Source organism: Mycobacterium sp. SP-6446, assembly GCF_001954045.1.
Taxonomy (GTDB): Bacteria; Actinomycetota; Actinomycetes; order Mycobacteriales; family Mycobacteriaceae; genus Mycobacterium.
Genome location: NZ_MBEM01000124.1, coordinates 1 through 57,671 on the forward strand (window position 1 = coordinate 1; position 57,671 = coordinate 57,671).

The 57,671-nt window shown below is 67.0% G+C and carries 51 protein-coding genes and 1 tRNA gene (1 of these 52 running past the window's edge); 24 read left to right on the forward strand and 28 right to left on the reverse strand.

Going from position 1 to position 57,671, the window contains the following annotated elements; genetic code table 11:
* Positions 1–251 precede the first annotated feature (251 nt).
* From A5736_RS10320 to A5736_RS10355, 8 genes are all read left to right on the forward strand, one after another.
* Entirely contained in the window at positions 252–1,025 is a 774-nt protein-coding gene (locus tag A5736_RS10320) for a response regulator transcription factor (RefSeq protein ID WP_076122886.1), read from the forward strand.
* Positions 1,022–2,533 (forward strand): cell wall metabolism sensor histidine kinase WalK, encoded by a 1,512-nt coding sequence (locus A5736_RS10325; protein ID WP_076122885.1) that lies wholly within the window; start codon positions 1,022–1,024, stop codon positions 2,531–2,533. Before A5736_RS10320 ends, A5736_RS10325 begins: the two co-directional genes overlap by 4 nt.
* A 260-nt stretch (positions 2,534–2,793) precedes the next feature.
* On the forward strand, positions 2,794–2,883 hold the full coding sequence (locus A5736_RS26770) for a potassium-transporting ATPase subunit F (RefSeq protein ID WP_139329779.1): 90 nt from the start codon (positions 2,794–2,796) through the stop codon (positions 2,881–2,883).
* Complete coding sequence (gene kdpA, locus A5736_RS10335) at positions 2,883–4,553, forward strand: potassium-transporting ATPase subunit KdpA (RefSeq protein WP_076246010.1); 1,671 nt, start codon at positions 2,883–2,885, stop codon at positions 4,551–4,553. The genes A5736_RS26770 and kdpA overlap by 1 nt, the downstream gene beginning before the upstream one ends.
* Before the next feature lies 1 nt (position 4,554).
* Positions 4,555–6,702 carry a potassium-transporting ATPase subunit KdpB gene (gene kdpB / locus A5736_RS10340; RefSeq protein WP_076246012.1) on the forward strand — a complete coding sequence of 716 codons (2,148 nt, stop codon included), beginning with the start codon at positions 4,555–4,557 and terminating at the stop codon, positions 6,700–6,702.
* A gap of 1 nt (position 6,703) precedes the next feature.
* Positions 6,704–7,585, forward strand: a complete 882-nt coding sequence (locus A5736_RS10345; RefSeq protein WP_076246014.1) for a potassium-transporting ATPase subunit C — start codon at positions 6,704–6,706, stop codon at positions 7,583–7,585.
* Positions 7,586–7,597: 12 nt separating this feature from the next.
* Positions 7,598–10,174 (forward strand): sensor histidine kinase KdpD, encoded by a 2,577-nt coding sequence (locus A5736_RS10350; RefSeq protein WP_076246015.1) that lies wholly within the window; start codon positions 7,598–7,600, stop codon positions 10,172–10,174.
* A complete protein-coding gene (locus A5736_RS10355) occupies positions 10,171–10,851 on the forward strand; it encodes a response regulator (RefSeq protein WP_076246017.1) in 681 nt (226 codons plus the stop codon). The genes A5736_RS10350 and A5736_RS10355 overlap by 4 nt, the downstream gene beginning before the upstream one ends.
* A 174-nt stretch (positions 10,852–11,025) precedes the next feature.
* Here the strand turns inward: A5736_RS10355 and A5736_RS10360 are convergent, their stop codons facing one another.
* The 7 genes from A5736_RS10360 to mfd form a co-directional block, all read right to left on the reverse strand.
* Positions 11,026–11,970, reverse strand: a complete 945-nt coding sequence (locus A5736_RS10360; protein WP_139333242.1) for a Ppx/GppA phosphatase family protein — start codon at positions 11,968–11,970, stop codon at positions 11,026–11,028.
* Positions 11,964–12,452: a DUF501 domain-containing protein gene (locus tag A5736_RS10365; protein ID WP_076246020.1), complete on the reverse strand. Its 489-nt coding sequence runs from the start codon at positions 12,450–12,452 to the stop codon at positions 11,964–11,966. Before A5736_RS10365 ends, A5736_RS10360 begins: the two co-directional genes overlap by 7 nt.
* Positions 12,445–13,026: a septum formation initiator family protein gene (locus tag A5736_RS10370; protein WP_076246022.1), complete on the reverse strand. Its 582-nt coding sequence runs from the start codon at positions 13,024–13,026 to the stop codon at positions 12,445–12,447. Before A5736_RS10370 ends, A5736_RS10365 begins: the two co-directional genes overlap by 8 nt.
* The gene (gene eno / locus A5736_RS10375) at positions 13,023–14,327 is read right to left on the reverse strand and encodes a phosphopyruvate hydratase (RefSeq protein ID WP_076246024.1); all 1,305 of its coding nucleotides are present in this window, start codon (positions 14,325–14,327) and stop codon (positions 13,023–13,025) included. The genes A5736_RS10370 and eno overlap by 4 nt, the downstream gene beginning before the upstream one ends.
* Positions 14,328–14,397: 70 nt before the next feature.
* The gene (locus tag A5736_RS10380) at positions 14,398–15,135 is read right to left on the reverse strand and encodes a lytic transglycosylase domain-containing protein (RefSeq protein ID WP_076122897.1); all 738 of its coding nucleotides are present in this window, start codon (positions 15,133–15,135) and stop codon (positions 14,398–14,400) included.
* An 83-nt stretch (positions 15,136–15,218) separates the two neighbouring features.
* Entirely contained in the window at positions 15,219–16,271 is a 1,053-nt protein-coding gene (locus tag A5736_RS10385; protein WP_083667305.1) for a nucleoside triphosphate pyrophosphohydrolase, read from the reverse strand.
* Entirely contained in the window at positions 16,268–19,948 is a 3,681-nt protein-coding gene (gene mfd / locus A5736_RS10390; RefSeq protein ID WP_175611241.1) for a transcription-repair coupling factor, read from the reverse strand. Before mfd ends, A5736_RS10385 begins: the two co-directional genes overlap by 4 nt.
* Before the next feature lie 119 nt (positions 19,949–20,067).
* Here mfd and lysA point away from each other — a divergent pair, with 119 nt between their 5' ends.
* A complete protein-coding gene (lysA, locus tag A5736_RS10395) occupies positions 20,068–21,408 on the forward strand; it encodes a diaminopimelate decarboxylase (protein ID WP_076246027.1) in 1,341 nt (446 codons plus the stop codon).
* Between the two features lie 10 nt (positions 21,409–21,418).
* Here lysA and A5736_RS10400 read toward each other — a convergent pair whose 3' ends face one another.
* Positions 21,419–22,579, reverse strand: coding sequence for a DUF1214 domain-containing protein (locus A5736_RS10400; RefSeq protein WP_076122872.1), 1,161 nt, complete (start codon positions 22,577–22,579; stop codon positions 21,419–21,421).
* A complete protein-coding gene (locus tag A5736_RS10405) occupies positions 22,576–23,826 on the reverse strand; it encodes a sulfotransferase (RefSeq protein ID WP_076246028.1) in 1,251 nt (416 codons plus the stop codon). Before A5736_RS10405 ends, A5736_RS10400 begins: the two co-directional genes overlap by 4 nt.
* An 82-nt stretch (positions 23,827–23,908) precedes the next feature.
* On the opposite strand from A5736_RS10405, the gene A5736_RS10410 reads away from it, so the two are divergent.
* The 3 genes from A5736_RS10410 to A5736_RS10420 are packed head-to-tail and all read left to right on the forward strand — an operon-like array spanning position 23,909 to position 26,483.
* Entirely contained in the window at positions 23,909–24,514 is a 606-nt protein-coding gene (locus A5736_RS10410) for a TetR/AcrR family transcriptional regulator (RefSeq protein ID WP_076246136.1), read from the forward strand.
* Positions 24,515–24,531: 17 nt separating this feature from the next.
* A complete protein-coding gene (locus A5736_RS10415; RefSeq protein WP_076246135.1) occupies positions 24,532–25,569 on the forward strand; it encodes a TIGR03617 family F420-dependent LLM class oxidoreductase in 1,038 nt (345 codons plus the stop codon).
* 20 nt (positions 25,570–25,589) lie between these two features.
* The gene (locus A5736_RS10420) at positions 25,590–26,483 is read left to right on the forward strand and encodes an SDR family oxidoreductase (protein WP_076246030.1); all 894 of its coding nucleotides are present in this window, start codon (positions 25,590–25,592) and stop codon (positions 26,481–26,483) included.
* Positions 26,484–26,489: 6 nt separating this feature from the next.
* Here A5736_RS10420 and A5736_RS10425 read toward each other — a convergent pair whose 3' ends face one another.
* Positions 26,490–27,083 (reverse strand): TetR/AcrR family transcriptional regulator, encoded by a 594-nt coding sequence (locus A5736_RS10425; RefSeq protein ID WP_139329783.1) that lies wholly within the window; start codon positions 27,081–27,083, stop codon positions 26,490–26,492.
* Positions 27,084–27,254: 171 nt separating this feature from the next.
* On the opposite strand from A5736_RS10425, the gene A5736_RS10430 reads away from it, so the two are divergent.
* The 8 genes from A5736_RS10430 to pth all read left to right on the forward strand — a co-directional run bounded on the left by A5736_RS10430 (position 27,255) and on the right by pth (position 33,446).
* Positions 27,255–27,326, forward strand: a tRNA-Gln gene (locus A5736_RS10430).
* Positions 27,327–27,415: 89 nt separating this feature from the next.
* Positions 27,416–28,900 carry a bifunctional UDP-N-acetylglucosamine diphosphorylase/glucosamine-1-phosphate N-acetyltransferase GlmU gene (glmU, locus tag A5736_RS10435; protein ID WP_076246032.1) on the forward strand — a complete coding sequence of 495 codons (1,485 nt, stop codon included), beginning with the start codon at positions 27,416–27,418 and terminating at the stop codon, positions 28,898–28,900.
* A gap of 97 nt (positions 28,901–28,997) precedes the next feature.
* Complete coding sequence (locus A5736_RS10440) at positions 28,998–29,978, forward strand: ribose-phosphate diphosphokinase (protein WP_076060142.1); 981 nt, start codon at positions 28,998–29,000, stop codon at positions 29,976–29,978.
* A complete protein-coding gene (gene arsC / locus A5736_RS10445) occupies positions 29,979–30,335 on the forward strand; it encodes an arsenate reductase (glutaredoxin) (RefSeq protein ID WP_076122869.1) in 357 nt (118 codons plus the stop codon).
* A 41-nt stretch (positions 30,336–30,376) separates the two neighbouring features.
* A complete protein-coding gene (locus tag A5736_RS10450; RefSeq protein ID WP_369805013.1) occupies positions 30,377–30,988 on the forward strand; it encodes an LpqN/LpqT family lipoprotein in 612 nt (203 codons plus the stop codon).
* Between the two features lie 114 nt (positions 30,989–31,102).
* Complete coding sequence (locus A5736_RS10455) at positions 31,103–31,972, forward strand: oxidoreductase (RefSeq protein WP_076246035.1); 870 nt, start codon at positions 31,103–31,105, stop codon at positions 31,970–31,972.
* A 214-nt stretch (positions 31,973–32,186) separates the two neighbouring features.
* A complete protein-coding gene (locus tag A5736_RS10460) occupies positions 32,187–32,858 on the forward strand; it encodes a 50S ribosomal protein L25/general stress protein Ctc (RefSeq protein ID WP_076246037.1) in 672 nt (223 codons plus the stop codon).
* Positions 32,859–32,870: 12 nt separating this feature from the next.
* Positions 32,871–33,446, forward strand: a complete 576-nt coding sequence (pth, locus tag A5736_RS10465) for an aminoacyl-tRNA hydrolase (RefSeq protein ID WP_076122865.1) — start codon at positions 32,871–32,873, stop codon at positions 33,444–33,446.
* A gap of 11 nt (positions 33,447–33,457) precedes the next feature.
* Here pth and A5736_RS10470 read toward each other — a convergent pair whose 3' ends face one another.
* The 9 genes from A5736_RS10470 to A5736_RS10510 all read right to left on the reverse strand — a co-directional run bounded on the left by A5736_RS10470 (position 33,458) and on the right by A5736_RS10510 (position 43,972).
* Positions 33,458–34,972: an MCE family protein gene (locus A5736_RS10470; protein ID WP_076246039.1), complete on the reverse strand. Its 1,515-nt coding sequence runs from the start codon at positions 34,970–34,972 to the stop codon at positions 33,458–33,460.
* A complete protein-coding gene (locus A5736_RS10475; protein ID WP_076246138.1) occupies positions 34,972–36,195 on the reverse strand; it encodes an MCE family protein in 1,224 nt (407 codons plus the stop codon). Before A5736_RS10475 ends, A5736_RS10470 begins: the two co-directional genes overlap by 1 nt.
* A 14-nt stretch (positions 36,196–36,209) precedes the next feature.
* The gene (locus tag A5736_RS10480) at positions 36,210–37,613 is read right to left on the reverse strand and encodes an MCE family protein (RefSeq protein WP_083667322.1); all 1,404 of its coding nucleotides are present in this window, start codon (positions 37,611–37,613) and stop codon (positions 36,210–36,212) included.
* Positions 37,613–38,701 carry an MCE family protein gene (locus tag A5736_RS10485; protein ID WP_076246042.1) on the reverse strand — a complete coding sequence of 363 codons (1,089 nt, stop codon included), beginning with the start codon at positions 38,699–38,701 and terminating at the stop codon, positions 37,613–37,615. The genes A5736_RS10480 and A5736_RS10485 overlap by 1 nt, the downstream gene beginning before the upstream one ends.
* Positions 38,694–39,728 carry an MCE family protein gene (locus A5736_RS10490; RefSeq protein WP_076122861.1) on the reverse strand — a complete coding sequence of 345 codons (1,035 nt, stop codon included), beginning with the start codon at positions 39,726–39,728 and terminating at the stop codon, positions 38,694–38,696. The genes A5736_RS10485 and A5736_RS10490 overlap by 8 nt, the downstream gene beginning before the upstream one ends.
* Complete coding sequence (locus A5736_RS10495) at positions 39,725–40,930, reverse strand: MCE family protein (RefSeq protein WP_254848339.1); 1,206 nt, start codon at positions 40,928–40,930, stop codon at positions 39,725–39,727. The genes A5736_RS10490 and A5736_RS10495 overlap by 4 nt, the downstream gene beginning before the upstream one ends.
* A 251-nt stretch (positions 40,931–41,181) precedes the next feature.
* Positions 41,182–42,084, reverse strand: coding sequence for an SDR family NAD(P)-dependent oxidoreductase (locus tag A5736_RS10500; protein WP_076122860.1), 903 nt, complete (start codon positions 42,082–42,084; stop codon positions 41,182–41,184).
* Entirely contained in the window at positions 42,084–42,410 is a 327-nt protein-coding gene (fdxA, locus tag A5736_RS10505) for a ferredoxin (protein WP_076122859.1), read from the reverse strand. The genes A5736_RS10500 and fdxA overlap by 1 nt, the downstream gene beginning before the upstream one ends.
* Positions 42,407–43,972, reverse strand: coding sequence for an NAD(P)/FAD-dependent oxidoreductase (locus tag A5736_RS10510; RefSeq protein WP_076246044.1), 1,566 nt, complete (start codon positions 43,970–43,972; stop codon positions 42,407–42,409). Before A5736_RS10510 ends, fdxA begins: the two co-directional genes overlap by 4 nt.
* Before the next feature lie 137 nt (positions 43,973–44,109).
* Between A5736_RS10510 and A5736_RS10515 the strand changes: the two genes are divergently transcribed.
* Positions 44,110–44,709: a TetR/AcrR family transcriptional regulator gene (locus A5736_RS10515; protein WP_076246045.1), complete on the forward strand. Its 600-nt coding sequence runs from the start codon at positions 44,110–44,112 to the stop codon at positions 44,707–44,709.
* An 18-nt stretch (positions 44,710–44,727) separates the two neighbouring features.
* On the opposite strand, the gene A5736_RS10520 is transcribed toward A5736_RS10515, so the two are convergent.
* From A5736_RS10520 to A5736_RS10545, 5 genes are all read right to left on the reverse strand, one after another.
* On the reverse strand, positions 44,728–46,362 hold the full coding sequence (locus tag A5736_RS10520; protein ID WP_076246047.1) for a fatty acyl-AMP ligase: 1,635 nt from the start codon (positions 46,360–46,362) through the stop codon (positions 44,728–44,730).
* 279 nt (positions 46,363–46,641) lie between these two features.
* Complete coding sequence (locus A5736_RS10530) at positions 46,642–47,601, reverse strand: 4-(cytidine 5'-diphospho)-2-C-methyl-D-erythritol kinase (protein WP_076246051.1); 960 nt, start codon at positions 47,599–47,601, stop codon at positions 46,642–46,644.
* Between the two features lie 36 nt (positions 47,602–47,637).
* The gene (gene rsmA, locus A5736_RS10535; protein WP_076246141.1) at positions 47,638–48,603 is read right to left on the reverse strand and encodes a 16S rRNA (adenine(1518)-N(6)/adenine(1519)-N(6))-dimethyltransferase RsmA; all 966 of its coding nucleotides are present in this window, start codon (positions 48,601–48,603) and stop codon (positions 47,638–47,640) included.
* Positions 48,567–49,694 (reverse strand): resuscitation-promoting factor, encoded by a 1,128-nt coding sequence (locus A5736_RS10540; RefSeq protein ID WP_217695745.1) that lies wholly within the window; start codon positions 49,692–49,694, stop codon positions 48,567–48,569. The genes rsmA and A5736_RS10540 overlap by 37 nt, the downstream gene beginning before the upstream one ends.
* A 179-nt stretch (positions 49,695–49,873) precedes the next feature.
* Positions 49,874–50,722, reverse strand: coding sequence for a TatD family hydrolase (locus tag A5736_RS10545; protein WP_076246054.1), 849 nt, complete (start codon positions 50,720–50,722; stop codon positions 49,874–49,876).
* 18 nt (positions 50,723–50,740) lie between these two features.
* Between A5736_RS10545 and metG the strand changes: the two genes are divergently transcribed.
* Together metG and A5736_RS10555 are read left to right on the forward strand one after the other, a co-directional pair.
* Positions 50,741–52,294: a methionine--tRNA ligase gene (gene metG / locus A5736_RS10550; protein WP_076246055.1), complete on the forward strand. Its 1,554-nt coding sequence runs from the start codon at positions 50,741–50,743 to the stop codon at positions 52,292–52,294.
* 111 nt (positions 52,295–52,405) lie between these two features.
* The gene (locus A5736_RS10555) at positions 52,406–52,768 is read left to right on the forward strand and encodes a PAS domain S-box protein (RefSeq protein WP_083667309.1); all 363 of its coding nucleotides are present in this window, start codon (positions 52,406–52,408) and stop codon (positions 52,766–52,768) included.
* Here A5736_RS10555 and A5736_RS10560 read toward each other — a convergent pair.
* The 4 genes from A5736_RS10560 to A5736_RS26305 all read right to left on the reverse strand — a co-directional run bounded on the left by A5736_RS10560 (position 52,765) and on the right by A5736_RS26305 (position 56,761).
* Positions 52,765–54,753 carry a hypothetical protein gene (locus tag A5736_RS10560; protein WP_076246059.1) on the reverse strand — a complete coding sequence of 663 codons (1,989 nt, stop codon included), beginning with the start codon at positions 54,751–54,753 and terminating at the stop codon, positions 52,765–52,767. The two genes, A5736_RS10555 and A5736_RS10560, sit on opposite strands and share 4 nt — an antisense overlap.
* 43 nt (positions 54,754–54,796) lie before the next feature.
* Positions 54,797–55,501, reverse strand: coding sequence for a TetR/AcrR family transcriptional regulator (locus tag A5736_RS10565; protein ID WP_076246060.1), 705 nt, complete (start codon positions 55,499–55,501; stop codon positions 54,797–54,799).
* Positions 55,502–55,627: 126 nt separating this feature from the next.
* On the reverse strand, positions 55,628–56,305 hold the full coding sequence (locus A5736_RS10570) for a TetR/AcrR family transcriptional regulator (protein ID WP_076122890.1): 678 nt from the start codon (positions 56,303–56,305) through the stop codon (positions 55,628–55,630).
* 312 nt (positions 56,306–56,617) lie between these two features.
* Entirely contained in the window at positions 56,618–56,761 is a 144-nt protein-coding gene (locus tag A5736_RS26305) for a hypothetical protein (protein ID WP_175611242.1), read from the reverse strand.
* Between the two features lie 174 nt (positions 56,762–56,935).
* On the opposite strand from A5736_RS26305, the gene A5736_RS10575 reads away from it, so the two are divergent.
* Positions 56,936–57,671: the 5' portion of a PPE family protein gene (locus A5736_RS10575; RefSeq protein WP_076246062.1), read on the forward strand. Its footprint extends 473 nt past the window's final position; the window shows 736 of its 1,209 coding nt (coding positions 1–736); it begins with the start codon at positions 56,936–56,938; its stop codon lies beyond the right edge, outside the window.

Genomic DNA, 57,671 nt, shown 5'->3' on the forward strand with positions numbered 1-57,671 from the left:
CCCCGCCCACAGGGGCCCCCCCCCGCGAAAAAACCGGGGCCGCCCCCCCCCGCCGTTGGGTCCAGCTGGGCCTAACACCGCACCCTTAGACCGGGGCCCCCCCCCCGTTGGGGGGGGGGCCCCGTCGTTTGTGAATCAGCTTGGTGCGGAAGGTAATTCGTGGTGTGGCGCCCCTCAGGCCCGGCGCTTAGATTTGAGAATTCTATGAACTCCGTGACAATTGGATATGCGTATTGGGAGAATGTGGGGACATGACCACAACGTCGGGATACGCCGGCAGCCAGCGGCCGCGCCAGGCCATGCTCGGACAGCTGCCCAGGATTTATCGCGCCGACGGATCCCCCATCCGGGTTTTGCTGGTGGACGATGAGCCCGCGTTGACCAACCTGGTCAAGATGGCGCTGCACTACGAAGGCTGGGTCGTCGAAATCGCCCACAACGGGCGCGAAGCCATTGCGAAGTTCGAGCGAGTCAAACCCGACGTGCTAGTCCTCGACATCATGCTTCCGGACGTCGACGGGCTGCGAATTCTGCAGCGGATCCGTGAATCCGACGCCTACACGCCCACGCTGTTTCTCACCGCCCGCGATTCGGTTATGGATCGGGTCACCGGCCTCACCGCGGGCGCGGACGACTACATGACCAAACCGTTCAGCCTCGAGGAGCTCGTCGCGCGGCTCCGCGGCTTGCTGCGCCGCTCCGGCCAGCTGACCCCACCGACTCCCGAGGCGCTCAAAGTCGGCGATCTTCGAATCGACAGCGCTAGCCGCGAAGTCAGCCGCGACGGGACGGCGATCTCACTTTCGTCGACCGAGTTCGAATTGCTTCGCTTCCTCATGCGTAACCCACGTCGCGCGCTGAGCCGCACCGAGATCCTGGACCGAGTCTGGAACTACGATTTCGCCGGGCGCACCAGCATTGTCGATCTGTACATCTCTTACCTGAGAAAGAAGATCGACTCCGGCAGGGAGCCGATGATCCACACCGTCCGAGGTGTCGGATACATGCTGCGGCCACCGGAATGACGGCCGAGCGCGACACCCCGCGGTGGTTTCCCCGTTCCTTGCGACGCCAATTGCTGGTCGGCGTATTGGCAGTCGTCACAGTGGTTTTGGTGGCGGTCGGGGTGGTCTCGGTGCTGAGCCTGCGCGGCTACGTCACCACCATGAACGACGCCGAAGTCGCCAAATCGCTGCACGCGTTCAACCACTCCTACAGCAGATACCGCAGCGGCGACCATGCGTCGGGACACCGAGCCAACGCCCCGGTGTCGCAGGCCTTGCTGGAGTTCACCGGACAAACCCCGGGAAACCTCATCGCCGTGGTGCGCGACGGAGTGGTGATCGGCTCGGCGGTCTTCTCCGAAGACGAACCACGACCCGCGCCGGCCGACGTCGTCCGCGCCATCGAAGGACAACAGTGGCACGACGGTCCGCCCCATACCGAAAAGCTCGGCAGCCTTGGGTCCTACCGGGTCGACTGCCTCATCGATGGGTCCGACGTCCTGGTCGTCGGGGTGCCGCTGAACCTCGCCGACCGGATCATCGCACGCAAGAACATCACCACCACGGCGCTTGTCACGGCCGCCCTGATCATCACCGCGGGACTCACGGTCTGGGTGGTCGGCTACACCCTTCGCCCGCTGCGCCGGGTCGCGGCGACCGCCGCGGAAGTCGCCGCGATGCCGCTCACCGACGACGACCATCGGATCAGCGTCCGGGTTCGGCCGGAGGACACCGACCCGGACAATGAGGTCGGGATCGTCGGGCACACGCTGAATCGGTTGCTGGACAACGTGGATAGTGCGCTGGCGCATCGCGTCGACTCCGATCTGCGCACGCGACAATTCATCACCGATGCCAGCCACGAGCTACGGACCCCGCTCGCCGCCATTCAGGGTTATGCCGAACTGACCCGCCAGGACAGTTCGGCACTGCCACCGACTACCGAATACGCGCTGGCCCGCATCGAGTCGGAAGCTAGGCGCATGACGCTGCTTGTCGACGAGCTGCTGCTGCTCTCCCGCCTGGGCGAGGGTCAAGACCTGCAGAACGACGACGTCGACCTGGCCGACCTCGTCATCAACGCGGTGAACGACGCCGCGGTCGCGGCGCCTTCGCACGAGTGGGTCAAGGACCTGCCCGACGAGCCGGTATGGGTTCGGGGGGACCACGACCGCCTGCACCAGCTGGTCAGCAATCTGCTCAGCAACGCCCGGGTGCACACACCGCCGGGCGTCACGGTGACCACCGGGATCACCTGCCAGCGCGGTGCCGAGGGAGCCTATGCGGAGCTGACCGTCGCGGACGACGGGCCCGGCATCGACGCCCAGCTGCTGCCCCGGCTATTCGAGCGATTCGTCCGGGCCGACACGACGAGGTCCGACGGTTCGGGCATCGGGCTGGGGCTGGCGATCGTGAGTTCGATCGTCAAGGCGCACCGCGGCTCGGTCACCGCCGAATCCGCCAGCGGCCGAACGGTGTTTAGGGTGCGACTGCCGATGATCGAGGGCCCGCTCTCGGATAGCGCCTAACCTTCTGCGTCGGGCGTAAACAAACCGTAAAGGTGCACCGCGGCGCCGTTAGGAAAGCATCAACCAACGGCCCCACGCCATCCGGTCCGATTAATTTCAACCTGACCTTTGCCTCCGAGGACTACGCTGTCGCGGACTCGATGAGGTCGTTAAGTGTGCGCACGACCGGCGCAGAACGGAGACAAGATGGGCGTCTTGGTGTACCTCGCGCTGACCGTAGCGGTCTTCGCCGCGCTCGGCTGGACGCTGAAGTTGGGCTCGTGAGCAGCGCTAACGCCATAGGTCTGATACTGGCCGTGCTCATCGCCCTGCTGCTGGGCGCGGCCCTCGTCTTCCCGGAGCGGTTCTAGTGAGCGGGACCGCGGCGGGGCTGATCTTCCTCGGGTTACTCGTCGTCGCGCTGGCGGTGGTCCATATCCCGCTGGGCGACTACATGTACCGGGTCTACAGCTCCCGAAAGCATTCGCGCACAGAGAAATTCATCTATCGCCTGATCGGGGCCAATCCGGACGCCGAACAGGGCTGGGTCGCGTATGCCCGTAGCGTGCTTGCATTTTCGGCCGTGAGCGTCGTATTCCTGTTCGTCTTGCAACTCGTCCAGGGCAAGCTGCCGCTGCATCTACACGACCCCGGGACAAAGATGACACCGGCGCTGGCCTGGAACACCGCCGTCAGCTTCGTCACAAACACCAACTGGCAGGCCTACTCCGGCGAATCGACCATGGGGCACCTGGTGCAGATGGCCGGGCTGGCGGTGCAGAACTTTGTCTCCGCCGCCGTCGGCATGGCCGTCGCGGTCGCGTTGGTCCGTGGTTTCGCGCGCCACCGCACCCACGAACTCGGCAACTTCTGGGTGGACTTGACGCGCGGCACGCTCCGCATCCTGCTGCCGATCTCCATCCTCGGAGCCATCGTGCTGATCGCCGGGGGCGTCGTGCAGAACTTCCACCTCAACGACCAGGTCGTCACCACACTGGCCGGTGCCCGCCAGACCATCCCCGGTGGGCCGGTCGCCAGCCAGGAGGCGATCAAGCTGTTGGGCACCAACGGCGGCGGCTTCTACAACGCCAACTCCGCGCACCCGTTCGAAAACCCGACCGCCTGGACGAACTGGGTGGAGATCTTCCTGCTACTGGTGATCAGCTTCTCGCTGCCGCGAACCTTCGGCCGCATGGTGAACAGCAAGAAACAGGGCTACGCGATTGCGGCGATCGTCGGCGTCCTGGCCGTTCTCAGCGTCACGTTCATGATGCTGTTCCAATTGCAGCACCACGGCACGGTTCCCACCGCGGTCGGTGCTTCCACCGAAGGCGTCGAACAACGATTCGGGGTCGCCGATTCCGCGATCTTCGCCGACGCCACCACTCTGACGTCGACCGGTGCCGTCGATTCGGTGCACGACTCCTACAGTTCCCTGGGCGGCATGATGACGATGTTCAACATGCAGCTCGGCGAGGTCGCGCCGGGCGGCGTCGGCTCCGGCCTATACGGCATCCTGATCCTCGCCGTCATCACCGTGTTCGTCGCCGGCTTGATGGTCGGCCGCACACCGGAATACCTCGGCAAGAAGATCAACCCGCGCGAAATGAAGCTCGCCGCAGGCTATTTCCTGATCACCCCGCTGATCGTGCTGCTCGGCACCGCCATAGCGATGGCACTACCGGGTGAGCGCGCCGCCATGACAAACACCGGCCCGCACGGCCTCTCCGAGGTCCTTTACGCATTCACTTCCGCGGCCAACAACAACGGTTCGGCCTTCGCCGGGCTCTCGGCCAATACGGTCTGGTGGAATACCGCGCTGGGCCTTGCGATGGTCTTCGGCCGCTTCCTGCCGATGATGCTGGTTCTCGCGCTGGCCGGTTCGCTCGCCCGTCAGGGCGCGACCCCCGAATCGAGCGGCACGCTGCCCACCCACAAGCCCCAGTTCGTGAGCTTGGTGGTGGGTGTGACCGTCATCCTGGTTGGCCTCACCTTCCTGCCCGCACTGGCGCTCGGGCCGCTCGCCGAAGGGATTCACTGAAGTGACCGCCACGCTCCCGTCCCCAAGACTCCGGCGCAGCGCCAAGGCGCCCGGCGATAAGTTGCAGGGCGGGTTGCTCGACCCCGCATTGCTGGTGAAGTCGCTGCCGGACGCGTTCGCCAAGCTCGATCCGCGCACCCTGTGGCGCAACCCGGTGATGTTCATCGTGGAAATCGGCGCCGCATGGTCGACGGTGCTCGCAATCGGCGACAGCAGCTGGTTCAGCTGGCTCACGGTGTTCTGGCTATGGCTGACAGTGGTTTTCGCCAACCTAGCCGAAGCGGTGGCCGAAGGGCGTGGCAAGGCGCAGGCCGACACGCTACGCAAATCGAAAGCCGACACCATCGCGCACCGGCTCAACGACTGGAAGCCGGGCGGCACCGGCGGCACTCCCGAAGAAGTGGCGGCGCCCCTACTGCAGCAGGGCGACATCGTGGTGGTCACCGCGGGAGAGGTCATTCCCGGCGACGGCGATGTCGTGGAAGGCATTGCCTCGGTTGATGAATCGGCCATCACCGGCGAATCGGCACCCGTCATCCGGGAATCCGGCGGGGACCGCTCGGCGGTAACCGGCGGAACCACCGTGCTCTCCGACCGGATCGTCGTCAAGATCACCCAGAAGCCCGGAGAGAGCTTCGTGGACCGGATGATCGCACTCGTCGAGGGTGCGAATCGGCAGAAGACACCCAACGAGATCGCGCTCAACATTCTGCTGGCGGCACTGACCATCATCTTCGTGTTTGCGGTGGCCACGCTTCAGCCGCTCGCGATCTACTCCAAGGTCAACAATCCCGGTGTGCCGGCGACCTCGGCGCTGAGCGTGGACGGGATCAGCGGCATCGTCCTGGTCGCACTTCTGGTCTGCTTGATTCCCACCACAATCGGCGCGCTGTTGTCGGCGATCGGCATCGCGGGCATGGACCGGTTAGTGCAACGCAACGTGCTCGCCATGTCCGGTCGCGCGGTCGAGGCGGCCGGCGACGTCAACACCCTGCTCCTGGACAAGACCGGAACCATCACGCTCGGGAATCGTCAAGCGTCGGAATTCATTCCGGTGCCTGGGGTGACGAACCAGGATCTGGCCGACGCCGCGCAGTTGTCCAGCCTCGCCGACGAAACTCCCGAGGGTCGTTCCATCGTCGTCTATGCCAAGGAGGCCTACGGGCTGCGCGCGCGGACCCCAGGCGAGCTGTCCAACGCCTCCTGGGTGGAATTCAGTGCGACTACCCGGATGTCGGGCGTGGACCTCGACGGCCGCCAGCTACGCAAGGGCGCGGCCAGCTCGGTGGCCGAGTGGGTCCGCGGCCACGGGGGCACGGTTCCCGCCGAACTCGGCGAGATCGTGGACGGTATCTCCGCCGCTGGCGGAACCCCGCTCGTCGTCGGACGGCTGGCCGGCGGACAAGCCGAAGTGCTCGGCGTCATCCACCTCAAAGACGTGGTGAAGCAGGGCATGCGCGACCGGTTCGACGCGATGCGGCTGATGGGCATCCGCACCGTGATGATCACCGGCGATAACCCCTTGACCGCCAAGGCGATCGCCGACGAGGCCGGCGTCGACGACTTCCTCGCCGAGGCCACGCCGGAAGACAAGATGATGCTCATCAAGCGCGAGCAGCAGGGCGGCCGCCTGGTCGCGATGACCGGTGACGGCACCAACGACGCCCCCGCACTGGCCCAGGCCGACGTTGGGGTGGCGATGAACACCGGCACGTCGGCGGCCAAAGAGGCCGGCAACATGGTGGACCTGGACTCCGACCCGACCAAGCTCATCGAGATCGTGGAAATCGGTAAGCAGCTGTTGATCACCCGCGGGGCGTTGACCACGTTCTCCATCGCCAACGACATCGCCAAGTACTTTGCGATCATCCCGGCGCTGTTCGTGGCGATCTTCCCGGGCCTGGACCTGCTCAACGTCATGCGGTTACACAGTCCGCAATCGGCGATCCTGTCCGCGGTCATCTTCAACGCGATCGTCATCGTCGCCCTGATTCCGCTGGCGCTCCGCGGAGTTCGCTATACGCCGAGCCGTGCAGCCAAGCTGCTGAGCCGCAATCTCTACATCTACGGCCTCGGTGGCATTGTCGCCCCGTTCGTCGGAATCAAGCTCATCGACTTGCTGGTTCAACTGCTCCCCGGGATGGCCTGAGATGAAATTTGGGAACGTGATTCGCCAACATTGGGCCGCGCTGCGCGCGCTGCTCGTGTTCACCGTGCTGCTCGGTTTCGGCTATCCGCTGCTGATTTGGTTGGTGGCTTCGATTCCCGGGTTGCACGACAAGGCGCAGGGCTCGATCGTCACCGCGGGCGGCAAACCGGTCGGCAGCAAGCTGATTGGCCAGTCGTTCACCGACTCGTCCGGCAACCCGCTGCCGCAGTACTTTCAGAGTCGGCCATCGGCCGCGGGCAGCAACGGGTATGACCCCACGTCGAGCGGCGGCAGCAACCTGGGTCCCGAAAGCGTCGTCGACATGGATCCGGCCAAGCCCAGCCTGCTGACGCAGGTGTGTTCCCGCAGTGCATCGATCGGCCAACTCGAAGGCGTCGACGGATCGCGTCCGTTCTGCACCGGCGGCGGCGCCGGGGCCGTCCTGTCGGTGATCGGTCCCCGCGATTCGCGCGGCTATGTCACGCACCCCACCCGAGTCGTGAGCGTCAACGAGCCGTGCGGCACGACGCCCCACCCTTTCCTGGACTTCTACGAAGGCGTTCGGGTCGAGTGCGCGAAGTCCGGCGAGGACTACTCGATCGGCCAGATCGTGCCCATTCGCGGGGCCGCACCGGCGGATCCGCGGGTTCCGGCCGACGCCGTCACCGCTAGCGGCAGCGGCCTGGATCCGAACATCTCACCGGCATACGCCGACATCCAGGTCGCCCGCGTCGCCAAGGCCCGCCATGTGTCCTCGGACCAGATACGTGAGGTCCTCGCGCAGTACCGCGACGGCCGCACCCTTGGCTTCTTCGGCGAGCCGTGCGTGAACGTGCTGGAACTCAACCTGCAACTCGATCACAAGTATCCGGTCACCAGTTAGCGCCATGGGGGGATGATGGTTGACGTGAGCGACGTCGGCCTCCCGGGCCAACCTGCCAAGCGCGGGGAGCTACGCATCTACCTCGGTGCGGCCCCGGGTGTGGGCAAAACGTACGCGATGCTGGGAGAGGCGCACCGGCGGTTGGAGCGCGGCACCGACCTGGTGGCGGCCGTCGTGGAGACCCATGGACGGGCGAAAACCGCTGAGCTGATTGAGGGCATCGAGGTCATCCCGCCGCACTATGTCGAATACCGCGGCGGGAGCTTCCCCGAACTCGACGTGCCCGCCGTGCTGGCGCGACATCCGCAGGTAGTCCTCGTCGACGAACTCGCCCACACCAACACACCGGGCAGCAAGAATCACAAGCGCTGGCAGGACGTCGAGGAACTGCTCGACGCGGGTATCACCGTGATCTCCACGGTCAACATCCAGCACCTGGAAAGTCTCAACGACGTCGTCGCCCAGATCACGGGCATCCAACAGCAGGAAACGATACCGGACTCCATCGTGCGGGAGGCCTCGCAGGTCGAACTCATCGACATCACCCCGGAGGCGCTGCGGCGCAGGCTATCCCACGGCAACGTCTACGCCCCGGCACGGATCGACGCGGCCCTGTCCAACTACTTCCGGCGCGGAAACCTCACGGCCCTACGCGAATTGGCGCTACTGTGGCTGGCCGACCAGGTGGACACCGCGCTGGCAAAGTACCGCGCCGAGAACAAGATCACCGACCTGTGGGAAGCGCGCGAACGGGTGGTCGTGGCCGTAACCGGTGGTCCGGAATCCGAGACGTTGGTTCGGCGCGCATCGCGGATCGCTTCGAAATCCAGCGCCGAGCTGATGGTGGTGCACGTCATCCGTGGCGACGGGCTGGCTGGCGTGTCCGACCGCAAGATGGCCAAGATTCGCGAGCTGGCGAGCAGCTTGGACGCTTCCCTGCATACCGTGGTCGGTGACGACGTGCCCACGGCCCTACTGGATTTCGCCCGCGAGAACAACGCCACTCAGCTGGTGATCGGCACCTCCCGCCGCCCCCGGTGGGCGCGCATCTTCGAGGAGGGCATCGGCCAGACGATCGTCGAACGGTCCGGAAAGATCGACGTGCACATGGTCACGCACGAGGAATCCATGCGCGGCTTGCACATTGGGTCGCTCGCGCCACACGAGCGACAAGTCGCGTCCTGGCTCGCGGCGTTCATCATCCCGTCGGCCATCTGCGCGGTCACGGTGACCATGCTGGACCCCTATCTGGACACCGGCGGGGAGAGCGCGTTGTTCTTCGTCGGGGTGCTGTTGGTGGGCCTACTCGGAGGTGTTGCCCCGGCGGCACTTTCGGCGGTGCTCTCCGGGTTGCTGCTGAACTACTACCTGATAGCTCCGCGACACAGCTTCACCATCGCCGAACCCAACAGCGCGATCACCGAGTTGGTGCTGCTGCTGATCGCGGTCGCCGTCGCGGTCCTGGTGAACTTCGCGGCCAATCGTGCGCGAGAAGCGCGGCGCGCGTCCCAAGAGGCCGAGCTGCTGACGCTGTTCGCGGGATCGGTGCTGCGCGGCGCGGACCTCGAGACCCTGCTCGAACGGGTGCGCGAGACGTACTCACAGCGCGCGGTCAGCATGCTACGCGAGCCCGGAGAGGAGGAGCGCGCCAGCGGAAAGAAGAGCCACGTGGTCGCCTGCGTGGGCAAAGACCCTTGTGCGAGCGTGGATTCCGCTGACACCGCGATCGAGGTCGGCGACGACGAGTTTTGGATGCTGATGGCCGGCCGGAAGCTCTCGGCACGCGACCGCCGGGTGCTCACCGCGGTGGCCAAACAAGCCGCGGGTCTGATCCGGCAGCGCGAGCTCGCCGAAGAAGCCAGCCGGACCGAGGCGATCGTGCGGGCCGACGAGCTACGCCGCTCCCTGCTCTCGGCGGTCAGTCACGACCTGCGCACGCCGCTGGCAGCGGCCAAGGTCGCGGTATCCAGCTTGCGCGCCGAGGACGTCGCCTTCTCGGCGCAGGACACCGCCGAATTGCTGGCCACCATCGAGGAGTCCGTCGACCAGCTGACCGCGTTGGTCGGCAACCTGCTCGACTCCTCGCGCCTGGCCGCCGGCGTGGTTCGACCGGACCTGCACCGGGTGTATCTCGAGGAGACGGTGCAGCGCGCTTTGGTCAGCATCGGCAAGGGCGCCACCGGCTTTTACCGGCCCGCCATCGATCGCGTCAAGGTCGACGTCGGTGACGCCGTGCTGATGGCCGACGCCGGGCTGCTGGAACGGGTGCTTGCCAACCTGATCGACAACGCGCTGCGCTACGCGCCCAACAGCATCGTCAGGGTCAACGCCGGACAGGTGGGCGATCGCGTCCTGATCAACGTCATCGACGAGGGCCCCGGAATCCCGCACGGGGCCGAGGATCAGATCTTCGAAGCGTTCCAGCGCCTCGGCGACCACGACAACACCACCGGGGTGGGCCTGGGCATGTCGGTGGCACGCGGCTTCGTCGAGGCCATGGGTGGCACCATCGCGGCCGGCGATACCCCCGGCGGCGGCCTGACCGTCGTGGTGGACCTCGCCGCACCGCAGCAGATTGGCGCGCGATGACCCGGGTGTTGGTGATCGACGACGAGCCGCACATCCTGCGGGCGCTGCGAATCAACTTGTCCGTGCGAGGCTACGAGGTCGTCACAGCGGCGACCGGTGCGGGTGCGCTGCGCGCCGCCGCCGAGCACAAGCCCGACGTGGTGATCCTCGACCTGGGCCTGCCCGACATCTCCGGCATCGAGGTGCTGGGTGGCCTGCGCGGCTGGCTCACGGCGCCGGTGATCGTCCTATCCGCGCGCACGGATTCGTCGGACAAGGTCGAGGCGCTGGACGCCGGCGCCGACGACTACGTGACGAAACCGTTTGGGATGGACGAGTTCCTGGCCCGGCTGCGCGCCGCTGTCCGCCGAAACGCCGCGGCGTCGGAAATGGACGAGCCTGTCGTGGAAACCGACGCGTTCACCGTCGACCTGGCCGCCAAGAAGGTCACCAAAGACGGGGTCGAAGTGCATTTGACCCCGACCGAATGGGGCATGCTCGAGGTGCTGGTCCGCAACCGCGGCAAGTTGGTCGGGCGTGAGGAACTGCTGAAGGAGGTTTGGGGCCCGGCGTATGCCACCGAAACCCATTACCTGCGTGTGTATCTGGCGCAGCTGCGCCGCAAGCTCGAGGACGACCCGTCGCATCCCAAACATCTGTTGACCGAGTCGGGCATGGGCTATCGCTTCGAGTCCTGAGTCGCATCCGCAACATACGCCTCTCCGGAAGCTGGCTGGCTTTGTGCCCACCTCACAGCGACAATTTGGCTGCCCGCCCGCGACTAAGCCGGATACGACATCGACGGGGTTGTCGCTATGAGGCGGGCAGAACGTGTGTCGCCTCCGCGAGGTTAGCGGTGTGGCGGATGTGACTCAGCCGGCGATCGACAGCACGATGCCGTCCAGGATGTCGTGCTCGCTGACGGTCAGCTCATCGATACCCGCCCGGGCGCGCAGCTCGCGCGCCAGTTCCTCGACCACGATCGCGCCACCCCCGATCACGTCGGCGCGGCCCGCGTGCATCGGCGGCAGTGCCGCGCGCTGCGCTCGCGTCATGCCGATCAGCCGATCGCAGACCCGTTGCAGATCGTGGCCGGCGACACGCGAAAGGTGAATGGCCGCAGAGTCATGCGTCGTCATGTTGTGGGCCAGCGCGGACAGCGTGGTCATCGTGCCGGCCAACCCAACCCACGTCCGGGCGCCATCGACGGGCACCGTGCGCAGTGCGACGTCGAGCCGCTCACGCACCACCTGGCGGGCCGCCGTCACTTCCTCCGGTGTGGGCGGGTCGGAGTGCAGGCAGCGTTCCGTCAGCCGGACACAACCGATGTCGGCCGAATAGCTGGCGATCACTTCCTCCCCGCCGACCACGATTTCGGTGGAACCCCCACCCAGGTCGACCACGACGAAAGGCCCTCGCGCGCTGTCCAATTCGCCGACCGCACCGCGGAATGACAGCTCCGCCTCGTCGGCTCCGGTGATGACCTGCGCGACGGCGCCAGGGAGCACCGGGCCCAGCACGTCGGCCGTCATCGCGAAAAACACATCGCGATTGGCCACATCGCGCGCGGCTGACGTCGCCACCATCCGCACCCGCTCGACACCGTGCTCTTTGAGCAACGCAGCGTAATCGGTTAACGCGGACCGGGTCCGGGCAATAGCTTCCGGTGCGAACTCGCCCGTCGCGTCCACGCCCTGACCTAACCGCACGATCCGCGTCTCGCGATGCACATCGCGCAGGCGGCCGCCGCCGGCATCGGCGATCAGCAACCGAATTGAGTTGGTACCGCAGTCGATAGCGGCGAGCCGGCTCACCACTGACCCGCCACCAACACGGGTGCCATCGCCGGCTCGCCGGCCAGCATCGCCAGCGCCTCATCGCCGAGCGGATTCACCCCCGGCCCCTTGGCCAGCGAATGCGCGATCAGCACGTGCAGGCACTTGACCCGGTCCGGCATGCCTCCGGCGGAGACGTCCGTCCCCAGCGGCTCGATCGCGTCACGCTCGGCCAGATACGACTCGTGCGCGCGCCGATAAGCCGCCGCCAACTCGGGTTCGAGCTTCAATCGCTCGGTCATCTCGTGCATCAACCCCGTCGTCTCCAGCCTGCTCGCTGCGGCGGTGAGCACCGGATGTGTCAGGTAGTACAACGTCGGAAACGGTGTGCCGTCAGGAAGTTTCGGCGCCGTCTTCACCACGCCGGGTTCGCCGTTGGGGCAGCGATAAGCGATCTCCAGGACCCCGCGTGGCTCGCGGCCGAGCTGGCGCGCCACCGCTTCCAGGTCCGCACGATCAACCACCGGGCGCCGTTGGGGTGGGCGGGGTGTTGGACGGTGGCAGGTGCGGGGCGTCGGCGATGGTGTGCCACAGCGCCGTGTACCACGGGTCGCCGCTGGCGGGTTTGGCCGTATCGGATCCCGGCTGCGGCGTCGCCGCCGACGGCGGGAGCTGCACCTGGAATGGGATGTCGCCCGGCTTCACGAAGCCCAGGCGCTCGCGGGCCTGCGCCGCGATGTAGGCCGGGTCACCGAGCTTGACCTTCTTCTGCTCGAGGTCGGCGATCTGGCGCCGCAGCGCGGCTTCGCTCGCGGACAACTGATTCATCTCGGTGCGTTGCGCGAAGTAGGTGCGTACCGGGCCCGCGATGGTCAGGGTCAACACGCAGATCACCGCGGCGAGCACCGCCGCCCGTCGCGCGGTGAATCCCAGCCGCTGGTCCGACCTCTGCTCGACCGATTCGGCGAGCTGCCGCTTGATGGGTTCGACGACGTGCTCACGCACGGTCTTGGTGGAGCGACGGCGCCGAGCCGGATCGCCGGCTTTGCCCGGGCGTGATGCCGGGGAGCGGCGCTTCGGATCGGGCTTGGGCGTCAAGCTATTTCGACCTGTTTCGAATCCAGCGCGAATCGTGGGAAAGCCAGATCGCCGGCGTAGCGGGCGGCGTCGCCGAGCGCTTCCTCGATGCGCAGCAGCTGATTGTATTTGGCGACGCGCTCGCTGCGGGCGGGTGCGCCCGTCTTGATCTGACCGCTGCCGACCGCCACCGCCAGATCGGCGATGGTGGTGTCTTCGGTCTCGCCACTGCGGTGGCTCATCATCGTGCGGTAGCCGCTGTGGTGGGCCAGCACGACGGCGTCCAGCGTCTCGGTCAGCGTCCCGATTTGGTTCACCTTGACCAGCAACGCATTTGCCACTCCCTTGTCGATGCCCTCCTCGAGGCGCTCGGGATTGGTGACGAAGATGTCGTCGCCGACGATTTGCACCCGGTCGCCGATCGACGCAGTCAGGGCGGCCCAGCCGTCCCAATCATCTTCGGAGAGCGGGTCTTCGATGGATACCAGCGGATAGGAGCCGAGCAGGCCGGCGTAGAACTCCGTCATCTGCTCGGCGCTGCGGGTGCTGCCCTCGAAGGCGTAGCCGGTCCCGTCGGTGTAGAACTCGGTGTCGCCGGCGTCGAGGGCCAAGGCCACGTCGACGCCGGGTTTCAAGCCCGCCGCTTCGATGGCCGTGCTGATCAGGTCGAGTGCCGCGGTGGTTCCGGCCACGTCGGGAGCGAAACCGCCTTCGTCGCCCAGCCCGGTAGAAAGGCCCTGTTTCTTCAGCACGGATTTGAGCGCGTGGTACACCTCGGCGCCCCAGCGCAGCGCCTCACCGAAATGCGACGCGCCGATCGGCGCCACCATGAATTCCTGAATGTCGACGGCGGTGTCGGCGTGCGCGCCGCCGTTGAGGATGTTCATCATCGGCACCGGCAGGATGTGCGCGTTGGGGCCGCCGAGATAGCGGAACAGCGGCAGCTCGGCGGAATCGGCGGCCGCCTTGGCGACGGCTAGCGAGACGCCCAGGATCGCGTTGCCGCCGAGCCGGGACTTGTCCGGGGTGCCGTCGAGGTCCACCAATGCCTGGTCGACCAACCGCTGATCGTCGGCGTTGAGTCCGATGACGGCCGGGGCGATCTCGTCCAGCACGGCCTGCACCGCCTTCTGCACGCCCTTGCCGCCGTAGCGCTCGCCGCCGTCGCGCAGCTCCACGGCCTCGTGCTCGCCGGTCGACGCGCCGGACGGCACCGCCGCGCGGGCAAACGTCCCGTCGATCAGAGCTATCTCGACCTCGACCGTCGGGTTACCGCGAGAATCGAGGATCTCGCGGGCCCCGACCTGCTCGATAATCGGCACTGGGTTCTCCTTGCGTGTTAGCTGATGACGGCCGCCTTTAGCGTAAAGCCTGGGTCAGCGATACATCCTGCTACAGCGGGTGTCCCGATGCGTAGGCGGTCGCCCAGTCCCGAACGGCCCGCGCGTAGATGCCGGAGTTGTTGTACGCGCGCAGCGCGGTTATCCACCCGCGGGGTGTGGCGAGATCCTTTCCGCGCCAACACAAATAGCCCGCCGCCGCGAGAGCTGCGTCATCGATGTTGTCCGGGCTGACGCGACCGTCGTTGTGGGCGTCGACCCCGTACAACCGCCACGTCTCCGGAATGAACTGCATCGGCCCCATCGCGCGCACCACCCCGACCCCATCATCCGAGCCACGCGTATCTTCCTCGCTGTCGACGATGCGCAGGGTGCCGCCGCTGCCGTCCAGTCGAACACCCCGAATGGGGGGGCTCACATCGCCGTTGGGCGCCAGCGTCGCACCCCGGTACGTGCCGTGATGGCTCTCCACCTGCCCGATGCCAGCCAGCGTGGTCCACGCGATATGGCACTTGGGGTTCTCGACCTCGGCGACCCGGGCGGCATAGGCGTAGGCCTCCAGCGCGATGACCGGAATCTCCATCGCGGCCGACCGTTGCTGCGCCCATTCCCGCAACTGGTCGGCGGGCCGGCCGCTGGCGTGGGTGTTCACCGGTGGCACCGCATCGCCGGCCGGCGGCGGCACGCCGTCGGGAATGAAGAGGCTGAGCTGCCAGGTGCAGCTGGAGGCCATGAGCATCGCGGTCGCGCCGATCACAGCGGCCGCGCGCAACCAACGCCTCGGCGACACCACGCTCCCCTTAAGCTCGCCTGCACCAACTTCGCCCATAACCATCGTCCCATGAGTTTTGGGACTGAAAAGTCTGAACGGGCTCAGCGGCGGCCACCGCGCTTCTTCGAGCCCTTGCCGGTCCCCTTGCCCGCGGCCGCGGGCTCGTCGGCCTTGTCGCCGGCCCCATCGCCGCCGGCCGGCTGCACCGCCTCGAGTTCCGGCCCCGCGACGGGCCAGTGTGCGCGCCACTCTTCGTCCGTGATCTCGCCCAGCGGCGCCACATCGAACTCCTCGGGGACGCTGTCCCCGCGGCGGGTGGCGGCTATCGACTTCTCGACGGCGCGGACGGTGTCGACGAACTCCAAAACGGCCGTGCGCAACGAGCTTTCCGCGTCGATACCCGCCGACACCTCGATCGCGGTGATCTCGGCGGGGATCAGGTCGGCCGGGAACCCGGCCTTCTCCGCGCGCTGAATGACCTTCTGCGCCAACGCCAGTGACGGCTGCCCGGTATGGACGTCGTCCATCACCGAGTTCCGCGGTTTTTCGGCCGCCTTGCGCTCTTCCCACTGAGCCAGCTGGTCTTCCAGCGAAATGGATTGTCCCGCAAGCACACCCGGCACCCGGTTGCCGAGCTTTCGCATCAATGTCACGGCGACGTCGTCGATGGTGAAGGAATGCTGCGGCGCGTCCTCGGCGATGCGGGCGTGGAAGAGGACCTGCAGCAACACGTCGCCGAGCTCTTCCCGCAGCTGGTCGGCGTTGCCACTGCGGACCGCGTCGAGCAACTCGTAGGTCTCCTCCAGCAGGAATCTGCGCAACGAGTCGTGCGTTTGCTCGCTTTCCCACGGCCCGGCGGTGCGCAGCTTGTCCATCATCGCGACGGCGTCGACGAGCCGTTCGCCGCGCGGAGTGTCGGGCGCTGAAATCAGCCGCGCCCCGGCGGCCAACCGCGCGGTGACGGCGGGGTGGTCGGGGTCGGACGACAGCAACACCGGGGCGTCGTCCCCGGTGTCGACCGGGCGCGCACCCGGCAACGACCAGGGCACCGCGACAGGCATCTCCTCGGTGTACTGCACCTCGCCGGCGAGGTGCTCGATCGCTTCGACGGGAACCAGCGACGGGCGGCGGGGGTCGAACAAGACGACAATCATCTCGCCTGTCGCTCCTCCCCGGACATCGGCGCTGGTGACGCACCCGTTATACCAATCTCTATCTGTGGTTTGCCTTGCAGCGCCGTCACCACGTTGGCCACCATCTGGACCAGCTCGACATCGCGGATGCGTGGCGCACCGACACCCCCGGCTCGCGGAATCGGAACCTGGACGGTGGCGGTGGTGGCCCGGTAGTGCGCCCCCGGATACATCCGCTTGAGCCGCACCTGAGCCGAATCTAGCAGCGTTATCGGCGACAGCCGCACCGTCGCCGCGGAGGCGGCCGACACTTCGGTGATGCCGGCGGCGCGGCACAGCAGCCGCAGCCGCGCCACCGCGACCAGCCGCTGGGCGGGCTCGGGCAGCGGCCCGTAACGGTCGGTGAGCTCCTCGACGACCCCGACGATGGCCGCGTCGTCGGCCGCCGCGGCCAACCGCCGGTAGCCCTCCAGCCGCAGCCGGTCGCTGGCGATGTAATCCGGCGGCAGGTGCGCGTCGACAGGGAGGTCGATCCGCACATCCTTGGGCTCCTCGCGGGCGACGACCGTCTCGCCGTCGGCGGCCGCGCGGTAGGCCTCGACGGCCTCGCCCACCAGGCGCACGTACAGGTCGAATCCGACGCCGGCGACGTGGCCGGACTGCTCGACGCCCAGCACGTTGCCGGCGCCGCGGATCTCGAGGTCCTTCAGCGCGACCGCCATGCCCGCGCCCAGCTCGTTGTTCTGCGCGATGGTCGCCAGCCGGTCGTACGCCGTCTCGGTCAGCGGGACGTGCGGCGGATAGAGGAAGTAGGCGTAGCCGCGTTCCCGGCTGCGGCCGACCCGGCCCCGCAGCTGGTGCAGCTGGGAGAGCCCGAAGGTGTCGGCGCGCTCGACGATGAGGGTGTTGGCGTTGGAGATGTCCAGCCCGGTCTCCACGATCGTGGTGCACACGAGGATGTCGTATTCGCGGTTCCAGAAGCCCTGAACGGTCCGTTCCAGCAGGTCCTCGGGCATCTGGCCGTGCGCCACGACGACGCGCGCCTCGGGCACCAGCTCGCGTACCCGGGCGGCGGCCCGATCGATGGAGCTGACCCGGTTGTGGACATAGAACGCCTGCCCGTCGCGCAGCAGCTCGCGCCTCAACGCGGCGGCGACCTGCTTGTCGTCGTGCGGGCCGACGTATGTCAGCACCGGGTAGCGCTCTTCGGGCGGCGTCAGGATCGTCGACATCTCGCGGATCCCGGCCAGGCTCATCTCCAGCGTCCGCGGGATCGGGGTCGCGCTCATCGTGAGCACGTCGACATGGGTGCGCAGCGACTTGATGTGCTCCTTGTGTTCGACCCCGAACCGCTGCTCCTCGTCGACGACGACCAGCCCGAGGTCCTTCCAGCGCACTCCGGTCTGCAGCAGTCGATGCGTGCCGATCACGACGTCCACCGACCCGTCGGCCAGGCCGTCGATCACGGCGCGGGACTCCGCGGCGTCGGTGAACCGGGACAACCCCTTGACGACGACGGGGAACCCGGCCATCCGCTCGCCGAACGTCTGTAGATGCTGGTCGGCCAACAGCGTGGTGGGGACCATCACGGCGACCTGCTTGCCGTCCTGCACCGCCTTGAACGCAGCCCGGACCGCGATCTCGGTCTTGCCGTAGCCGACGTCGCCGCAGATCACCCGGTCCATCGGAATCGGCTTTTCCATGTCCGCCTTCACCTCGGTGATCGCGGTGAGCTGGTCGACGGTCTCGGTGAAACCGAACGCGTCCTCCATCTCGGCCTGCCACGGGGTGTCCGGCCCGAACGCGTGCCCGGGGCTGGCCTGCCTTTTGGCGTACAGCGACACCAGTTCGCCGGCGATCTCCCGGACCGCGCGGCGCGCCTTGGTCTTGGTGTTGGCCCAGTCGCTGCCGCCCAGCCGGCTCAGCGCCGGGGCCTGGCCGCCGACATACCGCGACAGCTGGTCCAGGGAATCCATTGGGACATACAGCTTGTCGGCCTGCTGGCCCCGCTTGCTGGAGGCGTACTCGAGCACCAGGTACTCACGCCGGGCGCCGCCGACGGTGCGCTCGACCATCTCTACGAACCGACCGATGCCGTGCTGATCGTGCACCACCAGGTCGCCCGCCGCGAGCGCCAGCGGGTCGACGGTGTTGCGCCGTTTGGCCGCCAGCCGTTTGCCTTCGACGGCCGTGGCGCGGTTGCCGGTCAGGTCGGTCTCGGTGATGACGACGAGGTTGGCACCGGGAATCACGACGCCGTCGTGCAGCGGGCCCTTGAGCACCCCGACGACCCCGGACTTGGGCGCAGCACCGCAGTCCAGCATCGCGGCCGGAGTATCGAACTCGGCCAGCCGCTCCACCACGCGGTGGGCGGTCCCGGTTCCGGGCGCGACGACCGCGGCATACCCGCCGGTCGTGACGTGCGCCCGCAGCATCGCGAAGATGCTGTCGATGTCGTGTTGATGCCCACGAGCCGACGGCGCCGCCCGGATGTCCAGCTCCAGCGCCGACTCGTCGGACAGCTGACTCAACGTCCACCAGGGATGACCGGCAGAGACCGCCGCGGCCTCCACGTCGCCGAGTTCGGCGAAGCCCGACCCACCGAGTTGCCCGACGTCGACGGGCGCCGCTGAGGTGCCCAGGGCGGCGACCGACCACGACGCCTCGAGGAACTCACGGCCGGTCTTGATCAGGTCGGCCGCCCGGCTGCGCACCTTCTCCGGGTCGCACACCAGCACCGGGGTGCCCTCGGCCAGCTGGTCGGTCAGCAGGACGTGGTCCCCTTTTTCCGGGGGATGCAGCACCGAGAGCAGCGCCTCCATGCCGTCGACGGGGATGCCCTCGGCCAGCTTCGCCAGCATGTCGGTGAGGCTGCCGGTGATCGCGGCTCCACCTTCCGGCAGCCTCGCTGCCGCCTGTGCGGCCAGTTCGGCGGCCCGCGCCCGCACGTCATCGTCGAGGAGCAGCTCACGGCAGGCGACCGCGACGACCGTGTCGACGTCGATCTCGGGAATCGAGCGCTGGTCGGCTACCGCGAACATCCGGATCTCGCTGACCTCGTCGCCCCAGAACTCCACGCGCACCGGGTGTTCGGCGGTCGGCGGGAAAACGTCGAGAATCCCTCCGCGGACGGCGAATTCGCCGCGCCGGCCGACCATGTCCACCCGGGTGTAGGCCAGCTCGACCAGCCGGCTCACAACGCTCTCGAATTCGACTTCCTGGCCGACGCTCAATGTGACCGGTTCCACGAAGCCCAGCTGTGGCGTCATCGGCTGCAGCAGTGATCGGACCGTCGTCACCACCACCTGCAGGGGCGGCCCCAGCCTCGCGTCGTCGGGATGGGCCAGCCGGCGCAGCACCATCAGGCGGGTGCCGACGGTGTCGACGCCGGGCGAGAGCCGTTCGTGCGGCAGCGTCTCCCAGGACGGGAAGACGGCGACCGCGTCGCCGAACACGCCCGCCAGTTCGGCGGCCAGGTCGTCGGCTTCGCGCCCGGTTGCGGTGACCACCAGCAAAGGACCGACCCGTACCAGCGCGCTGGTGACGAACAACCGGGCGCTGGCCGGGCCGACCATGCTCAATTCCGCGGGTCGTGCGGACGCGCCCTCGATGAGCTGCTGGAAAGTGGGCGCCGTCAGCGCCAATTCGACGAGCCCCGCGATCGGGGTTTCTGGGCGAGCAGGCCCCGGTGCGGTCATGATGAGGCCCATTCTAGGGGCCGATCGGAGCCGCCGAATTTCGTGAAGATTGCGCCCGACGCCGTCAAAGGATCGTCAAGAAAGCGGCACCCGGCCCCGCATGGGCGCACCTTGAAGCCATGACATTGATCGACATCCTGCCGTCTCTGGGTCAGGCGGCACCGGTGCGGTTCGATCCCGCGATCTGGCCGGTCACCACGCGTTCCGACGAGGAGGGCCGGCTGTGCGTCGGCGGGGTGGCACTGACCGATATCGCCGACGAATTCCACACCCCGGCGTACGTCATCGACGAGGCCGATTTTCGGCACCGCGCCCGCCGCTACCGCAAGGCGCTGCGCGGTGTCGGGGTTGTCTACGCCGGAAAGTCACTGCTGACGACGGCGGTGGCGCGCTGGGCCCGCGAAGAGGGCCTCGGGGTCGACGTCTGTTCGGGCGGCGAGCTGGCCGTCGCGCTGGCCGGGGGCGTCGACCCCGCCCGCATCGTCATGCACGGCAATGCGAAATCGCCCGACGAGTTGCGCGAGGCGGTGCGTGTCGGGGTCGGGCGCATCGTGCTGGATTCGGCCATGGAGATCGCCTACCTGGCCGGCCTGACGCGACGACGCCAGCGCGTGCTGATCCGGGTGACGCCCGACGTCGACATCCACGGGCACCGGGCGGTGACCACAGGCATCAGTGACCAGAAGTTCGGCTTCACGCTCCATGGCGACCGGGCCGATGTGGCCGTGCAGCGGGTACTGGCGCACCCGGCCCTCGACCTGGTCGGGCTGCACTGCCACATCGGTTCGCAGGTCACCGACGCGGCCCGCTACGGCGAGGCCATCCACCGGATGATCGCCGCCATGGCCGACGTCCGCACCCGGCACGGCGTCATCCTCACCGAGCTGAACATCGGTGGCGGCCACGGGATCCCGTACGTCTCCGGCGATAGGGAACTCAACCTGGACGAGCTCGCCGGAGTGATCGAGAACGAGCTGGACGAGGCGTGCGCCGCCGAACGCTTCCCCCGGCCGACCGTCGTGGTGGAACCGGGCCGCGCCATAAGCGGGCGGGCCGGTCTCACGTTGTATCGGGTGCGCTCGGTGAAGACGCAACCGGGTGGCCGCACCTTCGTCGCCGTGGACGGCGGCATGAGCGACAACCCGCGGGTGTCGCTGTACGGCGCCCAATACACGGTCGCGCTCGCGAACCGGCATTCGCTGGGAGCCAAGCGCACCGTGACCGTGGCCGGCCGGCACTGCGAGGCGGGCGACGAAATCGCCCGCGACATTCAGCTACCCGCGGACGTGGCGCCCGGCGACCTGCTGGCCGTGGCGTGTACCGGCGCCTACCACCACAGCATGGCGTCGAACTACAACCTGGTCTGCCGGCCGCCCGTGGTGGCGGTCAAGGATGGTCGGGCCCGCGCGCTCATCCGTCGCGAGACGATCGCCGACCTGCTCTCGCGCGACTGCGGCTAAAGCGTCGCCGTCACAACGCGTTTCGCTCCGCGAAGTGGCGTTGCCGCGCCGACAGCGCCGCCGCCCGCTGCCCGGCGGTGACGCGGCGCGATCGGCCGAAGTAGCCGTCGATGTCGTTGATGTCGATCACCGTGGCAGTGGGCGTCGCGGGCTGCTCGGGCGCGGTGGCGCGCCAGGTGACGACCCCACTGCGATACCCGCGCGCGTCGAGCCAATTGTCCACACCGACGTCCTCGTTGGACACCAGCACCCGAACGCGGTCGCCGTCGGCGTGCGACTGGGCGAGGTTCAGGCTCGTCTGCCGTGTCTCGATGTCGATCATCTCGCTCCACCGGTTGGTCAGGCAGATGCCGACATAGGGGCTGCCACTGGGGATTTGGTAGTCGATCACCAGGGCCTGGCGGTCCTGCAGTTCCCAGGAGATGGGGACGAACCACGCGCCGGCCATGGCCGACGGCGGCTGCATCGGCGGGATGGCGAAGTTCTTCGGGAGGGCTCCGAACACCCGCGCGGGTATGTCCTTGACCCACATGGTGAAAAGGTCGCGCGACCCGGCCAGGTGCTCGTCGAACTCGGCGACGCTCTGCGCCAGCGACGGTGGGTGCGCCGGCGGTGGCGCATCGAGGCATTCGATGCGGATGTCGCCCTTGGCCTGGCGCTGCCAGTCGCCGTAGGTTTGGTAGCAGCAGAAGGATTCGGCGCCGGGCGGAAGCTCAAACCAGTTGGTATCGCCCATCTTCCGGCGGCTAAAGTAGATTTCGAAGGATCCGTCCGGACCAATCTGTAAATCCTCGGACTGCGTCTTGACCGCGCGGGCCTGGTCGTCCTTGCCGGCGTAGACACCGAAGGTGGTCTGCGCGACCGAACCCAACGTGCCGTACACCCGGTAGTCGTGCGCGTCGTCGATCCGCGCCGACAGGTACAGCGTGTCGGGGTTGGAGTGACCCCAGTTCCACGGCGCGTACTGGGCATTGATCAGCGTTGGGCGCGCCGGGTCGCTGCGCAATTGCAGCCCCATGTATTGAATATGGCCGATCAGATGCCCCAAAAGCGCACTGGCCGAACCCTCGTCGAGGTCGCCCTGCGCCAGCGCGACGTCGAGCAGGTCGTCGTGGAGTTCGCCGAACCGTCGCCACGCCGCCCGCAACACATCATTCGGCTGTTCAGTCATGGCGCGTCCTCGATTCCGTAAAAGTCCCGGTAGTACTGGAATTCGGGCCAGAGCGTCGGAATGTCGAGCCCATAGTCCTCGGCCCGGTAGATGTTGGGCTTGCGGGTGGCGCCGCGCTGGTCCATGAACGTACGCATCTTCCGCTGAACCTCGGCGGTGAGTTCGATGCCGAAGTGGTCATAGATCTCCTTGACGCACGCCAGCGGATTGCGAACCATGCGGTCCATCGAAAAATCGATGAATTGCGCTGACCGGTCGGCGAATTGGCGTCGCAGTTCGACGTTGCGGGCGAGCAATCCCCCGGCGCGCCAGCGCATGTAACGGCCGTGGTCGTGCCAGTCGACGCCGTCCTGCACCATCGCGAACACGGTGCCGGACAATTTGCAGCTCGACGCGATGACTTCGGTGGGTTCGCGGTAGGTGGTGACGAAGCGGGCATCGGGGAAGACGGCGAGGATCTTGTCAATGTTGGCCATGTGTGGCGGGGTCTTGAGCAGCCAGCCCTCCCGGGGCCGCAGACCGCCGCTCTGCATGTACTGCAGGAGCAGCTTCTCCTCCTGGTAGACCCAGGTGCGGTCCTGTCCTGCCAGCCACCGGTCGTAGCCCTGGCAATTGAACATGACGTGGAACGTCTCGCTGGCAAAGGCATAGGCGTGCAGCAGCGCGCATTCCTGCGCTTCCCACGTGCCGATCGGGTGCGCCGCATCGAGATCGGGGGCCAGCGCCAGGCTGCGGCGGATCTGCTTTTCGCTGCGGGCGATCCGCGGGTCGGTGCGCATGGTGGCGGGATCCAGCGGTGGGTGCAGCTCGTCGCACTCCCAGGTGAGGGGGAAGCGGAAACGATCATCCTGGCTCAACAGGTGATGGGTGATCGTCGTGCCGGTGCGCGGCGCCCCGACCAGGAAGACCGGTTTGGCGATGACCTCGTCGCGGATCGCGGGGTTCCGGCGGATGTGGTCCATCACCAGCAGCCGCTGGCGCAACAGGTTGGTGAGGTGCGTCGTGGCCAGGATGCGACCGAAGCCGTTGAGCCTGTCTTCGGTGTTGATCGACTCGATGAGCCGGTCCAAGCCTTCCTCGAAGCGGGGATCGCCGAAGTCGGTCAGGCCGCCGGCTTTCCGGCTCGCCCTGTCCATCAGCGCGTACTTGCGCAGCGGCAGGGGGTTAGCGCCCAGGCCGCGGGCGCCGCGATAGGCGCCGTTGAGTATCCGAAACGGAAGCGGTCTGGGTGGTGCCTCGATGGCCATGACGGGCGTTCCTTCACCGTTGAGCGGCTACACGTAATGCACGGTTGTGACCGGCCTCACAAAACATTACGATCTGAACGTAATGGAGTCAACGTCGTTCGAATCCGGGCGCCGTGAGGCCAAGCCTCAGGGGCGGCCCCGCGATTCGCGCATCGACGATGCGGTACTGCGCGCGACCAACGAGCTCCTCGAGGAGATCGGCTATGCCCGGCTGACCATTCCCGTGGTGGCGGCGCGCGCCGGGGCCACGCCGCCGGCCGTGTACCGCCGTTTCCCCACGAAGATCGAACTCGTCTTCGCGGCGGTGTTTCCCCCGACCCCGCGCGAGGAGTTGCCGTTGACCGGTGATCTGCGGACGGTCGTGCGCGGCCTGCTCGAAGGATCGATCAACCTGTTCAGCCGCCCGGCCGTGCACAGCGCGGTGTCGGGTCTGACGGCCGAGCTGCCCTCCGAGCCGGGCTTGTCGGCGCGGCTGCTGGATCGCCTGCAGGGCAGCACCTACCAACGCCTGCAGCAGTATCTCGACGACGCCGCCGCCCAGGGTTTGGCGGCCGACGGTATCGACGCGCGTCTGCTGATGGACATGATCGGCGGCACCGTCATGATGTCGATGGCCACCGAACGCACGCTCGACGACGCCTGGCTCGAGCACAACACCACGCTCATCGTCAGGGGCATGACCCGATGACCGCCGGCGGGCCACCCATGGAAGTCGTGGCCTCCGCGCCGGCCCAGCTGGGCTTGGGCGAGATCGGCCCCTGGGCCGCACGCATGGAGCGCGTCGGCTTCGGGGTCATCCATGTCTCCGAGACCATCCACGACGCATTCACGGTCGCGGCAATGGCTTTGGCCAATACGACGCGGCTGACCGTCCGGACGAGCATGGCGCTGGCGTTTCCGCGCAGCCCCATGATCACCGCCTACGCGGCATGGGATCTCGCCAAGTACTCCGGCGGACGCTTCCAGCTCGGTCTGGCCTCCCAGGTCCGCGGCAACATCGTCGGACGGTTCTCGGTCCCGTGGTCGCAGCCGGCACTGCGGCTGCGCGAATACGTCGAAGCCGTGCTCGCCATATTCCGCTCGTTCCAGACCGGCGAGCCGCTCGACTACGCCGGACGGTTCTACCAATTCGACCGCCTCCAGCCATATTTCAACCCCGGCCGGATTCCGTGTCCGCCCCCGCAGATCTGGACCGGCGGGGTCAACAAGAAGATGTGCCTGCTGGCGGGCGAACTCTGCGACGGTTTCGTCTGCCATCCCACCAATTCGCATCCGTCCATCCTCGCGACCCAGACGCTGCCGGCCCTGGCCGAAGGCGCCCGCAATGGCCGCCGCACGCGGACGCCGCTCGCGGTGGTGGCCAACCCGCAACCGCTGATGGCCGCCACCCGCGACGAGCTGGCGCGGTTGCGCGAGCCCCGGCGATCCGAGCTGGCCTTTCTCTACAGCACGCCCGCCTACCGCCGACAGCTCGAACACTTCGGCTTCGCCGAGATCGGCGAAGCGCTCACCGGCATGGCGCGCCGGAACGAATGGAGCGAACTGCACAAGCACCTGACCGACGAGGTGATGGATCAGGTTGTGCCGCAAGGCACCTACGACGAAATTCCCGCCGTGCTCGAGCGCTGGTACTCCGGCGCGTGCACCGGCCTGAGCCTGCCGGTCGCCGACGGCATGTCCGACGACGCGCTGGCGATGCTGGTCGATCGCCTCCAGGCCATTCCCACGCTGACGGTCGCGTGACCCACCCCAGGAAGGTACGAATGAACGCAACTCAACCGGCTCGGGCGCTGAAATCACTCGTCGCCAGGCAGTGGCACTCGCACAGTCCACTGGCCCGCCGCGCCCCGGCGAACTTCGCCGGGCAGTACGGGCCCTGGGCGCTCGTGTCCGGCGCCAGCGAGGGCATCGGCGGCGCTTGGGCGGATTACGCTGCGGCCCAAGGCTTGTCGGTCGCGATCGTCGCCCGCGACCCCGAGAAACTGGAGAAGAAGCGGCAAGAACTGGTGACACGGTTCGGCGTCGAGGTACTCACCATCTCACAGGACCTCGGGGCGCCCGATGCGGTGGAAAACATAGTCGCGGCCGTCGGCGACCGCGAAATCGGGCTGCTGGTATCCAATGCCGCCCTGGCCACCGTGGGCGGATTCTTCGCAGACGACCTCGAATTCGAGCGGCGGCGGATAAACGTCAACTGCTGCAGTCCGTTTGGGCTGACCTACCACTACGGGGCACTGATGAAGGCGCGCCGTCGCGGCGGCATTGTCCTCATGAGTAGCGGCACGGGATTGATCGGCAGCCCCTACTACACGCACTACGGCGCGACGAGGGCATACAACATCATCCTCGCCGAAGGGCTCTGGTACGAACTGAAACCCGACAACGTGCACGTGTTGGCATGCATGGCCGGGCTGACGAGTTCGCCGGGGGCCGCCGAGGCGCTCGACGTCGCGCGGGCCAGGGGCAGCCTCATCAATACGCCCGAGGAAAACGTCGAAGAGGCCGTCCTGTATCTGGGCAAGCGACCCAGCATGCAAGTAGGCGCCCCGAACCGGCGGATGATGTTCGTCGTGACCCGCCTGCTTCCGCGCCCCCTGGGCATACGAGAAATCGGCAAGCACGCCCTGAACAACTTCCTCGACGGGGTGCGGCCCTAGCGAGCGCTACTCGTCTTGCAGCTTGGGATCAGCTTCCAGATGGGTCAGGCCGTTCCACATCAGGTTGACCAGATGCGCGGCGACCACTTCCTTCTTGGGCTCGCGGGTGTCGAGCCACCACTGGGCCGTCATCGACACCGAGCCGACCAACGCCTGGGCGTAGAGCGGCGCCAGATCCGGGTCCAGGCCGCGGCGGGCGAAGTCGCCGGCCAGGATCGAGCTGACCTGGCTGACGGCGTCGTTGAGCAGGCTGGAATAGGTGCCCGAGCTGATCGCGGCCGGTGAATCGCGGATCATGATCCGGAAGCCGTCGGTGCGCTCCTCGACGTACGTGAGCAATGCCAGCGCGACCCGCTCGACCCGAACGCGGGACCGGTTGTTGGTCAGCGACGAGGTGATGCCGTCGAGCAGCGCCGACATCTCGCGGTCGACCACCACCGCGTAAAGGCCCTCTTTGCCGCCGAAATGCTCGTAGACGACGGGCTTGGACACATTGGCGCGCTGCGCGATCTCCTCGATCGAGGCGCCCTCGTAGCCGCGTTCGGCGAACAGCTGGCGCGCGATACCGATGAGTTGGTGCCGGCGCGCGCTGCCGGTCATCCTGGCGCGCGGGGCCCGCACTTCTTTATCCGGGGCAGCCACGTCCTTCAGGGTATCGGTTTGCGCAGGTGAAGTTGTATGACTTTGCCTGGGGCCGCCGTCGGCCCCGGTAACGTTTAGAGTCTTGGTGGCGCGGTCGGCGATCGTTCCGGCAGCCGCCGCAAGGGGCAATCCGTCGTGGTGTAATCGGCAGCACCTCTGATTTTGGTTCAGAAAGTTCAGGTTCGAGTCCTGGCGACGGAGCACGGTTCTTTGCCACGAGCGTGCATGAAATGACACGCTTGACGGCGTGTCGGCGGACAAACATGCTCGCTCGCGTCGAAAGGGGATCCATGTCGTCTGGTGGTGACACCGCGGTCCTGGTCTTGGCGGCCGGGCCCGGCACCAGGATGCGGTCGGACACCCCGAAGGTGCTGCATACGATCGCCGGCCGCAGCATGTTGGCCCACTCGCTGCACGCGGTCGCCAAGGTGGCACCCCAGCGCCTGGTCGTCGTGCTCGGCCACGAGCACCAGCGCATCGCGCCGCTGGTCGCCGAACTGGCCGAGCGGCTCGGGCGCCCGATCGACGTCGCGCTGCAGGATCGACCTCTCGGTACCGGCCATGCGGTGCTCTGCGGGCTGTCCGCGCTGCCCGAAGACTACGCCGGCATCGTCGTCGTCACCTCCGGCGATACTCCCCTGCTGGACTCCGACACCCTGGCCGGCCTGATCGCGACGCACAACGCGGCGTCGGCCGCGGTGACCGTGCTGACCACCACGCTGAGCGAACCCTTCGGCTACGGCCGCATCCTGCGCACCCAGGACAACGAGGTGATGGCGATCGTCGAACATGCCGACGCGACCGACTCGCAGCGCGAGATCCGCGAGGTCAACGCCGGTGTGTACGCATTCGACGTCGCCGCATTGCGGTCGGCTCTGGGTCGCCTGAGCTCCGACAACGCGCAACGCGAGCTCTACCTCACCGACGTCATCGCCATCCTGCGCGGGGACGGCCGGTCGATCGTCGCGCAGCACGTCGACGACAGCGCGCTGGTGGCCGGCGTCAACAACCGTGTCCAGCTGGCCGAGCTGGGCGCCGAGCTGAACCGCCGGATCGTCGCCGCCCACCAGATGGCCGGCGTGACCGTGGTCGATCCGACGACCACCTGGATCGACGTCGACGTGACGATCGGCCGCGACACCGTCGTCCACCCCGGGACGCAGTTGCTCGGGCAGACGCAGATCGGCGCCGGCTGCGTCGTCGGCCCGGACACCACGTTGACCGACGTCACGGTGGGTGACGGCGCATCCGTGGTGCGTACCCATGGCTCGTCGTCGTCGATCGGCGGTGGCGCGACGGTCGGCCCGTACACCTACCTACGCCCCGGCACGGTGTTGGGGGCCGACGGCAAGCTGGGCGCGTTCGTCGAGACCAAGAACTCCACCATCGGCGCGGGCACCAAGGTTCCGCATCTGACCTACGTCGGCGACGCCGACATCGGCGAGCACAGCAACATCGGCGCGTCCAGCGTGTTCGTCAACTACGACGGCGAATCCAAGTCCCGCACCACCATCGGCTCGCACGTGCGCACCGGCTCGGACACCATGTTCGTGGCGCCGGTGACCGTCGGCGACGGGGCCTACACCGGCGCCGGCACGGTCGTGCGCGACGACGTCCCGCCGGGCGCGCTGGCCGTTTCGGCGGGACCGCAGCGCAACATCGAGAACTGGGTGAAGCGCAAGCGGCCGGGCAGCGCGGCGGCCCAGGCCGCCGAAGCCGCGGAAAAAGCCGCCGACCAGCCCCCGCCCCCACCCGACCCGGATCGGGCGCCGTGAGCCCACTGCGTGGCAATGCGGCAACCCATCCAGACCCTTCGCATACGATGGGGCCTTCAATTCGCTATCTCGATCCCGATACCCCGAGGGCAGCACGGTGAGCCACGACTGGACCGATAACCGCAAAAACCTGATGCTCTTCTCCGGCCGCGCGCATCCGGAGCTGGCCGAGCAGGTAGCCAAAGAGCTCGACGTCCACGTCACCGCGCAGACCGCGCGGGAGTTTGCCAACGGTGAGATCTTCGTGCGCTTCCACGAATCGGTGCGTGGCTGCGACGCGTTCGTCCTGCAATCCCATCCGGCGCCGGTCAACGACTGGCTGATGGAACAGCTGATCATGATCGACGCGCTCAAGCGCGGTAGCGCCAAGCGGATCACCGCCGTCATGCCGTTCTACCCCTACGCTCGCCAGGACAAGAAGCACCGGGGCCGCGAACCTATTTCGGCGCGGCTGGTCGCCGACCTGCTCAAGACGGCGGGCGCCGACCGGATCGTGACCGTCGACCTGCACACGGACCAGATCCAGGGTTTCTTCGACGGGCCGGTCGACCACATGCGCGGGCAGAACCTGCTGACCGGCTACATCCGGGACAACTACCCGGACAGCAACATGGTCGTGGTGTCTCCCGACTCCGGCCGGGTGCGCATCGCCGAGAAATGGGCCGACGCGCTGGGCGGCGTTCCGCTGGCCTTCATTCACAAGACCCGCGACCCGCGCGTGCCCAACCAGGTGGTGTCCAACCGCGTCGTCGGCGAGGTCGAAGGCCGGACCTGCGTGCTGATCGACGACATGATCGACACCGGTGGCACCATCGCCGGCGCGGTGCAGCTGTTGCGCGACGACGGCGCCAGTGACGTCATCATCGCCGCGACTCACGGTGTGCTGTCGGACCCGGCCGCCGAGCGGTTGGCCGCGTGCGGCGCGCGCGAGGTGATCGTGACGAACACCTTGCCGATCGGCGAGGAGAAGCGTTTTCCCCAGCTCACGGTTTTGTCGATCGCGCCGCTGCTGGCCAGCACCATTCGCGCCGTCTTCGAAAATGGCTCAGTCACAGGGCTATTCGACGGAGACGCCTAGATGGCTTCCGGTTCACACAACGCGGTCATCTACCACAATCCCAAGTGCAGCACCTCGCGCAAGACGCTGGATCTGCTGCGGGACAACGGCTTTGAGCCCACCATCGTCCAATATCTGAAAACGCCGCCGTCCCGGGACGAACTGGTTCGCATGATCCGCGACGCCGGCATCGATGTGCGCACCGCGGTGCGCAAGCGGGAACCGCTTTACGCCGAGCTCAACCTCGCCGACGCGAGCGACGACGAGCTGCTCGACGCCATGGCCGAGCATCCCATCCTGATCGAACGGCCGTTTGTCGTCACGCCGAAGGGGACCCGGCTGGCCCGGCCGATCGACGCGGTCCGCGAGGTTCTGTGACCTCTCGCTGCGCGGTCGCGGCCGGGGCCGCGCTAGTCGCGCTGACGCTGGCCGCGTGCGCCCCGAAACCCCCGGACTACTCGTCGGTGTTGGGAACGACGTCGACGACCGCTACCACCACCACGACGACCAGCAAGCCGGTCCCGTTGTCGAAGTATCTGGAAAGCATCGGTGTCACCGGGCAGCAGGTGGCGCCAGGCAGCCTGACCGATCTGACCGTGTCGATACCGACGCCACCGGGCTGGTCGCCGTTCAGCGATCCGAAGAAGATCACGCCCGAGACGGTGATGATCTCCAAGGGCGGTAAGTATCCGACGGCGAGGCTGGTGGTGTTCAAGCTGCGCGGGGATTTCGACCCGGCCCAGGTCGTCAAGCACGGCAACGACGATGCCCAGCTGTTCCAGAACTTCCACCAACTCGACGCGTCGACCGCGCCCTTCAACGGATTTCCCTCGTCGATGATCCAGGGCAGCTACGACCTCGAGGGCACGCGGCTGCATAGCTGGAACCGGATCGTCATCCCGACCGGATCGCCACCCGCCGCCCAGCGATACCTGGTTCAGCTGACCATCACCGACCTGGCCGGCGAGGCGGTGGCGCAGTCGACCGACATCGAGGCGATCATCCACGGATTCGTCGTCGCCGCAAAATAGCGGACGCCGGGCCTCGTCCGAGGTCACCGAGATTGCCGCCATGGTCGTGCCCGGGGGCCGAATCACAGCCCTCACGGCAATCTCGCTGCGCACCCGTCACTACTGTTGTCAGCCATGACCGACTGGACCGCTGCAGACCTCCCCTCGTTTGCGGGGCGCACCGTCATCATCACCGGGGCCAATAGCGGGCTGGGCGAGGTGACGGCGCGCGAGCTGGCCGCGAAAGGCGCCAAGATCGTGATGGCCGTGCGCAACACCGAGAAAGGTGCGGCCGCCGCGCAGCGGATGCGCGGCGAGGTCGAGGTGCGCCCACTCGATCTGCAGGACCTGTCCTCGGTGCGGCAGTTCGCCGACGGGATCGACAAGGCCGATGTGCTGATCAACAACGCCGGCATCATGGCCGCGGGCTACGCGTTGACCGTCGACGGCTTCGAGGGCCAGATCGGCACCAATCATCTCGGCCATTTCGCGCTGACCAACCTGTTGTTACCCAAACTGACCGACCGGGTCGTGACGGTGTCTTCGATGGCGCACTGGGCGGGGCGGATCAACTTCGACGACCTGCACTTCAAGACCCGGCGGTACTCGCCGTGGCTGGCCTACAGCCAGTCGAAGCTCGCCAACCTCCTGTTCACCAGCGAGCTGCAGCGACGGCTGGAGGCCGCCGGTTCACCGCTGCGCGCGGTCGCGGCGCATCCGGGTTATTCGCACACCAACCTGCAGGGCGCCTCGGGCCGCAAGCTGGGCGACGCGCTGATGTCGGCCGCCACCCGGGTATTTGCCACGAACGCCGACTTCGGCGCTCGGCAGACGCTCTACGCGGCGTCGCAGGGCGTGCCGGGAAACGCGTTCGTCGGCCCGCGGTTCGGCTATGTCGGCCGAAGCCAACCGGTCGGGCGCAGCCGCCGGGCGCGAGACGCGGCCGTCGCCGCCGCGCTCTGGGAGCTGTCCGAGCAGCTCACCGGCACCAAATTTCCGCTCTGAGGCGTGCCGAGTGTGCGCCGAGGGCTGCGAGTGTGAGCTGATGGCGCCCTCAGAGCACACTCATCGATTTCCGCTCTGACGTGCCCATGCGATAACCTGACCGGGCGTCACGGCGAGGGTGGCTGGCCGTCTAACCAGCACCGTTATCGACGGGGACCGACAGATTGTCGCGATCCTGGCCGTGCCCAGAACTAGAGCACACAGGAGCGACACGATGGCCAAGTCGGCAGTCAATCAACTCACGGCGACGGTGCGAACCGAAACCGGCAAGGGCGCGTCCCGCCGAGCCCGGCGCGACGGCAAGATTCCGGCCGTCCTCTACGGTCACGGCGCCGACCCGCAGCACCTCGAATTGCCCGGGCACGACTTCGCGGCCGTCCTGCGGCATTCCGGCACCAACGCGGTGCTCACCCTCGACATCGCCGGTAAGGAACAGCTGGCGCTGACCAAAGCGCTGCACATCCACCCGATCCGCCGCACCATTCAGCACGCCGACCTGCTCGTCGTGCGTCGCGGCGAGAAGGTCGTCGTCGAGGTCCGAGTCGTCGTCGAGGGCGACGCGGTCCCCGGCACTCTGGTCACCCAGGACACCAGCACCATCGAGATCGAGGCCGACGCCCTGTCGATTCCCGAGCAGTTGACCGTGTCCGTCGAGGGCGCCGAACCCGGCACCCAGTTCACCGCCGGGCAGATCTCCCTGCCCTCGGGCGTCAACTTGATTTCCGACCCGGAGATGCTCGTGGTCAACGTTGTGGTCGCGCCGACCGCCGAGGACCTCGAGGAAGAGGGCGCGGGCGAGGTCGCCGAGGGCGAAGAAGCGCCGGAAGCACCGGCAGAAGAAGAAGAGGCCGGCGAAGCCGAGGCGCCCGCCGCCGAGTCCGAGTAGGCGGCTCGCGAGATGGCCGAGCCGTTGTTGGTGGTCGGCCTGGGCAACCCCGGAGACAACTACGCCCGCACGCGGCACAACCTGGGGTTCATGGTCGCCGACCTGCTCGCCGCCCGGCTGGGCGCGAAATTCAAGGCGCACAAGCGTTCTGGCGCGGAGGTCGTCAGCGGCCGGTTGGCCGGCCGCTCGATCCTGCTGGCCAAGCCGCGCTGCTACATGAACGAATCCGGCCGCCAGATCGGGCCGCTGGCCAAGTTCTACTCGGTGGCACCTGCGGACATCATCGTCATCCACGACGACCTCGACCTCGAGTTCGGTCGCATCCGGCTCAAGATCGGCGGCGGCGAGGGCGGCCACAATGGCTTGCGCTCGGTGGTGGCGGCCTTGGGCACCAAGGACTTTCAGCGGGTACGCATCGGGATCGGCCGTCCGCCCGGACGCAAGGACCCGGCGGCTTTCGTGCTGGAGAACTTCAGCGCCGCCGAGCGCCCCGAAGTCCCGACGATCTGCGAGCAGGCGGCCGACGCCACCGAGTTGCTCATCGACCTGGGCCTGGAGCCCGCGCAAAACCGCATCCACGCCTGGTAGGCGCGTCCACTTCAGGTGGGCAGCATGTCCTTCCACGACTTGGGCGCCGCATCGGAGATCACGTTGGATTGCCGAAACAACTGGCCGTCGGGCGTCATGTATTTGCCGGTGCGCGGGTCGTATCCGGCGAACCCCACCAATGGTTTTGGCCCGGCCGTCGTCAACGAACTCGGAGCCGCCCCTGCCGGCGGTGTTCCCGACGGCGAGGCACCCGGCGGCAGGGGCGTCCCTTCGACCGGACCGAAGGTGTGCTCGTCGGCCGTAACGCGACCATCGGGGGGGATGCCCTGCGACAGCAGATTCGGGTCGAGGGGATACGGGCCGAGCACATGTTGACGCATGGCGAGCGGCTCGTAAGGCTTGTCGCTGTCACAGATTTGCACGGTCGGCGCGCGTTTACCTGGGTTGCCCATGCACGGATAGTTGCGGGCCCCGCGGACCGAAATCGGGGCATCCTGCGGGAGTTTGCAATACAGCCCGTCCGGGGTGTCGATGGTGGTGGTGTCGGCGGGCGAGCGCCATGAGGATGGTGGCAGGAAACCCACGGTGCATGGCGGCGGATCGCCGATGCTGATCGCGAACTCGCCCATCGCCTGTCCGGTCGCGTTGTTCGCCGAGAGTCCGGCGGACTGCAGCGCGGCGATTGCCGGCGGCAGCAACACCAGCAGCTGCTCCAGCGACGGGTTGTAGGTCACCAGCACCTGACCGACGGTGGTGAGGTTCGCCAGCAGGACGGGCAGCGTCGGTTTGATCTGGTCGAGCAGGCGAGAAACTTCGTTGACGGCGCCCGGGCCGCTCCGCAGCAGCGTTCGCAGCTGTCGGTCGTCGGCCACCGCCGTGCGCGTCACGCCGGCCAGGCTGTGCACCCAGGTCCGGATGGAGTCGGTCGTGTTGGCTTGTGAATCCAGCAGCGGCACAGCGTTATCGACCAGGGCGCGGGTCGGATCGGCGACAGGCTTGAGATCACCGGCCACCTGAGCGGACGAGTCGAGCAGGGAGCCCAGATCGTAGCCCGCGCCGTTGAGCCCCTTGAACGACTCGTCGAGCAACGCGCCGAGCTTGTCCTTGGGGATGCTGTTTATCAGCGCGCTGACCCTGTCCAGCATCGGCCCCACCGGCTGGGGAATCGAGGTCTTCTCAAGGGGAATCACCGAGCCGTCCTTGAGGTAGGGCGCGACCTCGGCGCGGGGTCGAAGATCCACGTACTGCTCCCCGACCGCGGAGACGCTGCGCACCTCCGCCCGCAGGTCGGTGGGAATCCGCGGCGACGTGTCGAGCGAGAGCGTCACCTCCACGTGGTTCGACAACACGTCGACCGCGGTGACCTTGCCTACCTGCACGCCGCGGTAGGTGACGTTGGAGAACCTGTATATCCCTCCGCCGGACGGCAATTCCAGCCGCACAGTGATGCGGCCGATGCCGAGCAGGGTCGGCGCCTGGACGTAGACGAGGACCATCGAGAGGATGCCGATGATCGACAAGATCGTGAAGACCGTCAGTTGGATTCGGACGAAACGCGTCAACATCAGCCGCCGGCCTCATCTTTCGGCGGGAAGTCGGTTGGGAGCGGAATGCCGGACAGTGGCCGCGCTTGGCTCACCCCATCCGGTGTCGGCGCCGGCGCGGGAACGCGATCGGTGGGCACGCTCGCCGGCGGGGGTGTGGCGCCCACGCCCGGCGGCGCATAGGTGTAGTTCAGATACGACGGATCTCCCGGTGCCGGAACAAGTCTCGCGCCCGGTTGACCCCACCGGGTGCCGAGCAGCAATGTTCGCTTGAGCCGCGGCAGCGTGAGGTCGGCGATCAGGTACATGTTCATGTAGTCGCCTCGGACGCCCCGGTCGATTAGATTCTGGCCATAGGGGAAGGTGGGGGCGTAGGCGAGGGCGGTACCGAGGTCAGGGCCGATATCCGCGAGGGCCTTGATGGCCGGTTCCAGGTTCTTCAGGTTGCGCACCAGGTCGGCCTGCGTGTCGTCGACCAGACCGGTTGCGGTGTCGCTGAAAACGCGCAGCTTGTCCAGTGCCGTCGTGATGCGTGGCCGCTCGGCTATCAGCACGTCCAGGGCGGGCGGTATCTTGCGCAGCGCTTGCGTGATCACGTCGCGCTGTCCCGCGAGCGTCCCGGTGAGGCGGTTCAGTTCCTCCATGAAACCAATGAGGTTGTCGCGCTGGGCATCCAACGTGCCGACGAAGTCGTCGAATCGGGTCAGCAGATCCCGGACCTGGCTTTCATGCCCGGACAGGGCGGCGCCGAAGTTGTGGATGATGTCGCCGATCTGGCCCAATCCCCCGCCGTTGATCACGGCCGACAGCGACGAGAGCGTCTGCTCCGTCGACGGATAGGTCGCCGACCTGTCCAGTGGGATCGTGGCTCCGGACTGCAGCCGGCCTCGTGGCGCTTCACCCAGCGGCGAGTTCAGCTCGAGATGCATCGATCCCAGCAGGCTGGTCTGCCCGACGCGGGCCACCGCGTTCGCGGGCACGACGACGTTGGGTTTCACCGAGATCAGCACGTCGGCGTGCCAGTCGCGGAAGGTCAGGTTGCCGACGCTGCCGACGACGACGTCGTTGAGCAGCACCGGCGAATTCGCCTCTAGCGTCCCGACGTTCGCCACCTCGACGCGGTAGGTGGTGGCGCCAGGCCCTCGCCCCACCGCGCCCGGCAGCGGTAGTGAGTTCAACCCCTGGAACGCGCATCCGGTCACGCCGAGCAGGACACAGGAGCCGACCAGGTATGCGCGGACCATCGACCGCAACCGGCTCACGGGCCCGGCCTTCCGGATGGGAGCAACAGGTCCTGCCAACTCGCCGGTGCGGGTGCCGGGAGTGCTTGCGGCACAGTCCCTGTGGCGGTGGTCGGTGGCGGGTCGGGTTGCGCCAGCCCGGGTATGCGACCCAACGGCGGCGGTGGCGGTGCCGCCGGCGGGGTGTCACCGGGCAGCCCCGTGTACGCGGACACCGCCGGCGGCGTCTCCGCCGGCCCCGGAGGCGGCCCCTCGCCGCCGGGCGCCAGGCGGGGATCGGAGTAGATGATGCTGTCGGGGTTGGCCGACTTCATCAGGAACGGACTCGACGGGATCGGTGGATAGTTGAAATTCAGCAATCGCAGCGCGGGACCCAGGTACTCGGCGCACAGCTTCCCGCTCTCGCCCGCGGTGACGTTTTCGATCGCCGCGATCTGCCCGCAGATGAACTCCACCGGGCTGGAGAAGTTGTTGAACACGATGGATCCGATGGCGTCGCCCGTGTCGGGGTTATAGGCGTTGTAGAAATTGCCGAACGCGTTCGGCGCCACATGCAGGAGGTTCTCGAGGTCCGTGCGGTGCTCGACCAGGCTGGTGGTGACGTTTGCCAATCGCTGGATCTGTTCGGAGACCTGGTTACGACTTCCCGAAACGAATCGTTGCACTTCCCCGACCGCGCTCGAGAGATCGGTCAACGCGGCGTCCAGGTCGGAGCGGCCGTCGTCGAGCACGCTGGTCAGCGTGGCGAGCCGGTTCTCGAATTGAACGATCTGCTGGTCGCTGTCGCGAAGCGCCGTGACGAAGACTTGCAGATGGTTGACGATGTCGACGATGTTGCCGCTGCCGTTGGCCAGGATCCGTCCCACCCCCGAGAGTTGAGCCAGGGTCTGGCGCAGCTTGTCCCCGTTACCGTTCAATGCGTTGGCGGCGCTGTCGATGAACCGGGCCATCGACGGCACCGACACCTGGCTGTTGGGGCCCAATTCGGTGGCCAGGCGCGTTAATTGGGTCTTCACCTCGTCCCACTCCACGGGGACCGCGGTGCGTTCTACGGGAATCACGGCGCCGTCGGGCATCGTCGGGCCGCTGTGGTGGTATGCCGGGGCCAGCTGGACATAACGCGCCGCGACCAAGTTCTGGGCGACGATCACCGCCTTCGCGTCGGCGGGGATGCGTACGTCGCGATCGAGGTTCATGGTCAGCCTGACCGTGCCGCCCTCCGGGTGGATCGACGTGATCTTGCCGACCCTTACACCGGAGACCCGCACCTGATCGCCCGGGTAGATCGCGGTCGCGGTGGTGAAGTAAGCCGTGATCGTCTTCGAGCGCGAGAATGACTGGTAGACAAGGAGTGCCGCGCCGCCGACGCCCAGCCCGATCAACGCGGTCGCCAGCGCCACGACTAGCTTGTTCCGGGACATCATCGTGGTCCTTGATGCTGTGGAATCCCGTTGTACGGGAACGGGAACAGTGCGCGCGGGCCGGCATTGTCGGGCGGCTGCCCGGGAATGTTGCCCCGGCGGAACCCCCACAGGTAGTCGAGGAACGGCTGCACGAACTGCGGCGGCATCACATTGGGGTCGTAGGCCTGGTAGTAGAACCCGCTGGAGACCGCTTCGCCCTGGGTGATCTCGAACTTGGCCAGGCCCGGAAGGGCTTTGGAGATATTGTCGCGGTTCTTCTCCAGGATCGCGGTTACAGAGTTGAGCCTCTGCAACGTCGGTGCCAGGGTTTGTTCGTTGTCGTGCACCAGCCCCGACAGCTGCTTGGCCACCGCGGAGGTGTTGGCGAGGAGTTCTACGATCGCCTGGCGGCGCTGGGCCAGCACACCCAGCAGAGCGTTGGCGTTGAGGATCAACGTGTTCATCTGCTGGCTGCGTTGCGACAGAATGCCGGTCACGGTGCTGGTGCTCTTGAGGACCTCGCCGAGAGTTTGATTGCGGCCGTTGAGCGACTCCGACAAGTGGGTCAGGCCGTCGAACATCGGCCCCAATTGCGGTGCGACCCGGTCGATCGTCGCCGACAGTGTGTCCAGCGACTGGTTGAGCGACGCGGTGTCGGTCCCGGCAAGGTTGGTCGTAAGGTCGCTGACCGACTCCGTCAGCGAGTACGGCGATGAGGTGCGCGAGAGTGGAATGAGGTCGGACGGGCGCAGTCGCCGAGCCCCCGCCGACTGGAGGGTGAGCACCCGCTGCCCCAGCAGCGAGCCCGTTCTGATGTGCGCGGTGCTGTCCGATCCGAGCCGCACCTTGCCCTTGACGGTAAACGTGACCAAGGCTTCGCCGTCGCGCAACGCGATATCCGACACCGTGCCGACCTTGATACCCGATGTCGTCACGTCGTTGCCGACCTCGAGCCCGCCGGCCTCGGAGAACAACGCCTGATAGCGGACTGAGGTCGCCAACGACAACAGGCGCCCGGGCTGCAGGCCCACGGCGATGATGAGTGCTACGAGGACGATGCCGATGAAACCCGGCCGGATCAGGTGCGAGCCGCCGTATTTAAGCATTGGGTTCCGCGCACCTCCCTCCTTGTGTCTTAAGCCAAGGGAACACAGCGGTTTCGCCCTGCAGGTCGGTGACCCGGACGGACATTCCGCAGATGTAGAACTGGATGAAGCTGCCGTATGCCCCGAGCCGGGCGAGCTTGCGATAGTTTTCCGGCGCCCGCTGCAGGGCGGCGTCCAATCGGTCCTTGTCCTGATCCAGCAGTGGAGCCAGCCGGTCCAGTTGCTCCACGGTGCCGGCCAACGGTGGCCGCGCGGTTCGCAGCAGGTCGGCGATGGTCGCGGTTCCGTTGTCCAGTGATTCGATCGCAGCGCCGATCCGATCGCGGTCTTGGGCGAGTCCGGACGTCAAGCGCTCGAGCCGGTCGATGGCGTTCGAGAACTTGTCGCCGTCCTTGACGAGCGTGGCGAGCACCGAGTGCATGTTGTCGATCAATTGCTGAATCGTTTGGTTGTTGTTGGCCAACGCATTCGAGAACGACGATGTTTTCGAAAATACGGAGTCGAGCGTGTCGCCCTCGCCCTGGAAGACCTTTACCAGCGATGCGGTGAGCGCGTTGACGTCTTGCGGATTGAGGCCTTGGATAACGGGTTTCAAGCCGCCGAGGAGCAGGTCGAGGTCGAGCGCCGGCGCGGTTCGGTCCACCGGGATCTGCGCCCCGGCCGGCAGCATCCCGGTCGAGCCGGGGCCGTTGACCAATTCGAGGTAGCGATCGCCGACGAGGTTGAGGTAGCGAACCGCCGCCTTGGTTCCGCTGGTGAGGGCGACGCCGCGGTCGGCGTCGAACTTCACCAAAACGCTTTGGTCCGGGCGCAATTCGACGCTGTCGACCGTGCCGACCCGGATCCCGGCCGCACGCACCGAGTCGCCGCTCTTCAGGCGCGACACGTCCGAGAAGATCGCGGAGTAGCCGTTGGTCGCGCCGGTGCGGTATTGGCCGAAGATGACGAAGAGAAACGCGGTCAGCGTCGCCATCACGACGCAGAAGACCCCGAACTTGAGAAAGGTCGCGCGCACCGAGTGGCTCATCCCGGTTGTCCGATCTGAGCGGAGTTGCGTGGTGGCCCGTCGATCGGCCCGTACAGCAGTTGTTTCAGCCCGTCGGAGTTGAGCAGGATGCCCTGGTTGCCGTACTGCCACGGGTTGGCGCCCACGTCGGCGACCACGAACGGCGGAGCCGTGTTGGGCGGCACGACCGGCAGCTGTTGGTCCGCGCAGTGCGGTCCGCCCTTGGCCGAAACCTTCGGCAAATGGCCGGGGTATCGATAGCGTTCGATCCCGAGTGTGAAACTGACCGAGACCACCACGCCGGGTTCGGGCGGCGGTGGGTTCTTGGCCATCGGCACCAGGCCGGCCACCGCGCAGTTGAGCGCTTCGTGGTATTGGTTGGCCAGATCGGTGGTCGGCACCAACAGATGAACCACATCGGTCAGGCCGTGCCGATTGTCGCCCACGACATCGTTTCCGATGTCCGCCAATCCGATCGCGCTGATCAGCAGGGCATCCAGGTTGCCTTGCTCATCGACGACGGTCTGACCTATCCGTGTCGCGTTGTCGGCGACCTCGACCAGGTCGCGCGCACCGTCGGCGTAGGCGGTGAACGCCTGCCGCGCGGCGGCGACGTCATGGCTGAGGTTGGCAAGGCTGGGATCCAGCGTGGCCAAAAACGAATCCAGGTCCGAAAGCATCTGGCCGACCTTGTGACCGCGGCCGCCCAGCGCCGAGGCGAGCGCGCCGAGCGTCTCGTTGAGCTTCTCCGGTTCGATCTTCGACAGCACCGAGGTCAGTTCCTGGAAGACCGTGTTGATTTCCACCGTGACGTTCTTGGCCTCCAGGACCTGGCCCGCGTGCAGCTTTTGCGGTGAGGGATCCGCCGGTGGGACCAGTTGCACGAACTTCGCTCCGAACACCGTCGTCGAGGTGATGTCGATGAGCACGTTGGCCGGAATCAGCCGTAGCTTCGACGGGTCGATCGACAGGTGAAGGGCCGCTTGGCCATTCGGCTGCTCCTCGATGGAGGCGACGGTACCGACCTGCACGTCGCGCAGCTTCACCTTGGCGTCCGGATCCATCACCAATCCGGCGCGTGGCGAAAGCACGGTGACCGGCACGCTCTCGGAGAAGTCGCCCCGGAACAGGCTGGTGGTCATGGCGACGATCCCCGCGATCGTCGCGAGGGTCACCAGCCCGAGCATCGGACGAATGGCACGACCAAACATCGATTCGCTCATCCGGACAGGTCGAAGTTGCCGTTGGCAACGTAGACGGCCAGCGATACCAAGAGGGTCACGGAGCTAGTTGCCATCGCGACCGCGCACTTCGGGAACCGCATGCTGATCCGTCATCGCTGCAGCTCCTTGTCCGATGATCCCGGCGACCCACCCCGGCGGGCTGACGCCAGAATATGTCAGTGCTGACTCAATTGGAAGACGTCAGTACTGACAAATTTCGGCTGGAGCGGCCGACGCGATGACCTCGCCGCTCAGGCCGGCTTCGGCTCGGCGAAACCGCGGCCGAACCGCTCGACCAGCTGCCAATACTCGGGCACATTGCCGTCGCCGAGATAGTCGACCAACAGTCGCACCTCCGGCGGCAGGTGACCGTCGACATCGGTGAAGCCGTATTCGCGGGCGAGACGAGAGGCGAAGAACGATCGGCCGGTGCGGGCCATGCGGTCGGGGTCGGTGAACAGCGCGGCCACCGCGCGACCCGGAAACCGTGGCGACTCGCAGATGTCGAGGTCGAGCCCGAACAGCTGACGCGACCCGGACGGGCCCTCGGTGGCGAAGGCGAGGATGCGGTCGGCGAGCACCAAGCCCGGCCACAACCCGATCACCGCCACGTTGTGCTCGCGCAGCTCGAGCGCGGTGTCGTGGGTGATCTTCTCGATGGCGGCCTTGGCGGCCCCGTAGGGCGTCGACAGTATGTAGTCCTCACTGCCGTGCGAGGAGATGTTGACGATCAACCCACCCCGCTGCTCGATCATCATCGGCGCGGCCAGCGCCGACGTCACAAAGTTCGCGCGCGGTCCGACGGCCAGGCTGTCGGTGATCGCATCGAAGGGCAATGCCCAAAACGGTTGGCCCACCATCGATGTGAAGTCCGGCGATGCGACGTTGACCACCACATCGAGTCGGCCCGCCTCTCGACGCAATTCGTCGAAGACGGCGACCACCTGGGCGTCGTCGGCGTGATCGCAGGGCCGGGCCACCGCCGCGCCGCCGAGATCGCGGATCTGCTCGGCCGTCTTCTCGAGGCCCGCGGCGCTTCGGGCGGTGAGCCAGACGGTGGCACCCTGCAGGCCGAGCTCCAGCGCGATGCCCTGGCCGATGCCCTGGCTCGAACCGGTGACGAGGGCCACCGTGCCGTCGAGGGGTCGTGTCACTATGCCTGCCTTTCCATTGGCTGCAGTGCGGTGACCGCCGGCGGATCATGTTCGTACGGACCGACTTTGGCAGCGCCGCCGGGTGAGCCGAGCTGCCCGAAGAAGTCGGCGTTGACTTGGGTGTAGTGCTGCCACTGGTCGGGCACATCGTCTTCGTAGTAGATGGCCTCGACCGGGCACACCGGCTCGCAGGCGCCACAGTCGACGCACTCGTCGGGATGGATGTAGAGCATCCGCGAGCCTTCATAGATGCAGTCGACGGGGCATTCCTCCACGCACGCCTTGTCCTTCAGGTCGACGCAGGGTTCTGCGACCACGTAGGTCATCGAGAGATGTCCTCGAGCGCCTGGTGCGCCGCGTTGTAGCCGGGCGTGAACGTAATACCCGGTCCCCCATGGCATCCCGCGCCGCCGAGGTACAACCCCTCGACCGGGATGGGAAGGTCCAGGAAGCCCTTGGGCCCGGGCCGGTTGGGCCCCATCAGGTCCGGATGCAGCAGGCCGTGGCAGAAGTCCCCGGAGGGCGCGGCGAACATCGTCTGCATGTGGTACGGCGCAAACGTGATGTGCCGTATCTGGATGTCGCGGAAGTTGGGCGCGTAGCGGCTGATCTTGTCGATGACCTTTTCCGCCATCACGTTCTTGAGCTGGCCATGCAGGTCGCGATTGGCTTCGACCGGGAAGGCATAGGCGAACGCGCTGGCCGCGTGCTTGCCCGGCGGGGCCATCGCGGGATCGTGCACCGACGGGATCTGCATGCCCATCGACGGGTTGTCGGGAATGATTCCCCTCTTGCACTCCTCCCACTGGCGTTGCTGTTCCTCCGGTGAGCGGAAGATGCCGATGGACGACTGCATGCCCGGTTCGTTGAGAAATTCGTACGGCGGGGCGAATTCCGGCAAGCCGTCGAGCGCGAAGTGGATCTGGACGAACGACGCCCGGTGGTCGCGCCCGCTAAGGCGCGCGACAAGGTCGGCGGGCAGATGCTCGGCGCCGAGCAGGTCGACGAGGGTCAGATCGGGCGACAGGTTGGATACCACGACCGGCGCGGTGATCTGCGAGCCGTCACGCAGGCGCACACCGGTCACCCGGCCGTTTTCGACGAGAATCTTTTCGACCTTGGCGCGATACCTGACCTCGCCGCCGTGGGAGACGAACATCTCATGCAGGTGCGTGCAGAGCGCGCCGATGCCACCCTCGAGCTTGGTCATCATCGCCGTGCTCTCGTTCGGCACGGCGAGCGCGAACGCCAAACACGTTGCGCTGCCCGGGGTATAGGGCCCGCGGTAGGTGGAGTTGATGGCGAGGAACGCGAGCATCCCGCGCAGCACGGCGTGCTTGTCCTTGTCGGGCAGGAAGCGGTCGATGGGGTCCATCGCCGTCCCGAACAGCACCTCGTGGATGGCTCTGCGCTCGGATTCGTTTGCCGCGCAGGCATACATCTCGTCGAGGGTCTTGGGCGGGGTGCGCACCTCGAAACGGTCGAGCGCCTTTGCGGGCCCCTGGCTCCACCCGATCATCTCGGCCATGCCCGTGACCGCGTCGGCGCCGAGCTTCTCGGCGAGGTGCGTCATCAGCTGCATCGGGTCGCGATAGAAGATCATCGGTTCTTCGCCGTCGTCGCCGAGGTTGACCGACTGTACCTCGGCGTCGACGGTAGGCAGGGTGTCCAGCCCGAGCTCCTTGACGATCTGCGGGGCGGTGGGAAACTGCACGGAACCCGCGATCTCGTAACGGAATCCGTCGATCAGCTCGACTGTGGCGGCCATGCCGCCGGTATAAGTGTTGGCCTCCAGGCACAGTGTGCGCAGGCCGGCGCGCTGCAGGATCGCCGCGGCGGTCAACCCGTTGTGCCCGGCGCCGACCACGATCGCGTCATAGTCCGTCATCGCTCCTGCTCCTTCTCCGACTCGGTCTCCGAGGCCATTCCGCGCGACAGGAGCCGCGGGCGCCCCTTAATATATGTCAGTACTGACTTAATTGGAAGCCGTCAGCTCTGACCGATCGGTGTGGTGGGATGCGAGGTATGGGCGAGAAGGAAAACCTCCACAAGGTGCGCCGCACCAGGACCCATGAGGCGCTGCGGCAGGTGGCCCTCAAGCGGTTCGCCAGCGAGGGTTTCGGAAACGTCACCGTGCAGCAGCTCGCGCAGGAGGCCGGCGTCACCGAGCGCACGTTCTTTCGGCACTTCCCCACGAAGGAAGCCGTGCTCTTCCAGGACTACGACACCCAGGTGGAGTGGCTGGCCGAGGCGCTCGCGCACCGCCCCCGCTCCGAGTCAGTGTTCGAAGCGGTGCTGGCCAGCATGGCCAGCTATCCGCACGACATCGAACTGGTGCGGCAGGCGGCCCTCGCCCGTGCCGAATTGATCACCGGCGAGCAGATCGCCAGCCACCTGCGCGTGGTCCAGGCGTCGTTCGCCGCGGTCATCACCGACTTCGTCAAGCGGCGCTACCCCGATGTGGCGAACATCGATCTGGTCGCCAACGTCGCGGGCGCCACGCTGGCCGCGGCCATGGTGATCGGAGTGGAGACGTGGGGGCAGAACGGGTGTGTCGAGGATTTGGGCGTTATCGCCGCCACGTGCCTGGAGCTGGTGCGCTCGGGTCTTTCCCCGCTGTCGTGACGCGGAAGCCGTCGGTCCCTAGCTGACGAGCGTGACCGAGGTGGACCGGCGCAGCTTGCCCGACGGCGTCTTCGGAATCGTCCCCGGGCCCAGCACCACCACATTGCGTGGCCGCACGTCGACCTCGCTGACGACCTCGTGCGCGACCTGATGCTCGATGCGGCGTACCTCGGCCGGGTCTTGCCAGGCGTTGGATTCGACGGCGACGGCGAACGTCTCGCGTGAGTGACCCGCGTCGAGCCGCACGGCGACGGCGCAGCCGGGCCTAACCCCCTCGACGCGGCAGGCGGCGCGCTCGATGTCGGTTGGGTAGATGTTGCGGCCGGCCATGATGATGACGTCCTTGACGCGTCCGCACACCACGATGTGGCCCTCCTCGGTGAGGTAGCCGAGGTCACCGGTGTCGTACCAGCCGTGCTCGTCCTGCGCGGGGATGAAGCCGCCCATGGTGAGGTAGCCGGGAGTCAGCGACTCGCCGCGCAGCTCGATGACACCGACGCCGCGCGGCGGCATCACATCGCCGTTGTCGTCGATGATGCGGGCTTCGAGATCCTGCAGCAGCGGGCCCAGCGTCGCCAGCCTGCGAACGTTGCCCTTGCTGGCGGGCACGGCGCGGCGCAGCGCGGCCAGCAGATCGGCGTCGACCTCGTCGACGACCAGGCCCGCGTTGCACTCGGAGAACGACACGGCCAGGGTCGTCTCGGCCATGCCGTAGGCCGGCAGGATCGCCGAGGGCCGAAGCCCGAACGGCTTGCCCGCGTCCAGCAGGTCCTCGACGTCGGCGGGTTCGACGGGCTCGGCGCCAGACAGCGCGAAGCGCAGGGTCGACAGGTCGAAGTCGCCGGGTTTCGCGTTGCGCCGCAGCCGCTTGGCGAGCAGCGCGTAGGCGAAGTTGGGCGCCGCGGTCATGGTGCCCTGGTACTTGTCGATCAGCTTGGCCCACAACAGGGTGTCGCGCAGGAAGTCCATCGGCGTGACCTTGACCAGCTCGGCGCCGAAGAACATCGGGATGGTCAGGAAGCCGACCATGCCCATGTCGTGGAAACAGGGCAGCCAGCTGACCATGACGTCCTTGTCGACGTCGTACTGCGCGCCGATGAACATCGCCTCGGCGTTGGAGTAGATGTTGCGGTGGGTGATCTGGACAGCTTTGGGTGAACCGGTGGACCCGGACGTTAACTGCATCAGCGCCAGATCGTCCTCGCCGACCTCGACGGGGTCGACCGGATCCGACGCCAGCAGGTCGGCGACGGTGAGGACCTTGATCCCCTTCTCCTCCAGCACGGGGATGGCCACCAGGAAGGGCTCGGAGACGATGACGGCCTTGGCCTCGATCATGCCGATCACGGTCATGGTGTCCTCGGCCCAGACGGCAAGGTCGGTGCGCGGCGTCGGCTGATGCAGCATGGTGAGGCTGGCCCCGCGCATCCAGAGGCCCTGCGCGGTCGGGGCGATCTCCACCGGGAAGCCGGCGAGCACACCGATGGCGTCGCCGAGGCCGATGCCCGCGGCGGCCAGGCCGCCCGCGATGCACCGGGCGCGCTCGTGCACCTCGCCCCACGTGTGGCGGACGGGTTCGTGGGGTTCACCGGTGACCATGCCCGTCCGCGCGGTGCGGGCGTTGCGGTACATCTTCTCGGTAAACCGGCTCACAAAGGCCTCCTCGGTTCCGGCAGATTCCCCAACGCCCGGAATCTCATATTCCGCCTGCTGGGGGCTACTTTGCAGCAGGCGCGCGAGCACAGTTGGGCAGCGGTTAGGTCTCGAAACAGTGATGAGTCTGCAAACCCCGTCGGCCGTCCACCGCAGCGCCCGGCAGACGACGACATCGAGTGGTTCTGCTTACCGCTACTCGTCACCGCGAGTCATCTTAAGCAACTCTTAAGGAAGCGCCAACTTCTAGCGGCCGCTGAGTCGGATTTCACACCCCGTTCAGACTTCGGTCATCGGCGCGGGAACGACGCGGGCGCCGGGCACCGGGCCGCTCGCGACCCGGACCGTGCGGCAGACGCCCGCCCCCGACAGCTGGGTGCCGATGTCGACCGCCTGCGACGCCGAGGTGCACAAAAAAGCGCACGTCGGACCGGAGCCGGACACGATGCCGGCCAGCGCACCGGCCTCCACACCGGCGCGCAGCGTCCGCCGCAGTCCCGGGTCCAGGCTCACCGCCGCCGCTTGCATTTCGTTGCCCAGCAGCGGCGCCAGCTGCTCCGGGTCGCCCGCGGCCAGGGCCGCCAGCACCGGCCCGGGCTCGGCCAGCCGTGACGGCTCGCCGCTGTCCCTGAGCCGGTCGAGCTCGCCGAACACCGCCGGGGTGAGCAGACCGCTGTCCGCAAACGTCAGCACCCAGTGAAACGTGTTCCGCGACAACACCGTCGCCAGCTCCTCGCCACGACCGGTCCCCAGCGCGGTGCCGCCATGCAGAGCGAACGGCACGTCGCTGCCCAGTTGCGCGGCGAGCATGCGCAGATCGCGGCGGGGCACGTTGAGCTCCCACAGCGCGTTGATGCCAACCAGCACCGCGGCCGCATCCGCGCTGCCGCCCGCCATGCCGCCGGCCACCGGAATGGATTTGTCGATCATGATCGAGACGTCGGGTGCCCGGCCCACGTGATCGGCCATCAGCTCGGCGGCCTGCCACGCGAGGTTGCGTTCATCGATGGGCAGCGTGTCGGCGCCCTCGCCGACGAGCTCGAGCGACAGCACGTCTGCGTTGCGGACGGTCACCTCGTCGAGCAACGAGACGGCTTGGAACACCGTCGTCAGCTCGTGGTAGCCGTCCTCGCGGCGATCTCCGACGGCCAGGTACAGGTTGACCTTCCCGGGCACGCGAACGGTGACCGACCCGGTGGGCACCCACTGCGTTGCGGTGCTGCCGTCAGACGCGGACACCGCAGCAGACTATCGCTGGAACGGTCGACGTCCTACTCAGCTCGCGGACGCGTGCCCCGAAACGTGCCGCAGCGCGGTATCGGTGCTTGCCTGGGCGGCGCCGTCGCCCGGTGCACCGGAACGCCGCAGCAGCCGCACGAAGTCTTCGATGGACAGGGTCTCGCCGCGCCGGGCGGGATCGATGCTGGCGGCCAGCAAGCGATTCGCCGACTCACTGCCCGAACCCGCCCACTCGGCGAACGCGTTGCGAGATGTCTTGCGGCGCTGAGCAAACGCGATGTCGACCAGTTCGAACACCCGCCGCCGGAAAGCTTCGTCGGTTGGCCACGGCGAGGTCGCGTGCCGGTCGATGCGAACCAGCCCGGAGTAAACCCGGGGAATGGGCCAGAAGACCGTCGGCGACACCATCCCGCAGCGGCGGACCTGCCCGAAGAAACGCACCTTGACGCTGGGCACGCCGTACTCCTTGCCGCCGGGCTCGGCGGCGAGCCGTTCGGCGACCTCGGCCTGCACCATCACCGTCACGGTGCGGATGGAGGGAAATTCGGCAAGCAGGTGCAACAGCGCCGGGACCGCGACGTTGTAGGGCAGGTTGGCGACGACGGCCGTCGGCTCGGTGGTCACCTCGTCGCGGGCGAGAGTCAAGACGTCGCGATTGAGCACCGTCAGCCGCTGGATTTCACTGTGCGAGTGCTCGGCCACGGTCTGGGGCAGCCGCGCGGCCAAGACCGGGTCGATTTCGACGGCGGTGACGGCGGCGCCGCGGTCGAGCAGCGCCAACGTGAGCGACCCAAGGCCGGGACCGACCTCCAAGACATGGTCGGAGCGGCTGACCCCCGAGGTCGAAACCACCCGGCGCACCGTGTTGGCGTCGTGGACGAAGTTCTGGCCGAGTGCCTTCCGTGGCCGAAATTCAAGTTCCTTGGCCAGCCGCCTGATCTCGGTGCGCCCGAGTAGCCGGATGGTCAGCGTGCACCAGCTCTTCCGCTGCACACCGGCCAGGCGCCCCACCCCTGGCGCTCGCGCGTCACTTCGGCGATGGCGATCTGCTCTTCCCGGGTCGCCAGGTCGGCGCGGGAGGCGAACCGCAGGCCGCCGTTGCGCTCCCAGGTGCCCTGATCGAATTGCACACCACCGTAATACCCGTTACCGGTGTTGATCGCCCAGTTTCCGCCGGCCTCACAGCCCGCGATGGCGTCCCAGATGGATCCGTCGATCACGGGGGGCACATCGGTGCCGGGCTTGGTGCCGACGCGCACCACCGATTCGCGCGACGGCGTGATCACCACATTGGCGACGGGGATCCGGCCGGTCTCGACACCGTTGACGGTGGCGACCGCGTATGTCACGTCCTGCGTGCCCGGGGCGCCCGGGTCCTCGACGACCTGCCGGCTGACGTTCATCTCGGGGTCCTCGACCCGGCGGGCGTTCGGCGGCAGCGGAACCCGCTCGGTGACCCGTTGGATCCGGTTGCGCGTCACCTGGATTTCCATGCCGTCGACGATCGGCGACGTCGCACTCGGCGCCACCTGATCGCTTTCGGCCAGTGGTATGCCCGCGGCGCTCAGCAGTCCCGCGACGTTGGGCGCCGGCAGGTGCACCGTGCGGATCGCGCCGCCGTCGTTGATCTTGACCGTCTTGGCGCTGACGACCGGTAGGGCCATTCCCGCCAGCGGAACTCGGCTGCCGCGGGAGGCCGCGGCGGGGGCGGTGTCGGTCATCGCAAGCTGAGCCAGCGCCTCGTCCACGGTGGACGCCGTGGTCCAAACCTGCTTGGCGTCATGGCCGTCCAGCGAGATCTGCAACGGCCGGCTGCGGCGCAGCACGATGTTGGCGCTGTCGTGTACCTGGACGTCACCCGCGGGATACAGGTCGTCGCGCTCGTCGACCGTATAGCCGTTCTCCTCGACGATGTCGATCACCCGCGACTTCATGGTGCTCACCCGCATCGCGATGCCGTCGACGGTCAGCGTCACGGTCTTGCTCGCGGAGACGGCAACGCCGCCGGCCAACGTCAGTACCAAAAGCAGGCCCGCGACCACGAGCCGCAACATGGGTGATGGGGATTGATGAAGTTTCGCTAATACACTCAACGCGCGCTAACCCCGACCTCAGCAACCACTTCTCGACCTACTCAGGACCTATTCAGCAGAAAACGACAAAGGGGCCCACGGGCCCACTCGTACGATCACAAGACGGTAACGAACCGGCCAATGTTCGGCAACTCCGGCGCGACGATGGAGCGCCGGTGTTACCCAAATCACCCGTCGCGCTAGGCCAGTCCGTAGACCCGGCGAGCATTGCCGGTGGTGATCGCCGCCAACTCCTCGGGCGGCCGACCGACCAGTTCAGCCAGCGCCCGCACAGTATAAGGAAGGCAGTACGGCTCGTTCGCTGCGCCCCGGTACGGGTGGGGCGTCAAATACGGTGCATCGGTCTCCACCAAAAGCTGCTCCGCGGGTATCGACGGCACGGCTTCCCGCAGGGCGCGCGCGTTACGGAAGCTGACCGTCCCCGACAGGCTGAGCGTCCACCCCGCGTCGACGCAGCGGCGGGCCATCGCGGCGTCCGACGAAAAGCAGTGGAAGATCGCGGCCTCCGGGGCGCCCTCGGCCCGCAACACGTCGAGCACCTCGGCGTCGGCCTCCCGGTTGTGGATCATCAGCGGCTTCCCACACCGCTTCGCCAGGTCGATATGCCATGCGAACGCTTCGCGCTGCGCGTCGGGTTGCGCGCAGCCGTCCAGGCGCCCCGGCCAATACAGATCCATCCCGGTCTCACCGACGGCCACCACCCGGGGGTGGGCGACCAGTCGCTCGATCTCGTCGCGGGCGGCGTCGTCCAGCGCGTCGGCGCGGGTCGGATGCAGCGCGACCGCGGCGTAGACGCGTGGATCCCACTCGGCGGCCCGCGTCACCCAGCGTGCCGACTCAAGGTCGTCGGCGATGGTGACCACCGCGCCGACCCCGACAGCCGCGGCGCGCTCGACGATGGCCCGCACGCCGTCGGCGTCGCTCGCCCCGCACGCGTCGAGGTGGGTATGGGCGTCGACCAACGGCGCCAGCGGCTCGGGCGCCGGCGGCGCTTCTCGTTTACCGGAGCGGTTGGAGCCCACCGCCACACAATAGGGTGAGTCTCGATGAGGCCGTACTACGTCACCACCGCGATCACGTACCCCAATGCCGCACCGCACCTGGGGCACGCCTACGAGTACGTCGCCACCGACGCCATCGCGCGGTTCAAGCGGCTCGACGGCTTCGATGTCCGCTTTCTCACCGGGACCGACGAGCACGGCCTCAAGGTCGCCCAGGCCGCGGCGGCCGAAGGACTGCCCACCGCCGAACTGGCCCGGCGCAACTCCGACGTGTTCCAGCGGTTGCAGGAGAAGCTGAACATCTCCTTCGACAGGTTCATCCGCACCACCGATGCCGACCACCACGAGGCATCGAAGGAAATCTGGCGCCGAATGGCGGCGGCCGGCGACATCTACCTCGACACCTACTCGGGCTGGTACTCCGTACGCGACGAGCGGTTCTTCGTCGAAGCGGAAACCGAACTGCTCGACGACGGCACCCGCATCGCCACCGAGACCCGCGCCCCGCTGACCTGGACCGACGAGCAGACCTATTTCTTCCGGCTCTCCGCGTACGCCGACAAGCTGCTGGCCCACTACGAGGCGAACCCCGATTTCATCGCGCCCGAGGTGCGGCGCAACGAGGTCGTCAGCTTCGTCTCGGGCGGCCTGCGGGACCTGTCCATCTCGCGCACCTCGTTCGACTGGGGCGTGCCGGTGCCCGAGCACCCCGATCACGTCATGTACGTCTGGGTCGACGCGTTGACCAACTATCTGACCGGGGTCGGCTATCCCGATACCGATTCCGAGTTGTTCCGCCACTACTGGCCGGCTGATTTGCACATGATCGGCAAGGACATCATCCGGTTCCACACCGTGTACTGGCCGGCATTTCTGATGTCGGCCGGAATCGAGCTCCCCCGAAGGGTTTTCGCGCACGGGTTTCTGCTCAACCGCGGCGAGAAGATGAGCAAGTCGGTCGGCAACATCGTCGACCCGGTCGCGCTGATCGACACGTTCGGCGTGGATCAGGTGCGCTATTTCCTGTTGCGCGAAGTTCCGTTCGGCCAGGACGGCAGCTACAGCGAAGAGGCGATCGTCACCCGGATCAACGCCGACCTGGCCAACGAACTCGGCAACCTGGCGCAGCGGTCGTTGTCGATGGTGGCCAAGAACCTCGGCGGAGTGGTGCCCGAACCCGGCGAATTCACCGCAGCCGACACCGAACTGCTGAACACGGCCGAGGGTCTGCTAGAGCGGGTGCGCGCGAATTTCGATGCCCAGGCGATGCACCTGGCCCTCGAGGCGATCTGGCTGATGCTCGGCGAGGCGAACAGATACTTTTCGGCCCAGCAGCCGTGGGTGCTGGGCAAGAGCGAGTCCGCGGCCGATCAGGCGCGGTTCCGTACCGTCCTCTACACCACGTGCGAGGCCGTGCGCATCGCGGCGCTGCTGGTGCAGCCCGTCATGCCCGAGTCGGCCGCCAAGCTGCTGGACCTGCTCGGCCAGTACGAAGACGGGCGGGCGTTCAGCGCCATCGGCGCGCGGCTGGCCCCCGGCACGGCGCTGCCGGCGCCCGTGGGCGTGTTTCCCCGCTACCAGCCGACTTCCGACATATGACGAAACACCGGCCGGGGGCCGTATTAGGAAAAAGTGCACGGCATGGCCCCTGCCATGGGCCATAATCGGCCGGTGGAGCGACGACGTAATCGGCAACCCAGCCAGTCGCCGATGACGACCTTGAAGCAGCTTCCCGCACTGGTCGTGCTGGAGCGGATCCCGGTTCCCGTGCTGGCTATCGGGCATGACGGCAGCATCCTGTTCACCAACACCGCGTTTGCCGAGATGGTGGGCTACGAACCGGACGAGGTCCTGGCGCTCGGATTCCACGAGGTCTTCCATAAGGCGCCCGCCTCGGACTCCCTACTGTCGGTCGTCCACGCCCTGGGCAACATGGTCGTCGAATTGGCACACCGGGACGGCTCGGTCGTGCGCGCGCTGATGAGTAAGTCGGCGGTGCGGCGGGCCGACGATCAATTCGCCCTCGCGACGTTCCAGGATCTGACCGCGCAGTTGTGGATCGAGGAGCGCTAGCTCCGGCGTCTGGTGCGCAGCACGATCACTCCCGCACCGACGATGGCCAGGACCAGCCAGCCCGCGCCGAACCACCACAGCCAGGCCAAGTCCGAGTGACTACCGCCCCCGGGCGCCGCCGCGACCGGACCGGCAGTGGGCGACCGATCGACGGTGACCGGGTCTTGTCCCGGTACCGACACCGCCGCGACGCCCTTGAGGCTCGGCCAGTGCTTGTTGTCGCTCGTGAGCCAGCGCAGCAACTCGTCGAGCTGGAAGGGCGCGCCGTTGGAGGTTGCGATCAGCAGTGAGCGGCCGCGGTTGAAAACCGTTTGGAGAGAAGCGAACCGCAGTGACGGGTCCAGTGTCAGCTTGGTGGGCTTGCCGCCCGACTCGACGGCGTTGATCGTGATCGGTCCGCTGGGGCCGGCGGACACCGGAAGCGCGATATCCGAGTGGTTCCATCCGTCCGCGGCTACCACCAGCGCGGGATTCGACGAATCGAGCGCCTGCTGAACGCTTGTGACGGTGGTGTCGATCGGCGCCGCACTGATGCGCTGCAGGCCGACCATGATGTCGATGGCGCGCTTGGTGTCGATCAACGAGTGGGGCTCGATGCCCACCTGAACCTTGGGCATCAACGCCTGCGGCACCGAGTGCAGGCCGCCGGGCACCGGTGGCGCGGCGGGACTGCTCTGCACGGTGGTGTCGCCGGTGATGTTCAACGTGAGTAGCGAGTTTCCCGCGCCAGGCGTGTAGAAGTCCCCGCAGTGTCCGATGTTGCTCGCCACGTCCAGCACGACGTCAAGGCTGGTGTATCGCTGCAGCAGCCGATCCGGCACGTCGACCCAGTGGTCGATTGCGCCGTGGCCGTCGGTGGGCCAATGGTCGATGGTCTCCGCGCCGATGTTGGCGGTGATCTGGCCGCCGACGTTGGCCGGCGTCGGGGTATATGACCCCTGTAGATGCACGCGCACCCCGTGCACGGATCGGCCAAACTTGGTCTGGTCCAATCCAATTGACACCCGCGGTTGCAGCGAAGTGGCGTTGGCGAAGGGCTGCCCCAGTTCGCGCAGCGTGGCGTTGTCGCCGGGGAGTTGCGGGGTGGTCTTCAACGATTCCGCCGAGGCCCTGGAGACAAGGGCCAGCCGTGACAGGTCGTTGAACAGCAGCGCAGTATCCGATTCGTCGGTTCGTCCGAGGGGCCCCGAGATCAACAGCCATGGCACACCGGTGTTGCCCTGCAGGGAAAGCCCGGCGTCCGATCCCTCTTTGACGACAACCTGGCGTTCCAGCGGTTGCGGCGGCGTCGGCGGCCCCTGCTGTCCGTCGGGCAACGGGACCACCGCGACCTCGGGAGCCTGCCTGCCGTAGTGCGAGGCCGCGAACGTGGCGAGTTGAATTGCCGTGTCGGACTCAGCGGTTGACGGCGCCTGCGGCAGAAATATGGTCAGCTTGCGCAGCACCGGCGGCAAGAAATGGGCCACCGTCGTGGGCGGCTGTTCGACCCCGGTGTAGTTGATCGTTCCGTTGACCAGACGCAGCGGGCTCTCCGGGTACAAGCAGAATCCGTCCAGGGGCACCAGGTAGGAACGCACCGTCACCGATACCCAATTGTCGGCGACTTCCGCTCCGGTCAGCGGGAGGACGATCGGCGCTTGATCGGCGTTGGGCAGGTTCAGCCGCGCGATCGTGCGCTCGCCCTGGGTGACGGTGAGCTGGCCGGACCGCATATTGATCGGCAGTTCGACGGTCGCGTTCAGCGCGGTCGGCGTCAGCCCGTGCAGCACCGGCACGCTCAGCTGTTGGGAGCTGGTGAATCCCCAGAACGACAAGGTGGACGAGGACCCAACGTCGGCCAGCGCCAACGTCGTTGACTCGGTCGCGCCCGCGTCGCCGGGCGCAGCCTGCGATGCCGGGGCGCTCATGACCAAGAATCCGACCACACCAGCCAGCGCAATAACTCGGCTCGCATATTTCCGGTTCATCACCGGAACAGTATGCATTGTTGAATGCGCGCGGTAATTGAATCGCGGTATCGGCGGATGCCTAATCGCTTCCCGGCACCGTCTCTGTACGGGCGGCGGCGAGCCGCGCATGGCGCATTGCTTCGCGAGCAAGGAATTCCCGGGAATAGCCGAGCGAGGCTTCCGAGACGATGCCGGGAAGCAGGAGTTCCCAAATCCGAATCAAGCGCTCGCTGAGGTCGCAGACGACGCCTTCTTTTGTGTCGACGGCAGATATCGCGTTGGACAGCAATCGCGCTCCGAACATGGCGCCGACGATCGATTCGCCGACCACTACCGGGTCGAGGTCCTTGCGGAGGTCTCCCTCGGCGATGGCCCGCCGGGCCTCGGCTGTCATCAGCTGAACCGAAGCCGCGCAGAAGTTCCCGGCCGCTTCGTTGAAACCGCTCAACGTGGCGGTCAGTTGCACGGCCGCGCGGGCGGTTTCGTCCGAAGTCATCACTTCGGCGATCGTGAACGTGCCGTGCAGCAGGTTCTCCAGCCCCGGCGATGACGACCCGCATGCGTTCCGATACGCGTTGGCGAGCGTGCCGGAGCCCTCCTCGATGATCGCCGACGCCAACGATTCCTTGGAATCGAAGTGATGATAGAGGGCGCCCTTGGTCATCCCCGTGCGTTCGATGATCGTGCCCCACCCGGCGGCCGCGTAGCCGACCTCCCCGAACACGTCGGTCGCGGCTTTGAGAATCTTTCGCCGAGTGGCTTCCGACCTAACCTGCCGCGCCATCGCCCCTAATACCTCCGGGATCTGGTCGGGTGCGCGGATTCGTCAGTCACGTTTCGCATCGCCCCGCAAGACGATCAAAGGTTAACAGCTACGGCGATCCCGGCCGTCGGGTCCGTCTCGGTCTCGTTACCCGGAGTCGGGATCGGTCGAATTGGCGTTGATCGCGAGTGCCGCACGCCGCCTGAGGAATTGCCTGAAGTATTCGACGCGGTCCGGTCGCAGGATTCCGGCCATCAGCAACGCCCAACATTTTTCCAGGTCGAGCAGGAACCGTTCGGGTTGATCCAGGTTGCTGGTTTTTCGCAGCCCCATCTGCAGGGACACGATCAAGCGTCCGACATCCTCCGGGTCGCACCGGTCGTCGATGTCACCCTCGCCGATGGCCTGCTCGACGACCGCGGCCAATGCTTTGACCCAGTCGTCCAACAACCTCTCCTGGAGCCCTTCCGAACGACCGACGGATTCGATCAGGTTCAGCCCTGCCCTGACTCGATCGGTCTTGATGTCCTGGACCGCGATGAGATAGGAGAAATCGATCAGGGTCTCCAGGCCGGAAAGTCCCCGCGTGATCAGGTCTTGGACGGCGGCCGTACCGGCGTCGGTCTGTTGATCGATGATCGCGACGGCGAGCGCGTGCTTGGACTTGAAATGGAAGTACATCGCGCCCTTGGTCAGTTCGGCCTCGGCAAGAATGTCGTCGAGGCCGACCTCGTGGTAGGCGCGTTGCGCGAACTGATGCGAGGCGGCCCGCAGAATCTGCCGCCGCGTCGCATCGGCGCGTCCGTCGGGTGGGTGGGTGGTCATCGAAACCGACGACTCAGCGGTCCGCCGCCGCGAGATCGCGATCGCCACCGGTGCCCTGAGCTGCGTCGATCGCCTTCACGTTGTTGATGCCCTCCTCGAGCGGCGCACACACCTGGCTCTTCCAGCGGTCCGAGGCGAACTACTCGCCGGCGTCTCTCGGGCGACGTTTGACCACCTAAGAGGTTATCAGGACGAGGCCCCCGGGCCGTGCAAACCGGCCCCGAGCCCATCTAGATACCCGCCACAAGGATCCTACCCATTTTTCGTTCCATAAGTATTTTTTATGTGTTATTGTATGGCCGTCAGTTTGCATCACGGGGTCGAGCCGCGAGGGGACCGCATGTCGTTCGTCATCACGCAGCCAATTGCGCCGGCGGCCTCGGCGGACGCGCCAAAGGCCTTGGTAGCCGCGATGAGCAGCGGAAACGTGGTCACGGCGGGCCACCACGACGTCATCACGCGCCACGGTATGCGCCCGGCACGGACCAAGATCCTCCGTCAACGCGCCGAATACCCATCGTCAGCAATATGGCTGTCTACTCATGCTTTGAGTATGTGTGGCTGGGCGACGCTCGTTCGCGAGGATGGTGCGCAGGCTCGGCCGCGGCCCGCCGGAACCCGGTGTCTGCCGTGATCGAATTTGGTGCGCTACCGCCGGAGATCAATTCCGCGCGGATGTATGCCGGGCCCGGGCCGATATCGCTGGCAGCCGCGGCGGTGGCCTGGGACAACTTGGCGGCCGAATTGCATTCCGCTGCAAGCGCTTACCGGTCGGTCATCGCGGGACTGACCACCACACGCTGGATGGGTCCCTCGTCGCTGAACATGGCGTCCGCGTTCGCTCCGTACGTGGCGTGGACGACCGGCGCCGCCGCGCGGGCCGCCGAGACCGCGAGTCACGCGTTGCTCGCCGTCGAGGTGTACGAAGCCGCCTTCGCGATGACCGTCCCGCCGCCCGCGGTCACCGCCAACCGCGTCCAACTCGCGATACTGATCGCCACCAACTTCTTCGGCCAGAATTCGGCGGCGATCGCGGCCACCGAAGCCGAATACGGCGAGATGTGGGCGCAGGACGCGGCGGCGATGTATCAGTACGCCGCGAATTCAGCCATAGCGTGCGAGGTGACACCGTTCACCCCGGCGCCACAGACCACGAACCCCGCCGGATTCGCCGAGCAGGCGGCCGCGGTCACCCAGGCGAGCGGCATCTCGGGAGCATCGCAAGCCAACCTGGCGAGCGTGGTCACCTCGGTGCCCACCGCGCTGCAGTCGCTCGCATCGCCCGCGACCAGCTCGACCAGCACGTTCGCCTCGACCGCGGCGACCGCCGCGACCACTACCGCCGCCTCGACCGCCTCGTCGGATA

What these genes read in the sequence shown, in the direction of transcription:
- A5736_RS10320 (WP_076122886.1), top strand. Translation starts at nt 252, where the DNA reads ATGACCACAACGTCGGGATACGCCGGCAGCCAGCGGCCGCGCCAGGCC.
- A5736_RS10325 (WP_076122885.1), top strand. Translation starts at nt 1,022, where the DNA reads ATGACGGCCGAGCGCGACACCCCGCGGTGGTTTCCCCGTTCCTTGCGA.
- A5736_RS10345 (WP_076246014.1), top strand. Translation starts at nt 6,704, where the DNA reads ATGAAATTTGGGAACGTGATTCGCCAACATTGGGCCGCGCTGCGCGCG.
- A5736_RS10350 (WP_076246015.1), top strand. Translation starts at nt 7,598, where the DNA reads ATGATGGTTGACGTGAGCGACGTCGGCCTCCCGGGCCAACCTGCCAAG.
- A5736_RS10355 (WP_076246017.1), top strand. Translation starts at nt 10,171, where the DNA reads ATGACCCGGGTGTTGGTGATCGACGACGAGCCGCACATCCTGCGGGCG.
- A5736_RS10385 (WP_083667305.1), bottom strand. Translation starts at nt 16,271, where the DNA reads ATGATTGTCGTCTTGTTCGACCCCCGCCGCCCGTCGCTGGTTCCCGTC.
- mfd (WP_175611241.1), bottom strand. Translation starts at nt 19,948, where the DNA reads ATGACCGCACCGGGGCCTGCTCGCCCAGAAACCCCGATCGCGGGGCTC.
- lysA (WP_076246027.1), top strand. Translation starts at nt 20,068, where the DNA reads ATGACATTGATCGACATCCTGCCGTCTCTGGGTCAGGCGGCACCGGTG.
- A5736_RS10400 (WP_076122872.1), bottom strand. Translation starts at nt 22,579, where the DNA reads ATGACTGAACAGCCGAATGATGTGTTGCGGGCGGCGTGGCGACGGTTC.
- A5736_RS10405 (WP_076246028.1), bottom strand. Translation starts at nt 23,826, where the DNA reads ATGGCCATCGAGGCACCACCCAGACCGCTTCCGTTTCGGATACTCAAC.
- A5736_RS10410 (WP_076246136.1), top strand. Translation starts at nt 23,909, where the DNA reads ATGGAGTCAACGTCGTTCGAATCCGGGCGCCGTGAGGCCAAGCCTCAG.
- A5736_RS10415 (WP_076246135.1), top strand. Translation starts at nt 24,532, where the DNA reads ATGGAAGTCGTGGCCTCCGCGCCGGCCCAGCTGGGCTTGGGCGAGATC.
- A5736_RS10420 (WP_076246030.1), top strand. Translation starts at nt 25,590, where the DNA reads ATGAACGCAACTCAACCGGCTCGGGCGCTGAAATCACTCGTCGCCAGG.
- A5736_RS10425 (WP_139329783.1), bottom strand. Translation starts at nt 27,083, where the DNA reads ATGACCGGCAGCGCGCGCCGGCACCAACTCATCGGTATCGCGCGCCAG.
- glmU (WP_076246032.1), top strand. Translation starts at nt 27,416, where the DNA reads ATGTCGTCTGGTGGTGACACCGCGGTCCTGGTCTTGGCGGCCGGGCCC.
- arsC (WP_076122869.1), top strand. Translation starts at nt 29,979, where the DNA reads ATGGCTTCCGGTTCACACAACGCGGTCATCTACCACAATCCCAAGTGC.
- A5736_RS10455 (WP_076246035.1), top strand. Translation starts at nt 31,103, where the DNA reads ATGACCGACTGGACCGCTGCAGACCTCCCCTCGTTTGCGGGGCGCACC.
- A5736_RS10460 (WP_076246037.1), top strand. Translation starts at nt 32,187, where the DNA reads ATGGCCAAGTCGGCAGTCAATCAACTCACGGCGACGGTGCGAACCGAA.
- pth (WP_076122865.1), top strand. Translation starts at nt 32,871, where the DNA reads ATGGCCGAGCCGTTGTTGGTGGTCGGCCTGGGCAACCCCGGAGACAAC.
- A5736_RS10470 (WP_076246039.1), bottom strand. Translation starts at nt 34,972, where the DNA reads ATGTTGACGCGTTTCGTCCGAATCCAACTGACGGTCTTCACGATCTTG.
- A5736_RS10475 (WP_076246138.1), bottom strand. Translation starts at nt 36,195, where the DNA reads ATGGTCCGCGCATACCTGGTCGGCTCCTGTGTCCTGCTCGGCGTGACC.
- A5736_RS10480 (WP_083667322.1), bottom strand. Translation starts at nt 37,613, where the DNA reads ATGTCCCGGAACAAGCTAGTCGTGGCGCTGGCGACCGCGTTGATCGGG.
- A5736_RS10485 (WP_076246042.1), bottom strand. Translation starts at nt 38,701, where the DNA reads ATGCTTAAATACGGCGGCTCGCACCTGATCCGGCCGGGTTTCATCGGC.
- A5736_RS10490 (WP_076122861.1), bottom strand. Translation starts at nt 39,728, where the DNA reads ATGAGCCACTCGGTGCGCGCGACCTTTCTCAAGTTCGGGGTCTTCTGC.
- A5736_RS10495 (WP_254848339.1), bottom strand. Translation starts at nt 40,930, where the DNA reads ATGAGCGAATCGATGTTTGGTCGTGCCATTCGTCCGATGCTCGGGCTG.
- fdxA (WP_076122859.1), bottom strand. Translation starts at nt 42,410, where the DNA reads ATGACCTACGTGGTCGCAGAACCCTGCGTCGACCTGAAGGACAAGGCG.
- A5736_RS10510 (WP_076246044.1), bottom strand. Translation starts at nt 43,972, where the DNA reads ATGACGGACTATGACGCGATCGTGGTCGGCGCCGGGCACAACGGGTTG.
- A5736_RS10515 (WP_076246045.1), top strand. Translation starts at nt 44,110, where the DNA reads ATGGGCGAGAAGGAAAACCTCCACAAGGTGCGCCGCACCAGGACCCAT.
- metG (WP_076246055.1), top strand. Translation starts at nt 50,741, where the DNA reads ATGAGGCCGTACTACGTCACCACCGCGATCACGTACCCCAATGCCGCA.
- A5736_RS10555 (WP_083667309.1), top strand. Translation starts at nt 52,406, where the DNA reads ATGACGACCTTGAAGCAGCTTCCCGCACTGGTCGTGCTGGAGCGGATC.
- A5736_RS10560 (WP_076246059.1), bottom strand. Translation starts at nt 54,753, where the DNA reads ATGCATACTGTTCCGGTGATGAACCGGAAATATGCGAGCCGAGTTATT.
- A5736_RS10565 (WP_076246060.1), bottom strand. Translation starts at nt 55,501, where the DNA reads ATGGCGCGGCAGGTTAGGTCGGAAGCCACTCGGCGAAAGATTCTCAAA.
- A5736_RS10570 (WP_076122890.1), bottom strand. Translation starts at nt 56,305, where the DNA reads ATGACCACCCACCCACCCGACGGACGCGCCGATGCGACGCGGCGGCAG.
- A5736_RS26305 (WP_175611242.1), bottom strand. Translation starts at nt 56,761, where the DNA reads ATGACGTCGTGGTGGCCCGCCGTGACCACGTTTCCGCTGCTCATCGCG.